The sequence below is a fragment of the Turicibacter bilis genome (assembly GCF_024499055.1).
GTDB classification, from domain to species: Bacteria; Bacillota_I; Bacilli_A; order MOL361; family Turicibacteraceae; genus Turicibacter; species Turicibacter bilis.
In genome coordinates this window covers 1212672-1270342 of the sequence record NZ_CP071249.1, presented here as the reverse complement: position 1 = coordinate 1270342, position 57671 = coordinate 1212672, and the positions used below count along the sequence as shown (strand labels likewise).

At 34.5% G+C, this 57671-nt stretch carries 45 protein-coding genes, 6 pseudogenes and 1 riboswitch (1 of these 52 only partly in view); of the genes and pseudogenes, 34 read left to right on the top strand and 17 right to left on the bottom strand.

Going from position 1 to position 57671, the window contains the following annotated elements; translation table 11 throughout:
* Positions 1 to 938: 938 nt before the first annotated feature.
* From J0J69_RS06190 to J0J69_RS06160, 7 genes are all read left to right on the top strand, one after another.
* Positions 939 to 2546, top strand: a complete 1608-nt coding sequence (locus J0J69_RS06190; protein WP_212724984.1) for an EAL domain-containing protein — start codon at positions 939 to 941, stop codon at positions 2544 to 2546.
* A gap of 172 nt (positions 2547 to 2718) precedes the next feature.
* Complete coding sequence (locus tag J0J69_RS06185) at positions 2719 to 4296, top strand: EAL domain-containing protein (RefSeq protein ID WP_336511274.1); 1578 nt, start codon at positions 2719 to 2721, stop codon at positions 4294 to 4296.
* A 421-nt stretch (positions 4297 to 4717) separates the two neighbouring features.
* Positions 4718 to 6640 carry a GGDEF domain-containing protein gene (locus tag J0J69_RS06180; protein ID WP_212724986.1) on the top strand — a complete coding sequence of 641 codons (1923 nt, stop codon included), beginning with the start codon at positions 4718 to 4720 and terminating at the stop codon, positions 6638 to 6640.
* A gap of 316 nt (positions 6641 to 6956) precedes the next feature.
* Complete coding sequence (locus J0J69_RS06175; protein WP_212725811.1) at positions 6957 to 7445, top strand: hypothetical protein; 489 nt, start codon at positions 6957 to 6959, stop codon at positions 7443 to 7445.
* A 1-nt stretch (position 7446) separates the two neighbouring features.
* Positions 7447 to 8019: a hypothetical protein gene (locus J0J69_RS06170; RefSeq protein ID WP_055244989.1), complete on the top strand. Its 573-nt coding sequence runs from the start codon at positions 7447 to 7449 to the stop codon at positions 8017 to 8019.
* A 223-nt stretch (positions 8020 to 8242) separates the two neighbouring features.
* Positions 8243 to 8806: an alkyl hydroperoxide reductase subunit C gene (ahpC, locus tag J0J69_RS06165; protein WP_055277069.1), complete on the top strand. Its 564-nt coding sequence runs from the start codon at positions 8243 to 8245 to the stop codon at positions 8804 to 8806.
* Positions 8807 to 9534: 728 nt separating this feature from the next.
* Positions 9535 to 11202, top strand: a complete 1668-nt coding sequence (locus J0J69_RS06160; RefSeq protein WP_212725810.1) for an FAD-dependent oxidoreductase — start codon at positions 9535 to 9537, stop codon at positions 11200 to 11202.
* Positions 11203 to 11658: 456 nt separating this feature from the next.
* On the opposite strand, the gene J0J69_RS13505 is transcribed toward J0J69_RS06160, so the two are convergent.
* Positions 11659 to 12015, bottom strand: a complete 357-nt coding sequence (locus tag J0J69_RS13505; RefSeq protein ID WP_370456893.1) for an IS66 family transposase — start codon at positions 12013 to 12015, stop codon at positions 11659 to 11661.
* Between the two features lie 382 nt (positions 12016 to 12397).
* Here J0J69_RS13505 and J0J69_RS06155 point away from each other — a divergent pair, with 382 nt between their 5' ends.
* From J0J69_RS06155 to J0J69_RS06140, 4 genes are all read left to right on the top strand, one after another.
* Positions 12398 to 12886, top strand: coding sequence for a hypothetical protein (locus J0J69_RS06155; protein WP_212725808.1), 489 nt, complete (start codon positions 12398 to 12400; stop codon positions 12884 to 12886).
* A 14-nt stretch (positions 12887 to 12900) separates the two neighbouring features.
* Positions 12901 to 14250, top strand: coding sequence for a DUF6056 family protein (locus J0J69_RS06150; protein WP_212725807.1), 1350 nt, complete (start codon positions 12901 to 12903; stop codon positions 14248 to 14250).
* A gap of 46 nt (positions 14251 to 14296) precedes the next feature.
* Positions 14297 to 15241, top strand: coding sequence for a glycosyltransferase family 2 protein (locus J0J69_RS06145; RefSeq protein WP_212725806.1), 945 nt, complete (start codon positions 14297 to 14299; stop codon positions 15239 to 15241).
* Between the two features lie 189 nt (positions 15242 to 15430).
* Positions 15431 to 17992: a YfhO family protein gene (locus tag J0J69_RS06140; protein WP_212725805.1), complete on the top strand. Its 2562-nt coding sequence runs from the start codon at positions 15431 to 15433 to the stop codon at positions 17990 to 17992.
* A gap of 76 nt (positions 17993 to 18068) precedes the next feature.
* Here the strand turns inward: J0J69_RS06140 and J0J69_RS06135 are convergent, their stop codons facing one another.
* From J0J69_RS06135 to J0J69_RS06115, 5 genes and pseudogenes are all read right to left on the bottom strand, one after another.
* Positions 18069 to 18539, bottom strand: a complete 471-nt coding sequence (locus J0J69_RS06135; RefSeq protein ID WP_305888115.1) for an IS66 family transposase — start codon at positions 18537 to 18539, stop codon at positions 18069 to 18071.
* 112 nt (positions 18540 to 18651) lie between these two features.
* Positions 18652 to 19269: pseudogene (locus tag J0J69_RS06130) on the bottom strand (IS66 family transposase).
* 139 nt (positions 19270 to 19408) lie between these two features.
* Complete coding sequence (locus J0J69_RS06125; RefSeq protein ID WP_212725802.1) at positions 19409 to 19642, bottom strand: hypothetical protein; 234 nt, start codon at positions 19640 to 19642, stop codon at positions 19409 to 19411.
* A 107-nt stretch (positions 19643 to 19749) separates the two neighbouring features.
* Positions 19750 to 20106: an IS66 family insertion sequence element accessory protein TnpB gene (gene tnpB, locus J0J69_RS06120; RefSeq protein ID WP_212725801.1), complete on the bottom strand. Its 357-nt coding sequence runs from the start codon at positions 20104 to 20106 to the stop codon at positions 19750 to 19752.
* 251 nt (positions 20107 to 20357) lie between these two features.
* A pseudogene (locus J0J69_RS06115) lies at positions 20358 to 20867 on the bottom strand (IS66 family transposase).
* A gap of 488 nt (positions 20868 to 21355) precedes the next feature.
* On the opposite strand from J0J69_RS06115, the pseudogene J0J69_RS06110 reads away from it, so the two are divergent.
* Positions 21356 to 21868, top strand: a pseudogene (locus tag J0J69_RS06110) (IS30 family transposase); the annotation flags it as partial.
* A gap of 27 nt (positions 21869 to 21895) precedes the next feature.
* Positions 21896 to 22069, top strand: coding sequence for a hypothetical protein (locus tag J0J69_RS06105; RefSeq protein ID WP_212725799.1), 174 nt, complete (start codon positions 21896 to 21898; stop codon positions 22067 to 22069).
* 74 nt (positions 22070 to 22143) lie between these two features.
* Here the strand turns inward: J0J69_RS06105 and J0J69_RS06100 are convergent, their stop codons facing one another.
* On the bottom strand, positions 22144 to 22533 hold the full coding sequence (locus J0J69_RS06100) for a GtrA family protein (protein ID WP_212725798.1): 390 nt from the start codon (positions 22531 to 22533) through the stop codon (positions 22144 to 22146).
* 197 nt (positions 22534 to 22730) lie between these two features.
* A pseudogene (locus tag J0J69_RS06095) lies at positions 22731 to 22947 on the bottom strand (transposase); the annotation flags it as partial.
* An 87-nt stretch (positions 22948 to 23034) separates the two neighbouring features.
* On the opposite strand from J0J69_RS06095, the pseudogene J0J69_RS06090 reads away from it, so the two are divergent.
* The 3 genes and pseudogenes from J0J69_RS06090 to J0J69_RS06080 form a co-directional block, all read left to right on the top strand.
* Positions 23035 to 23226, top strand: a pseudogene (locus J0J69_RS06090) (transposase); the annotation flags it as partial.
* A 568-nt stretch (positions 23227 to 23794) separates the two neighbouring features.
* Positions 23795 to 23986, top strand: coding sequence for a hypothetical protein (locus J0J69_RS06085; RefSeq protein ID WP_256637939.1), 192 nt, complete (start codon positions 23795 to 23797; stop codon positions 23984 to 23986).
* Between the two features lie 153 nt (positions 23987 to 24139).
* Positions 24140 to 24637: pseudogene (locus J0J69_RS06080) on the top strand (reverse transcriptase domain-containing protein); the annotation flags it as partial.
* Here J0J69_RS06080 and J0J69_RS06075 read toward each other — a convergent pair.
* Positions 24634 to 26187: a ClC family H(+)/Cl(-) exchange transporter gene (locus tag J0J69_RS06075; RefSeq protein WP_212725794.1), complete on the bottom strand. Its 1554-nt coding sequence runs from the start codon at positions 26185 to 26187 to the stop codon at positions 24634 to 24636. The pseudogene J0J69_RS06080 and the gene J0J69_RS06075 overlap by 4 nt on opposite strands.
* Before the next feature lie 148 nt (positions 26188 to 26335).
* On the opposite strand from J0J69_RS06075, the gene J0J69_RS06070 reads away from it, so the two are divergent.
* Genes J0J69_RS06070 through J0J69_RS06060 form a run of 3 tightly spaced genes read left to right on the top strand, consistent with a single transcriptional unit; the run spans position 26336 to position 30210 of the window.
* The gene (locus J0J69_RS06070; RefSeq protein ID WP_212724991.1) at positions 26336 to 27904 is read left to right on the top strand and encodes a spore germination protein; all 1569 of its coding nucleotides are present in this window, start codon (positions 26336 to 26338) and stop codon (positions 27902 to 27904) included.
* Between the two features lie 2 nt (positions 27905 to 27906).
* The gene (locus tag J0J69_RS06065; RefSeq protein ID WP_212724992.1) at positions 27907 to 29070 is read left to right on the top strand and encodes a Ger(x)C family spore germination protein; all 1164 of its coding nucleotides are present in this window, start codon (positions 27907 to 27909) and stop codon (positions 29068 to 29070) included.
* Positions 29071 to 29085: 15 nt separating this feature from the next.
* Positions 29086 to 30210 (top strand): GerAB/ArcD/ProY family transporter, encoded by a 1125-nt coding sequence (locus tag J0J69_RS06060; RefSeq protein ID WP_212724993.1) that lies wholly within the window; start codon positions 29086 to 29088, stop codon positions 30208 to 30210.
* A 12-nt stretch (positions 30211 to 30222) separates the two neighbouring features.
* Here the strand turns inward: J0J69_RS06060 and J0J69_RS06055 are convergent, their stop codons facing one another.
* Positions 30223 to 30879, bottom strand: a complete 657-nt coding sequence (locus tag J0J69_RS06055; protein ID WP_212724994.1) for a hypothetical protein — start codon at positions 30877 to 30879, stop codon at positions 30223 to 30225.
* Positions 30880 to 30952: 73 nt separating this feature from the next.
* A complete protein-coding gene (locus J0J69_RS06050) occupies positions 30953 to 31882 on the bottom strand; it encodes a YihY/virulence factor BrkB family protein (RefSeq protein WP_212725793.1) in 930 nt (309 codons plus the stop codon).
* A 157-nt stretch (positions 31883 to 32039) separates the two neighbouring features.
* Here J0J69_RS06050 and pdaA point away from each other — a divergent pair, with 157 nt between their 5' ends.
* Positions 32040 to 32828 carry a delta-lactam-biosynthetic de-N-acetylase gene (gene pdaA, locus J0J69_RS06045; RefSeq protein ID WP_055277085.1) on the top strand — a complete coding sequence of 263 codons (789 nt, stop codon included), beginning with the start codon at positions 32040 to 32042 and terminating at the stop codon, positions 32826 to 32828.
* Positions 32829 to 34167: 1339 nt separating this feature from the next.
* Here the strand turns inward: pdaA and J0J69_RS06040 are convergent.
* Positions 34168 to 35754, bottom strand: coding sequence for a Na+/H+ antiporter NhaC family protein (locus J0J69_RS06040; protein ID WP_212725792.1), 1587 nt, complete (start codon positions 35752 to 35754; stop codon positions 34168 to 34170).
* Between the two features lie 146 nt (positions 35755 to 35900).
* Positions 35901 to 36073, bottom strand: a riboswitch (Lysine riboswitch).
* Positions 36074 to 36260: 187 nt separating this feature from the next.
* On the opposite strand from J0J69_RS06040, the gene rlmD reads away from it, so the two are divergent.
* Positions 36261 to 37655: a 23S rRNA (uracil(1939)-C(5))-methyltransferase RlmD gene (rlmD, locus tag J0J69_RS06035; protein WP_212724997.1), complete on the top strand. Its 1395-nt coding sequence runs from the start codon at positions 36261 to 36263 to the stop codon at positions 37653 to 37655.
* A gap of 690 nt (positions 37656 to 38345) precedes the next feature.
* Here rlmD and J0J69_RS06030 read toward each other — a convergent pair.
* Positions 38346 to 38756, bottom strand: a complete 411-nt coding sequence (locus J0J69_RS06030; protein ID WP_212724998.1) for a hypothetical protein — start codon at positions 38754 to 38756, stop codon at positions 38346 to 38348.
* Positions 38757 to 39001: 245 nt separating this feature from the next.
* On the opposite strand from J0J69_RS06030, the gene J0J69_RS06025 reads away from it, so the two are divergent.
* The 7 genes from J0J69_RS06025 to J0J69_RS05995 all read left to right on the top strand — a co-directional run bounded on the left by J0J69_RS06025 (position 39002) and on the right by J0J69_RS05995 (position 46317).
* Complete coding sequence (locus tag J0J69_RS06025; protein WP_055277090.1) at positions 39002 to 39460, top strand: DUF805 domain-containing protein; 459 nt, start codon at positions 39002 to 39004, stop codon at positions 39458 to 39460.
* Between the two features lie 184 nt (positions 39461 to 39644).
* Positions 39645 to 40589 carry a glycoside hydrolase family 43 protein gene (locus tag J0J69_RS06020; protein WP_212725000.1) on the top strand — a complete coding sequence of 315 codons (945 nt, stop codon included), beginning with the start codon at positions 39645 to 39647 and terminating at the stop codon, positions 40587 to 40589.
* Positions 40590 to 41302: 713 nt separating this feature from the next.
* A complete protein-coding gene (locus J0J69_RS06015; protein ID WP_212725791.1) occupies positions 41303 to 42247 on the top strand; it encodes an ABC transporter substrate-binding protein in 945 nt (314 codons plus the stop codon).
* Positions 42240 to 43220, top strand: a complete 981-nt coding sequence (locus J0J69_RS06010) for a FecCD family ABC transporter permease (protein WP_055242375.1) — start codon at positions 42240 to 42242, stop codon at positions 43218 to 43220. Before J0J69_RS06015 ends, J0J69_RS06010 begins: the two co-directional genes overlap by 8 nt.
* Positions 43221 to 43222: 2 nt before the next feature.
* Entirely contained in the window at positions 43223 to 44224 is a 1002-nt protein-coding gene (locus tag J0J69_RS06005; protein WP_212725790.1) for a FecCD family ABC transporter permease, read from the top strand.
* Between the two features lie 19 nt (positions 44225 to 44243).
* On the top strand, positions 44244 to 45029 hold the full coding sequence (locus J0J69_RS06000) for an ABC transporter ATP-binding protein (protein ID WP_055242371.1): 786 nt from the start codon (positions 44244 to 44246) through the stop codon (positions 45027 to 45029).
* A gap of 19 nt (positions 45030 to 45048) precedes the next feature.
* A complete protein-coding gene (locus J0J69_RS05995) occupies positions 45049 to 46317 on the top strand; it encodes an MFS transporter (RefSeq protein ID WP_212725789.1) in 1269 nt (422 codons plus the stop codon).
* Positions 46318 to 46329: 12 nt separating this feature from the next.
* Here the strand turns inward: J0J69_RS05995 and J0J69_RS05990 are convergent, their stop codons facing one another.
* On the bottom strand, positions 46330 to 47343 hold the full coding sequence (locus tag J0J69_RS05990) for a helix-turn-helix transcriptional regulator (RefSeq protein WP_212725788.1): 1014 nt from the start codon (positions 47341 to 47343) through the stop codon (positions 46330 to 46332).
* Between the two features lie 392 nt (positions 47344 to 47735).
* Between J0J69_RS05990 and J0J69_RS05985 the strand changes: the two genes are divergently transcribed.
* Positions 47736 to 48056 carry a hypothetical protein gene (locus tag J0J69_RS05985; protein ID WP_055306058.1) on the top strand — a complete coding sequence of 107 codons (321 nt, stop codon included), beginning with the start codon at positions 47736 to 47738 and terminating at the stop codon, positions 48054 to 48056.
* Positions 48057 to 48988: 932 nt separating this feature from the next.
* On the opposite strand, the gene J0J69_RS05980 is transcribed toward J0J69_RS05985, so the two are convergent.
* Entirely contained in the window at positions 48989 to 49150 is a 162-nt protein-coding gene (locus tag J0J69_RS05980; protein WP_082704863.1) for a DUF1540 domain-containing protein, read from the bottom strand.
* A 172-nt stretch (positions 49151 to 49322) separates the two neighbouring features.
* Between J0J69_RS05980 and J0J69_RS05975 the strand changes: the two genes are divergently transcribed.
* On the top strand, positions 49323 to 50288 hold the full coding sequence (locus tag J0J69_RS05975) for an alpha/beta hydrolase (protein ID WP_212725787.1): 966 nt from the start codon (positions 49323 to 49325) through the stop codon (positions 50286 to 50288).
* Between the two features lie 887 nt (positions 50289 to 51175).
* A complete protein-coding gene (locus tag J0J69_RS05970) occupies positions 51176 to 51826 on the top strand; it encodes a hypothetical protein (RefSeq protein ID WP_212724673.1) in 651 nt (216 codons plus the stop codon).
* Here the strand turns inward: J0J69_RS05970 and J0J69_RS05965 are convergent.
* Positions 51773 to 53077 carry an MATE family efflux transporter gene (locus J0J69_RS05965; protein ID WP_237252543.1) on the bottom strand — a complete coding sequence of 435 codons (1305 nt, stop codon included), beginning with the start codon at positions 53075 to 53077 and terminating at the stop codon, positions 51773 to 51775. The genes J0J69_RS05970 and J0J69_RS05965 overlap by 54 nt on opposite strands.
* Positions 53078 to 53204: 127 nt before the next feature.
* A complete protein-coding gene (locus J0J69_RS05960; protein WP_212725785.1) occupies positions 53205 to 53993 on the bottom strand; it encodes a hypothetical protein in 789 nt (262 codons plus the stop codon).
* Between the two features lie 390 nt (positions 53994 to 54383).
* Here J0J69_RS05960 and J0J69_RS05955 point away from each other — a divergent pair, with 390 nt between their 5' ends.
* The 3 genes from J0J69_RS05955 to tpiA form a co-directional block, all read left to right on the top strand.
* A complete protein-coding gene (locus J0J69_RS05955) occupies positions 54384 to 56309 on the top strand; it encodes an ATP-binding protein (protein WP_237252542.1) in 1926 nt (641 codons plus the stop codon).
* Between the two features lie 126 nt (positions 56310 to 56435).
* Entirely contained in the window at positions 56436 to 57542 is a 1107-nt protein-coding gene (locus J0J69_RS05950) for a glycosyltransferase family 4 protein (RefSeq protein WP_055242354.1), read from the top strand.
* Positions 57543 to 57565: 23 nt separating this feature from the next.
* On the top strand, positions 57566 to 57671 hold the 5' end (the start) of the coding sequence (tpiA, locus tag J0J69_RS05945; protein ID WP_212725784.1) for a triose-phosphate isomerase. It continues 647 nt past the right edge of the window; 106 of the gene's 753 nt are visible here — the first part of the coding sequence; the start codon lies at positions 57566 to 57568; its stop codon lies beyond the right edge, outside the window.

Genomic DNA, 57671 nt, shown 5'->3' with positions numbered 1-57671 from the left:
AAAAAAATTGACCTCCTTTTCTTTGATAGCTTCATTTTAGCTCAAAGTTGGAGGTCAAAATAGACAGGTTTATATTACCCGCTTACTCTATTTCTCTCTTGATATATAAGTGGTGATAAATTTTTAACGCCATTAGTGTCAGTCTTTCTATCATCTGAATCCAATCACTCAGTCTGGTTCATTAGATTTAAAATTTTTTTGCTTTGTAAATAGTAAATCAGATGATAAGAAAAAAATATTTTTTTACTATTGATTTTGGTATATGTTGGTGGTATTTTTAGAAGAAGTGGTGTGTTAATTTATGTAAAATTATGTATTGATGAGTTTTTTGATTCATGGTTTTAAATCCATAGCTTCATAATAGTATGGAAGAATCCAGATGAGAAGGAGTGATGAATTTAAAAAAAGGATGACTATCTTTACCTTAATGAATGGTATCCGAATCAAAACCAGTCAAGTTAAAGAGCAAGTAAAAACTTAAGGCTCATGAAGACTTTTTCAGTATAAGGAGAAGTTATCCATAATCTGTGTCAGATGCTAAATACGAGATCTTGCCATCCTACTTCGGGAGGTATTATATATATAAGTCCAGATAAGTTTTTCATATCGGAAAACTTTTAAGCCCTACTAACGGTAGATAAATTTCCCTAGAAAATGGTAGCTGACCTGTTCCCTACCAAAGGAGGAGACATGCTGTGCATGGCAGGTGACCCGTTCCCTACCAAAGGAGGAGACATGCTGCGCATGGTAGGTGACCCCTGGACGATAGTCTGTCTTACTATCAAAAAGACTAACGTACTGAGATGAATTAGAAAATGTGAAATACATTTCTATTTATATAATAGATAGGTATAAGAAATTTTTATTTTTAATAAGATTTTTATTAGGAGTCAACGATGAAGCTTAAATGAGAGATGGGGCAATATAGGAGGGAGACGATGCGATTAATAGGTAAATTAATGATTGGATTTATTATCAGTATTGGACTAATCCAACCGATATCGTTTAAAGTACAAGCGCAAGATGATAAAGTGAAAATCGGTCTTTACGAGACGAGTCCATATTATGATATCGATGAGTCAGGAAATATAAAGGGGTATTATCACGATTTACTACTATTGATTCAAGAGGTCCTACCTTTTAGTTATGAGTATGTTATCACAGATTTTTCAGATGGATTACAGCAGCTAAAAGAGGGACAAATCGATTTGATGTTTGGTATTTCTTTAGTTTCTGATCGATTGAACCAAATGAATTATAGTCAACGATCGATTGGAGAGGAAGTATTTGGTTTTTACACGAATCCTTTATCCGGCATGACGTCTATCGAGCATTTAAATGGGAAAACGATTGGGTTAATTGAAGGTAGCCATAGTACAGAGACCATTTTAGATCTTTTTTCAGTCATGGGAATCAGTGTTGAACCTTATTTAGTTAAAAGTTGGAAAGAACTTGAACAATCATTTGAATCAGGTAAAGTGGATGTTATTCCACATTATAGCCAATTAGATAGACCCGGATATGATAAAATTTATGAAATGACAGGTGATCAAGTCTTTATCGTGACAAGTAATGAACAAAAATCATTAATCTATCAACTAGATGATGCCCTCGCGACACTTTATACGAGGGAAGATCATCCAATCGAACACCTGTATGCTAGTTATTTTAGTGAAACCGAAGAGGTTAACGCTCAGGTGTTGCGATGTTTAGCAGCATGGTTGTTAGTTTTATTACTTTTAGTTAGTCCGTTTTTAATTGTTATATGGAAAAGATTTAAGATTAAACAAAAAATTCGATTGAATATGAAAAAAGAACGTTATCTTTTACAATACCAACCGATTGTTCATCTAAACAGTGAGAAAATTCGGGGATTTGAGGGCTTATTAAGGTTGTATAATGATCAAAAGCAACTGATTCCTCCTTTTCAGTTTATTCCAGAAATCGAAGAAAACGGGATGCTTTTAGAGATATCTCTTTGGATTTTAAAAAAAGCTATTCAAGATTATGATGAAATTAAAGCGTATGATTGTGTAAAAAATCGTGAGTTTTATATTTCCATTAATGTTTCCTTAAGTGAAATTGAAAATCGTCGTTTTATTCGTCAAGCTCAAAAAATATTACAGCAATCGAATTTAGGACCAAATAAAATTTGTTTAGAGATCATTGAGCGGGTCAAAGTGAATCAAATGCCTAGAGTCGCTAAGAATTTGGCACTATTAAAGCAGGCAGGATTTAAAATTGCGATGGATGATTTCGGTGCTGAATATTCAAATCTTGATTTATTATTAAGCCTAGATACCAATATTATCAAAGTAGATAAATTTTTAATCGAGGGAATTGAAGAAGACCCTGTTAAGAATGAGATGATTGAATTTATCTTTAGGGTTTCACAAATAAAAAATAAAATGGTTGTGCTAGAAGGGGTAGAGACTAAAACACAGATTCAAGCGATTCAACAACATCATTATGACTTTATTCATGTTCAGGGCTATTATTATTACAAGCCCTTATTTAAACAGGAAATTAAATTAATTGATATCTAAGTAGGGGATAGTTTTTCATCGTTGAAAATCTTTTAGCGGGATTTTGGTTAGTCTTTTTAATAACAAGACTCATCAACTCAGCTTGCTTCTTAGGATGTGAAAACTATTTCGCTCTCCCTATGTCATTGTTGTTTATGATTGAAGGTGCTATCGCTAGTAGGAGGGATTAGTTATTAAAAAGAAAATCATAGGATGTTTAATTGGTAGTTTTTTCATTTTTTTACATTCTGTTAAAGCACAAGAGGTTGATCTTGTTAAAATAGGCGTTTATGAGTATGAGCCATACTGTATGGTGAACGAAGAAGGAGAGATGGAAGGATATTATTATGATTTAATGAAGTTATTCGAAGATGAGTTATCATTCGATTATGAATTCATTGTCTTACCGTTATCGGAAGGCATGAATCAATTAGTTTCTGGCGATCTTGATTTAATGTTAGGGATTTCAATGAATAACCAATTCAAAGACCAATTTATTTTTAATCATAATTGGACGAATAAGGAGATTTTTGGATTATTTAGTCTTGAGGAAGTAAGTCTTAACCAACTAAAAGAACGAAAAGATTTGAAACTAGGATTAGTGAGAGGAGATTCTAATGCAAACAAGGTGTTAGAGATTTTAAAAGCTAATCAAATTGAAGTCACTGTCTATTATGAAAAAGATTACCACACATTAGTTAAGAAATTAGAAGAAAAAGAAATCGATTTATATGTCGATAACCTGATAAAAGCTTCTGATTATTATTTGGTTTATGAATTTAATGGACAAGATGTATATATTGCAGGAAATGAAAATAGTGAGTTGATTATCGAGGAGATTGATCGGGTTATTGAGGAATTCATGAAACAAGGAGAATATCCGATTACATTATTATTAGAAGAATATTTTGGTAATTCAATAGAAGGGGATGATTATTGGAATGAAATCATCGTAGGTTTCGCTTTATTTACACCTTTATTAGTGATTTCCCCGTCGTTAAAACGAAAGTTTATGAGAAATCAAATAAAAAAAGATTTAATGGCACGTCGATATTTTCTTGAGTATCAACCCATTTATCATCCAAAAACTAATCAAATCATAGGATTTGAAAGTTTATTGAGGTTACGCGGTAAAAATCAACAGATGATTTCACCTATGAAAATGATGTCTAACATAGAGAAATACGGAATGTCATCTTATGTTTCTTTTTGGATTATTGATCAGGTAATTAAAGATTATCATATGTTAAAAACCTGCCGTTGTGTAAGAGAGCAACCATTTTATATTTCAGTTAATTGCTTATTTGATGATATTGAAAATCAACAATTTGTAAAAGGCGTTATTAAAAAGTTAAATCAATCTAACTTAGGAATGAATAAAATATGTTTAGAATTAGTCGAACGATTGAAATTGGATGATTTAGAAACGATTATGAATCATATTCAGCTATTAAAGCATGCTGGTTTTATCATATCAATGGATGAATTTGGAAAAGAATATGCTAACTTAGATCTTTTACATCAATTAGACGTGGATATCATTAAGATAGATAAACTTTTTATTGAAGGAATTGGGATTGATTCACTTAAAGAGGAAGTGGTCTTATTGATTTATAAACTCGCATTGATTAAAAATCAATCGGTCATCCTAGACGGTGTAGAACACTCGGTTCAGCATCAAATCATTTCTCAGATTAAAAATGAAAAGCTTTATGTTCAGGGGAATTATTATAATAAACCATTATCAATTGAGCAAATCTTTGATTTATAAGTCATCTCTAAATAACGTTTTCCTAATCACTAGAAGGTAATCTTTAAAATAACATGAGTGATGAAAGGAAATTTTTATTTCTAATTTAGCAATGGTAAACTATAATTGTAGAAGGTGATTTAAGTAGACGACAGCTTTTACATGATTGAATTTACATTTAAAGATAGTTTAATATAGCTTATTTTATTAATCTAACAAGTAAAAAAAGAATATGATCTATAGAAACGGAAATGTTTTTCATTTATTCGAACTTATCCCAATACGTTTGTCTTCTCGATAAGAAGAACAACGCTAGTGGGTTCCCTACGCTAAGTCGCGAAGCTCTTAGCCTTCTATCCCTGGTAGGGGAAGAGTTAGAAGTTTTTCGACCATGAAAAATTTATCCGGACTGATATCTTTAAATCTAGCGGAGGCTTGAAAAATGAAAAAAATAAAGGATATTTTTCGAAGATATATGTTAATTGTGTTATCCGTTAGTGGAGGATTTCTAATTTTAATTTATAGTATGTTTGAATTTTATGTGATGATGAACCAACAACGAGGCCTGTTAGACCATTTGATTTTACAAACGACATCCGTATTAGATGAAAGACACAACGAATTAGAAGAATTTGAAGAACTAATAAAACAAGATTATTTAATTAGAGCGCGGGCCTTTGAAGAAATGGTATTTGAAAATCCGGATATTATTGAAAATCAAGAAAAATTAGTTTCTATTGCTAATACGCTTTCGGTAGATGCGCTTGAAGTCGTTAGTGAAGAGGGGATTATTATAGGCTCTTCCGTCGAGAATCGGTTAGGATTTGATTTCCATACCTCTTCACAGGCGCGTGAATTTCTCTTTTTAATTGATTCAACTGATGAAACTGCAAGTTACGTTCAAGAGATGCAAAAAAATACAGTTGATCAAGAAGAGAGCAGTTATATTGGGGTTAAATGTCGAGCTCATTGTGGTTTTATTCAAATTTCAATTGGTCCAGAGGGGTTAAAAGGCTATTGGAATCAGGCATCCATTAGGACTGTTTTAAGTAGATTACCTATGATAGAAGGTCATTTATTGTTTGCATTAAATAGTCATACGGGTGATTTAATTGGTCATTCAGCTGCTTATGAGGGCAATTCAGTTAGTTTTAAAGATCAACTAGAGTCATTGAAATCTTCCACTGATGGAAAATGGTTAAAAATTGGAAATGATACTTATTATTTAGTCACTCAAGCCTATGATGATTTACTTCTTATTGCCGCTAGTAGTAGTCAAATCATTTATAGTAAAATCGCTTGGTTAATAGGATTTATGACTTTGATTACTTTGTTATTGGTCATTTTAGTTATCAAACTGATCAATTATCTAATTAATAAAAAATTGATTCAAGATATTGAACAAATTTTACAAACGTTAAATGAATTCAAAAAGGGTGAGTTTGATATTGAAATAGGAGAGGTGAGTAGTTATGAATTATCACAGATAGCAAATTCTATTAATCAAAGTGTTAAGATGATTAAGACATTTAACTATAAATTAATTCATATTATTGATGTCACTAAATTACCAATCGTTTTATTTGAATACATTGGAAACTTAAACCAAATTTTTATTACAGAAAACACGTGTGATATCTTAAACTTGGATCAGGAATCCTTTAATGAAATCAAAGGTGATTGTCAGAAATTTAGAGCATTTTTATCGACTTTAAAACAAAATCCTTTAGAATCGCACCAAGATATTTATGAATTACCCAATTCTAAATACGTTAAAATAACAATGTTTGATGATGCAAATGAATGGTATGGTGTCATTCAGGATGTAACACCAACGATTTTAGAACGCCAGAATATGATGTGTGAATTAGATGAATCTAGACGGTTGGCACGAACCGATTATTTAACGGGATTGCTTAATAAACTAGCAGTTTATGAAATGGTCAGCACTTATTTAGCAACTAATCAAGTAGGGATTTTATTATTATTTGATTTAGATAATTTTAAAGTGATTAACGACACCAAAGGTCATATGGAAGGTGATTATGTCCTGCAATTATTTGCTAAAGCGATTAAATCGGAATTTAGGGAAAAAGATATCGTTGGGCGATTAGGAGGGGATGAATTTGTTGTATTTTTACCAAGTAATATGACAAAACAACACCTTGAAACGAAATTAACACAATTAATTGAACGTATTCGAAAGACATTTAAACTGTATTATGAAAGCTGTGGTCTTTCAATTAGTATAGGAAGTGCCAAAGTGACTAGTGAAATTAATACTTTTAATCAATTATATGTAGCTGCCGATCAACGACTTTATATTGCTAAAAAGAACGGAAAAGATAAGTTTTATATTGATTAAGATAGTTCAACAAAAATTTTCATTTTTGTCATCTTAGATGCTAAGCACTTATTGATTTGAGTCCATTTTATTTTTAGATGATTAAAATAAAAAACTGATAATTTTTTCAAGATCATAACAAATGGTGTCATCAAAAGATGTAATCTACAAGAGGTTACATCTTTTTTTGTCTTTCTAAAAGGAGGTTTGTAAAGCGTTGGCGATTGCAGCGAACTTGGCTAAAAGAAGACAGAAGTAGTCCATTTTTTTGGTGCTGATATGGCAAATTTCTGATTTGGTCTTGTGATATTCTCGTATTATCGAGGGTGGTGGTTTAATGAGACGATATCTATTACTTTTTTGTTGTTTGCTATTAGCTGGATGTGGAAATAAAATAGCGAATCAGATGATTAAAGAAGCAAAAGATGCATTTGAAGACAAGTCTTATGAACGGGCAGTTGGTTTATTAAAGCTTGCAAGTGATGAAAGTTCAAATAAAAGTTATGAGATTTGGTATGAGCAGGGAGAGGCCTTTTTAAACATGTTAGAATATGATGACTTAACGTTATTTGATGACTTATTACTAGCATGGACCGATTTAAACTTAATTGACAGTGAGCCAAGCTTTGTAAAAGAAGAGGCCGTTGCATACATTAAAGGTAAACTTAGCGAGGTAAAAGAATTAGCGAGTGGTACCTTAGAAAGTCGGGAGATGAAAGAGATCATAGAGTTGATTCGCTTGATTGAAAAACGAATGGGGACACTAAAAATGTTTGAAAGTGAAATAGAGGAGTTAATTAGCTTAAAACAAGAAATGGAGGAGTAACATGAAACGGAGTCTATCGAAAGTATTCCTGATGTTATTGTCATCGATGAGTTTAATGGCATGTACCAATGATTTAGAGATTCAAGAAGAGGCAGGAATCCAACCGACAAGTTTAGATGAGATAACACAAGCCGTTGGAAAATCTTTAAGTCATTCAACAATTGAAGAAGAAATTACTTATATCGAAATGTTAGTTGGGGTAGAAGAATTACATGCGGCGAAAGTCGCCTTAAATGGATTTTTATCTGAATTAAATGGACCTGTTGGAACTGAGGAACAACTCATCCGAATTAATGAATTAAAAGAAGTTTTGAGTGAAGTTGAAGTCAGTGAAGATGGGACACATCATCATACATTTACAGCTGTCGATGCGGTCGCACTTGCGATGGAGCGTTATGGGACAGATGATGAGGATATTATTTATATGTACGACGATAATCACGAGCATTATGGAGATGATCAAATTGGTTATTATGTGGCTTTAAAATCAAAAGTCTTACAAGAAAAAGAAGGTGGAGACGGAATTGTCCTGCTTCTTTTTGTCGGAGATGATGGTAGTATCACTGAATTATAAGTGAGAGATTCCCACTTTTTTTATGAAATGAAGAGTTCAATAAAAGTAACATTTATCAGCTCATCGTCTGCTTTATTTCGTATAAGTTTATTTTAAGAAGTAAATAATATATTTGCTGATGAAGCTAAAAAAATTTATAAATACCATTGACATTATTAAGATTCAAATCTATAATAATATCAGTAATGATTACTACTTATAAAATTAATAAGGAGGAATTAACATGTCATTAATTGGTACTCATGTTGTTGATTATAAAGTTCAAGGTTATCAAGCTGGAGATTTTAAAGAATTTACAGCAGAAGCTGCAAAAGGAAAATGGGCAGTCTATGTATTCTATCCAGCGGACTTCACATTCGTTTGTCCAACTGAATTAGGAGATTTAGCAGATAAATACGAACAATTCAAAGAAATTGGATGTGAAGTTTATTCAGTCTCAACAGATACACACTTCGTACATAAAGCATGGGCAGATGCATCAGAAACAATCGGAAAAATCAAGTATCCAATGTTAGCCGATCCAACTGGAAAATTAACTCGTGGATTTGATGTGATGATTGAAGAAGAAGGAATGGCGTTACGAGGAAGCTTTGTTGTCAATCCAGAAGGTGTCATCAAAGCATACGAAATCCATGACAATGGAATCGGACGTGACGCAGATGAATTATTACGTAAAGTACAAGCCGCACAATTCGTTGCAGCACACGGTGACCAAGTCTGTCCAGCAAAATGGAAACCAGGACAAGAAACATTAACACCAAGCTTAGACTTAGTAGGGAAATTATAATATAAAAGGTTGAGAGTTGCGATTAGTTTGCTCGTAAAAGTCGTCGAAACTGATAGTGACTCCTTAAGGAGTCGCTAGACAGTTTTAGACTTTATAGAGAGACTGCAACTCGAAACTAGATTGTATAAAGAGTTGAGTTGAGCGCTTAGATGATCGTAGGGGTTGAAACGCTCGCACATCTTGATTATCAAGATTTGTGAGCGTGAAACTTCATAGAGCATCTGCTCAACGAAACTGGATTGGAGTATGCCACCTGGTTCAAGTTGACTTTATGGGTTCCCTGCGATGCGTTAGCATCTTTCCTCAATAGGTAGGGGAATTAGAAACTGCTGCTTGAAGCTGGATTAAGTATAAGGCGGCCCTAAAGGATAAGGCTATCTAAATTCTTAACGAATAGATGTTTAAAAAGCAGTGGGTAGTTTGTTCGTGGGGCCCTATCATTTACGAAGTAAATGTATCTCCCACTAAAGGGGCTCTAGATTTTTAGTGGTTATAAAGTCAATATATTTATCCTAGATAATTTTTAAAGCATTTAATATAAGAATAAGGATTAGACTGTTAATTTTAGATAGTTTATCCTTATTCTTATATAGTATAATAAGGAAAGTTATGGATGTGTCATGAAAGGATATCATTAGAGGTCCTTTGATTGCTATGCATAACTAAGTCAGCAGGGAATAAAGGTTGTTGTGAACTTTTTATTTCATTGATATAAGGAGGAAGTTAAGATGAAAACTATTTATGATGTCATTGTGATTGGTGGAGGAGCAGCAGGGATGTCTGCTGGGATTTATTCAGGACGCGCTAAAATGAAAACATTAGTGTTAGAGCAAGGTTCTGTGGGGGGACAAGCTAAAACAACAAATGAGATTGTGAACTATCCAGGTGTTCGTCACACGACAGGTCCTAAATTAATGGAAGAGATGCATCTTCAAGCGGAAGACTTCGGAGTAAAATTTGCTCAAGCTGAAGTATTAGAAGCTAAATTAGAAGGTGAGATCAAAGTTTTAAAAACAACAAACGGTGATTATGAAACTCGTTCAGTAATTATCGCAACAGGGGCAACACCTCGTACTTTAGGATTCCCAGGTGAAGCTGAATACCGTGGACGTGGAGTCGCTTACTGTGCAACATGTGACGGAGAATTCTACACAGGATTAGAAGTATTTGTCATCGGTGCAGGATTCGCGGCAGCTGAAGAAGCAATCTTCTTAACTCGTTTCGCTCGTAAAGTAACAGTTATCGCTCGTGAGCCAGAATTCACATGTGCAAAAACAATCGCTGATAAAGTGTTAGCTCATCAAAAAATCGAAGTTAAATTCAACACTGAAATCGTTGAGGCAACAGGAGATGAATTATTACGTCGTGTGAAGTTCATTAACAACCAAACACAAGAAACATTTGAACACGTGGCAGCTGAAGACGAAACATTCGGTATCTTCATCTTCGCAGGATACGTGCCACAAACGAAAGTATTTAACGGTTTAGTTGATATGGATAAATGGGGATACATCATCACTGATGAAAACATGCACACAAGTGTTGAAGGGGTCTATGCAGCAGGAGATTTACGTCCGAAAGTATTGCGCCAAGTTGTTACAGCAGTCGCTGATGGAGCCATCGCTTCATTAGAAGCTGAAAAATATGTGGCTCATGAAAAAGAACGTTTAGGAATTGTTGAAGAAGAAATCGAAGAAACACCACAACCAAAATCAGCTGCTGAGTCTGCACCACAAGCACAACAAGTGGCACAAGGTGGACGCTCTGCGTTATTAAATGATGCCTTACGTGGACAAATCGCAACAGTACTTGGACGTATGGAAAACAACGTGACATTAGTGACAATTGTTGATCCAACAAACGAGAAATCAATTGAATTACGTGACTTAGTCATCGATATCGCTAACTTAGGTGATAAATTAGAGGCCGTTGTTAAAACAAAAGGTGAAGATGCAGCATTAGAAGCAAAAGTAAATGCTGACAAATTCCCAGTTGTTGCTTTAATTGATAAAGATGGAAACTACGCTGGAGTTAAATTCCACGGGGTACCTGGTGGACATGAGTTAAACTCATTCTTATTAGCCATCTATAACTTAGCTGGACCAGGACAAGCCTTAGATGCGTCAGTTTTAGAAGCGATTCAAGCGATTGATAAAAAAGTTAACATCAAAGTAGCTGTTTCATTATCATGCCACTTATGTCCAGACGTCGTTGTTGGTGCACAACGTATCGCCATCGAAAACCCTAACGTAGAAGCTGAGATGTTAGACATCGCCAACTTCCCAGAATTAAAAACAAAACATAAAGTCATGTCAGTACCATGTATGATCGTTAACGATGAAAAAGTAACATTCGGATCAAAATCAATCCAAGACATGTTAAACTTCATCGCCTAATATAAAGAAAGACTGTTTCACAATTTTTGTGAGTTTATGAAGTAGTCTTTTAGTACTATAAGACTCGTAGGAAATACACCAGTATTTGTGTGTAGCTTCTACGAGTTTTATTTTTTATGATTAGGTTCTGTTTTAGAAGATAGTTGATATTCACTTAAAATAAGTGTATCTAGCTGAATATCAATAAAAACTTCATTAATAAAGATTGATAGTTTCAATTTTAAAACAGACCCTATGATTAAGAAGTGAGGGAGGAACTTAGGTCTTTTGTAAGAGAATAATATAAACATGTTTATTTCAATCCCTCATTTTGAGCTATACTGGAGCTATCAAAATTAAGGAGATCCATCTTTTTATGAAAGAAAATCCGATTATTATTCCGTAAGTACGTAATAATAATACGGGTACAAAAAAACTACTAATCCTTTGAACTAAAGGTACAGCCGTTGGTAGCTATTACTTTATATCGTTACTGACAAATCTCTTGGACGTTTTTCTCCATGGTAAAAAATCTACTAGCATATCTGGATTTCTGATAAAGTCCATATTTGGTTTTTTTAGGATAAGTAGTTTAGATATTCCGATGGAATAATTGCCATTTATTAGTAGCGATAGATGGTTCACTATGTTCAGTGCTAGGACGCCATTAGATTTTGCGGTTTGGATGATAGTATAGGCTATCGCATTCGCAGTAGCTCCTTTTATACTGATTGAAAAGAGACAGTTTTTACGACCAATCGCTAATGGACGCATCGCTTGTTCAGGCAGATTATTAGAGGCTTCAAGATTGTCATGTTTAGGACTTTTAAATATTGTGCAAGAAACTATTAGTCAAGGTGAAAGAGAAATTACAATTAACACAGCTTGTGTTAAAGGTCAACTAGATAATTGGATGATAACTTTATCTAATTACATCAAGAGGTGATTAGGCTTTTCGTTGTGCAAAAGTTGAGCTATTAATAGACAATGATAAATTTGAAAAAGATAGTAGTGTATGATAAAATATTATATTGTAAAATACTTTTTTAAATGAACACTGTGTTTTAAAAGAATATTGATAGTTAACTCAAATCCTGCTGATAACAACGATTTAGACAATTTAATTATCGACCAATTGCTTAAAATTAGCGGGTGCAATCATCAAAACTTATTTAAAACAGAGTCTAAATGAAAAAAGATAGGGTGGATAAACGAAGTGAAGAAGTTTAAAGATAGTTATTTTTTAATTATAGGATTAGTTTTATGTCTTCTTGTAACGTGGGGCATCTATTACAGAGATCATCATGTTACAAGATTTATAGCCAGTTCTATAGAGAAGCTTAGTATTGATTATGATAGTATTATATTTAGTTTAGAAGAAGAAAAGATTATTAATTCTGAAAGCTTATTTTTAAGTGGATTTGTTTTTAAAGAAGGAGAGAACATTGATTTCTTTCATTCGTATATATTGTTAAAGGAAGAACTGGTTGAGGATTATTTAGTACTCCCAACTAGCATGGTTAAGAGGGAAGATATTGCTCAACAATTTGGAGCGTCAGATGGGTGTAATTATGTAAATAGTGGATTTGAGGCTTCAATTAACTTAAATGAGTTAACTAAAGGTAAACGATATGAAGTAGTTGTTTTATATATGAATAATGATAATTTATTATTACATCCAACGAATATATGGATTGAAATCTAATTAGGGAGAATTTTATGGTTAAAAAAATAAGTAAGAACATTATTTTCTTTATCAAATCAGAATATTTACCATTTGTAATTTTACTAGGGTTAATGTTCCTTTTACATTTATATATCGGTGGAAATACCGGAGATGATACTTTCTTCTCGGCTATTTTAGATAATCAAGGACTATTTGAATTTTTAAATGGAAGATATCATCAATGGGCCTCACGACTCATTATTGAAGCAGCATTAGTTTCAATCTCTCCACATGAGAATTTGTGGCGGGTTATAGATATTTTTATGATTATGTTATTAGTAATTTCGATTTCAAAAATCTTTATTAGAACCAATAAAAAATATCTAAATTCTATTTTGTGTGCTTTATTTTTATGTTATCCATTCATTCATATGTATTCAGCAGGATGGATTGCCACGACATTAAATTATTTATGGCCATTAGCATTTGGGATGTATTCACTAATCCCTTTGAGTAAAATTATCTACGGGGAAAAGATACGAACCTATGAATATATTACTTCTTGCTTAGCTTTATTAATTGCAGCAAATGTCGAGCAAATGGCAGCAATTTTAACGGGTGTATATTTATTATTTGTGATTTATCTCCTGATGAATAAGAAAACGTCTAAATTTATCATCATTCAATTTGTAATTTCTGTGGCATCACTACTATTTATTTTAACATGTCCTGGTAATGCAAATCGCTTAACGAGTGAAATTAAGACATGGTTCCCTGATTTTGAAATGTTAAGTACAACAATGAAAATACAATTAGGCGTTTTAGATACGTTATCACATTTCTTTTTACGAAGTAATATTTTAATGAGCGTTTTCACAGGTATCTTATTGATTAATGTATGGAATAAATGTAAAGTTATGTATAAGCGATTGATTTCTGGTGTTCCATTTATCACTTGTCTGATTTTTGGATGGGGAAGTATGTTATTACAACAACAGTTTCCTTGGTACTCTGAATTATTAGATAGTATTTTAGTGTATAAATATGATATTAATATTTTAAAGATATATTTGGTGATTTTATTTTTATTAATTGTAGTTGTCTGTATTTTATTCTCAATTTACATTATTTTTGGGTTTTCATGGATGACATTATTAAGTTATATTATTTTAGGTGCAGGTTTTGTAGCGAGAGTTATTATGGGATTTTCGCCAACTTTATACGCATCTTCAACAAGAACATATATATTCTTTTATTTTTCGTTAATTATTACAAGTTTATTATTAATAGAAAATTTGAGTCTCACGAATAAAAAAAGATATTTATGTAGTATTTTTTTAGTTGTTGTAGGTGTAGGAGTATATTCATATAATGTCTTAATGCAGATGGTCATGGGAATGTAACTTGTATTAAATAAGTGACAATATTAGATTTAAGGTGGGAAACTTAATGGCTAAAAAGATATCGATTATAGTTCCTTGTTATAATGAAGAAGAAACAGTAAGAACTTTTTATAACGAAGTAAGGAAAGTAGTAGCATCATTAGATTATTATTTTGAAATTGTATATGTTAATGATGGATCTAGAGATCAAACCGTTAATGAAGTATTAAAGCTACGTGAAGAAGATAAGTCTGTGACTTTAATAGATTTTTCTAGAAATTTTGGAAAAGAATCTGCAATTTTAGCAGGATTAGAATATTCAAAAGAAGCTGATGCGGCTGTTGTTATGGATGTTGATTTACAAGATCCGCCAGAATTATTACCTAAGATGATTAAGTACTGGGAACAAGGATTTGATAATATTTCGACTCGTCGAAAAAATAGAGATGGAGAACCACCTATTCGAAGCTTCTTTGCAAATGCTTTTTATAAAATTATTAATGCTATTAGTCATGTAGAGTTTGTTGATGGTGCTCGTGATTATCGTTTGTTAAGTAAACGTGCAGTAAATGATTTAATCTCATTAAAAGAAACAAATCGTTTTTCAAAAGGTTTATTCCAATGGATTGGATACGATGGGGTTTGTATAGAATTTGAACATGTTGATAGAAGTGCAGGAGAAACTAAATGGAACTTCATGAAGTTAGTTAACTATGCTATTGAAGGAATTACTGCTTTTTCAAATACTCCGTTAAGATTAGCGACGTATACAGGTATTATTATTGCATTCATTGCATTTCTCTTTTTACTTTATACGTTTATAAGTACTTTATTATTTGGAAATAATACAGCGGGATGGTCGTCTTTAATCTGTATTTTATTATTCCTAGGAGGCGTTCAATTAATATTCTTAGGAATTATAGGTGAATATATCGGTCGTATTTATAATGAAGTAAAACAACGTCCAGCTTATATTGTGAAAAGTATAATCAATGAACAAGTAGAGGAATAAAATCATGAGGCGTTTAATATTATTTTTTATTTTATTATATTTAAGGGATATGTAGTGTTTCTAGAAATTCTAGTATGTAAGTATTAGGATTTCTATTTTTTTTAATTATTTAGTCTCATGGTTTCAATTTTTAAAAATTATCGTTTGATTTAACCAATATCATTTAGAAATATGAGGAGAGATGAAGCAATGTTATATGCTATGTTCATTACATTAATCATTCAAATGTTAACACTATTCAATTTTTTATTAGGAAATAAATTTTTATTATCATTTGACGGAATTAATCAATATTTACATTTTTATAATGAATTATCGAATATTGTTCAAAATAACGAATCGCTTTTTTGGACTTGGAGACAAGGTGTAGGGGCTAATTTTTTTGGTTCGATGACGTATTATTTATTGAGTCCAGTTATGATTATATTAGCACTAATTTCTAATAAAGAATTAATGCCTTATTTATTCGTAGTAAGCTTTATTATTAAGCAACAAATAGCAGTTGTAGCAATGTATAGTTTACTCAAAAATTTTAAGATAGAGCGCTGGATTTGTATTTTGATTTCACTTTGTTGGGCGTTTAATGCCTATTTCATTCATTACACTAGTAATCCGATGTGGCTAGATATTTTATATTTACTTCCATTAATCTTTTTAGGAATTAATCGAATTAGACAACATAAGAAGTGTTTACTGTTTATTGTGGCAGTTGCTTTAACGGCAATTAGTAATTATTATATCTTTTTCTCAGCTTCGATATTTGTATACTTGTACTTATTTATTAGTTATTTTGTATATGAAAATAAGTTTAGATTTAAAGGGGTGGTGATATACTTTATTAAGATGACGGGATATTACTTAATTGGTGTTGGAATAGCGGCAGTTATCTTGATTCCATCCGTAATGGCAATTAAAGAAAGTCCACGAGGACAAAGTACAATGCTATTAGATACTATCTTTAAGTTAGATTTCTCTATGCTAATAAATTCTTTGAAATCAAGCTTTTTTAATACAAGTACTGATTTTAATGTTGTTTTTGCTCAACAAGCTTTATTATATAGTGGAAGTTTAATGACTATCAGTCTTCCCTTACTATTTACTTCAAAGATTAATATACCAAATAAAATTAGGGTGTTGATAGGAGGAACTTTATTTGTTGAAGTTTTATCGATTATTAGTCCATTTCTCTATCTTGTCTTTCATGGGTTAGCTCAACCTATTTGCTTTCCTTTTAGGTTTATGTATGGATTTATCGCTTTAAACTTAATTATATTAGCGTATATACTCAATTTGCTTTTTAAATCGAATTATAAAATATCGAAGTATTATGTTGTATTTTTAATTTTATATCCGCTTATTCTATTACAAGAAAAAGGAATAGTTATTGTTGCTTTTAATATTTTAATTTTTACTATTTATTATGTATCGGTTAATTATCGAAAAAAATATTTAATATTAGGAATGACAATTGTAGAATTGCTAATTAGTACAACATTAATTTTCAATTATTATTCGGCAAATTATTTATCAAAAGAACAGTATGAACAATGGTTTGAAAATAATGAGGTTGCAAGTTTGATTTCTGATGTGAATAAAATAAAGGAGAATAATTTAGAACGAATTTTTGAAAACTTTGATTTAAATGACTCAGAACGTTTAAGAAATATGGCATTAACCTATAGTTATTCTGGATTGAATACATTTACTTCGACAGATAATGAGTTATATTTAAAATTTCTGAATACATTAACTTTAAATGATAATTCATCGGGAATCGTTAATCTAACAGGGAATTTAATGTCAAATCAAGTGTTAAATGTTAAATATTTAATTTTGAGTAATGAGAGTCCTATTCCATATGGATATGAACTAATAGCAGAACAGTTAAATTATTCATTATATGAGAATAAAAACTATTTAGGTGGAGGTTATCTAGTTTCTAACTTTATTAAAGAATCTACTTTTACTTCATTAAATCAAATGGAAAAAGAGTTAGTGTTAATTAATAATGTAGTTGTTTCTGATAATAGTAATATTGTTGAAAATTATAGTCAAAATATTGCTTATCAGATAATTCAAATAGAAGATATTAAAACAAACTTACAAGAAGTAAGTAATAATCAGATTACGACACAAGAAATTGAAGACCCGTATATTGAATTTACATTAACCCCATTATCTTATTCATCTTCTGAAATTTTTATGTATCTGTCATCTAATAACAAGGTAAAAAAAATAGAGATTATAGATCAAGATCGCACGTATACGGTTAGCTCTGGTGATTTTACACATTCAGTTAGATTAAAAGATATCGGGTGTTATACAAGTACACCGCGTATTAAAGTATATCTTAATGAGGATACTGAATATACGATTAATGAGCTTATATTCTATGAAGTGGACATGCTATCTTATCAAACTGAATTGGATAAGATGAATGCTAGAAGTCTAGATAATATTTCAATGAATAAAAATAAAGTATTAACAGATGTCTTAGTAGATGAAGAGAATTATCTTTATCTTTCAATTCCGTATAGTCAGGGGTGGGAAGCTAACAGTAATGGAAGTAGTTCACAACTTCAATCTGCAAATTTATCTTTTCTTTTATTAGACCTGGAGGAAGGTTTGAATAGAGTAGAATTAACATACTACTCTCCCGGATTCAAAATTGGTACACTCATCTCAATTGTTTCATTGATTATTCTAAATATAACAATGTTTGTTACTAAAAGGAAGAAAGTAAGCACGTAATAATAACACGGATACAAAAAAAGCTACCAATCCTGTAAACTATAAATACAGAGTTGGTAGCTTTTATTTTATATCATTACTGACAAATCACTTGTACGTTTTTTGCCCATGGCAAAAAGTCTACCAGTATGTCTGGATTTCTAATGAAGTCCATATTGGGTAGTTTTTCAAATAAATAGTTAAGATATTTTGATGGATTCAATCCATTGTCTTTAGCAGTTTCGATGATCGGATAAGCCATCGCATTCGCTGCCGCTCCTTTCATACTGGTTGAAAAGAGATAGTTTTTGCGACCAATAGCTAATGGACGAATCGCTTGTTCAGCTAGATTATTCGAGGCTTCAAGATTTCCATCTTCTAAAAAACGTAAAAGCTCTACCTTTTGATTTAAGGCATACGTCACTGCTGTTTGAAGTTTCCCTTTCATCGCATAGAGGGATTCTAGCCACTCAAAAAATTTCTCGATCACTGGTTTAATGATCAGTTGTCGTTGCTTTTGTCGTTCTTCAGGAGAAAGCATCTTAATGGTCTTCTCAAAATGAAAGATTTAATCGCAGTACTTGACTGATTTTTCTGCTTTACCGTTTTTTCCTGGAATCTCGTAAAACTTTCTTCTGACGTGAGCCCAACATCCTATTCCCTACCAGTGGAGGAGACATTTACTTCGTAAATGGCAGGTGACCCACTAAATCAATACTCGGAAGATTTTTATAGCCAGAATAACCATCACAATGAAGGTATCCTTGGAACCCTTCTAAGATCGTTGTTGCGACTGCGCGTTCACGTGTGAGATCCACATGATAGTAAGCAATCGGATAACCTGCATTTTTAATCGTTCGGAATAACCAAACCCTTGCTTGAGAAGTCGCTGGTTTCCCATCCGTTCGATTTAAGATCTGATAGGGCGTTTCATCCGCATGTAAGACTTTATTTTGAATCAACTCATCTTTAAGTCGCTCGTAAATCGGTGATAACCAATTATGTGAAGCAATTATAATTCAATTCAAGAGAGTTTTATCGCTCAAACTCAATCCATATCGCTTCCATTCTGATACTTGTCGATAACAAGAGATACTTAAAACATATTTTTGATGAAAAACTTCAGCTAACACACTGGCCCCGGCAAAGCTTCTTTGAATCGGAGCTTTTGGTGTCTCGGCATAACGAATCGGTTTGTCTTCAATGGATTCATCATGACAACTACAAGCATATGTATAGCTAATGTATCGCTTTTTATATAATCGAGCTGGAATAAAGCAAACTTCTTCACGACTCATCTTTTTCCTATCTGTTTCATTTCATTCCCATAGTGATCACATCGGCAATTATCACCGTGTAATTGAAAATGAATTTCTTTAACGGGTAAGTCTTTGATTAATTCAGATTTTCTTCCTTTTTGTTTTTTACGTCGGTAGGTTATTTCTTCGACGGTTTATTCCTCAGTTGTCTCTGTCTCTTCAAAAAATTTTCTGAATCAAATAGTGAAATTTGTCCCTCAGTTACTTTAGTTTTCTTACTTGAAGAACCAAATAGCTTTTTATTCATGTACTGAATCTTTTTTGTTAATTGGCGAAATTGTTCTAGAAGCTCTTTGTTTTGTTCTGTTAAGTCTTTAACTTGTGAGAATAAGTTTTGTTCAAGTTCTGTCATCAAATTCGCCTACTTTCAAAAGGGTTTATCGTTAGAGCTAGTATACCTAATCTTAGAAAAGATGAAAATAGAAATAAGAGATTTTTCGATAAAATATCTTATTTCTATTAATATAGGCAACCTATTTTAGCTGATTTGATAGCTTTAGGTTGTTGAATGGCTAACCCTTCCAAAAGCCAAATAAGTTGTTGTGAGGTTAACCTCTTGACTTCATCTTGATCTTTTGGCCATTGTAGGTTGCCATTTTCGATACGCTTGTACAATAACATAAATCCATCGCGATTCCAATATAAAGCTTTATAACGATCCTTTTTTCTGCCACAAAACAAGAAGGTGGCATCATGAAATAAGTCTAGATTATATTTATCTGAGACAACACTAGCTAACCCGTCAATCCCACAACGCATATCAGTATGACCACAGACGATGAAGATGTTTTGAACAGTTGTGAAATTAACGAGCATACTTTGACATCTCCGCTAAAACCGCATGTAGGATATGTTTATCGACACCATTGTAGAATGTCAATTCAGCATCCTTGATTTTAAAGTGACACACAGGTGTTTTCCTCTCAATTGCAGAGACTGAATTAGCTTTTAATCGAGAATCATTCAATGAGACTGGGCGATAATAGGATTTTCTTTCATAAAAAATTGACCTCCTAATCTTTGATAGCTCAAGTATATCTCAAAGACCGAGATCAAAATAGACATGTTTATATTACTTGCTTACGATTAATTGCGTTTACCTTTGCGGTTTCAATGATCGTGTAAGCCATCGCATTAGCTGTTGCACCTTTCATACTCGTTGAAAAGAGGTAGTTCTGTCGGCCAATAGCGATTGGACGAATGGCTTGTTCAGCGATATTATTCGAGGTTCCGAGGTTTTCATCTTCTAAAAAACGTAAAAGCTCTACCTTTTGATTTAAGGCATAGATCACGGCTGTTTGAAGTTTTCCTTTCATCGCATAGAAGGATTCTAGCCACTCAAAAAATTCCTCGACCATTTGTTTGAGAAGCGGTTGTTGCTATTTTTGACGTTCTTTCCTGGAATCTCGAAAATGAACCCAACATCCCACTACATCTATGTTCGGAATATTTATATATCCAGAATAACCATTACAATGAAGTTTTCCTTGAAATCCTTCTAAGATAGTCGTTGCGACTGCACGTTCACGTGTCAGATCGGTGTGATAGTAAGTAATCGAATGTTTGGTTTTTTTAATCGTTCGGAATAATCAAAACCTTGCTTGAGAAGCTATTGGTTTACCATCCGCTCGATTTAATGTTTGATAAGGAGTCTCATCTGCATGTAAGACCTTATTTTGGAATAATTCTTTTCTAAGCCGCTCATATCTGAAAGTTTCATGATTTTTTCGAGTAACCTATCACTAAAGGGAAAGTCACTCTTTTAAGAATTTCTTAGGGACTTATCTATAGAATCTAAGCTCATATAACCATATTAACATTATTCAATTAACAAATATAGAGTCAAATTATTATTTAGGAGTTAACGCCCGTGAATGTGCACGTCGTATGAAGATTGGAAAGGATAAAGTCTATCACTATTATCACTTTTTGAAACAAGGATGAACCGTTAAACAAATCTACTCTACTTACAAGTTACAAGCAAAATAAACACCGCTGTGAAAGAAAAGAACGTGTGTTGTCAGAACAGAAGTTAAAGAATATTCATAAGTGATTAGATCAAGGGTGGTCATTAGACGCCATTGCAGGTCGTGATAAACTCATGAATCAAACGGAAAGGGTATCAACTAAAACGTTATATAAGCTTGTTAAGCAAGGAATGATTGATGCCAATAAGTTACATCGAAAGGGAAAGAATAACCCTAAAAGTCATCAAGAAACACGTGGAGAAATTAATAGCTGTAAAACCATCCATGAGCGAGATGAGCAGTATCCTCAGGCATCAACGAACCAAGAATACGGACATTTTGAAGGAGATACCATTGTCGGGAAGAATCGTCAGTCAGCCATTGTGACTTTAGTGGAAAAGAAGAGTAAACACATCGTTCTCTTAAAAGCCAGTCGTAAAAGCCAAGAGGTCAAAGAAGCCATGTTAAATTGGCTGAATGAGCAAATGGAAACTGCCATTAAAACATTCACCTTTGACTGTGAAAAAGAGTTTTCTAAATGGAAAGAAATCAAACAGGAAAGTCAAACACCGATTGAGATTTTCTTTAGTGATCCCGGAGCACCTGGATAACGAGGATTAAATGAGAATTCAAACAGCATGGTTCGACAAGACCTACCTAAATCAACCGGTTTATCGGTTCATTCACAAGAGAGATTAAGCGAAATTGCGATGAAATATAATCGTGTCCCAAGAAAATCTTTAAATAATTACACTCCAGAAGAAATCATGAAAAAAGCAACTGGATTAGACTCGCTCATTCCAATTGCTTAGCTTGTGATAACTAATTGTCTGATTTAAATTGACAATTCAGGTCATGAATAATTCGGGATTAAATAACTTTTTTCTTATTTCTTTAAAGCAAAGCGGACCATAAAGAAGTTGAGAATAATTGCGATTGGAAAAACAAAGATAGGCGCGATTCCGTCTGGAATCCCAATGAAAATAAAGATATTTAGTAAAAACATATGAACAAAATAGTTAATCAAATGTGCACTTGCGAATTTGAATCCATTTTGTGCATTGGCTTCTGTTTTGAATGTGAAGAATGTTGAAGCAAAGAAGTTAAAAATAAAACTAAGAATATAACCAAGTGTATAGGCAAGGTTATAGTTAAAATGAAGGCCATGTTCTAGTGTTAAATAAATTCCATAATGAAGAATAGTCGCTCCAACACCGACAATGACGAATCTAATAAATTCTAATAGTTTTGGATTGTTTTTAATTTTTTCAAGCATATAAGTCTCCCTTTATATAAAGTCATTCTTAACTTATTATAAAATAAAAGATCCTAGATAGCTATAACTAGTGTTACTATCTCAACTTTTTCAGTAAAAAAATCAATTTATGAGGTTGTAAGATAAAGTGTGTAAACTCTTAGAACAGTTACCATTCCCTAGCAGTGGAGGATTTATGCTTCGCATGCTAGGTAACCCATTTCCAATTGTTTCACCTTTTTACGAAGTTGAATCAACTCATTTTCTTCTTCTGAACAGTTATCTTTCTCCTTAAAAGAACCTGTAGAAAGTCCATTTATCGAGTAAAGATGATGAAATATCATATTCACGACTCATATCACATTTACGTTTACCATTTAGATAAAGTTGGACTAATTGATTTTTAAATTCATCTGTATAAGTACGGCGTGGTCTATGGGTTTTAGTTTAGGTCACGTTAAAGCTCCTTTAGCATTTTACATGACTTTAAAAAAACTGTCTAATTAATTGTAACCTATCTAAACCATTCAGACACGACTTGGAGAAACAACTGTGATTGGAATTGAATATAAGATTTTAGCACTTTACGCTAAAGAGTTATCGATACGTGACATTTCTAAAACGTTAGAAGATATTTATGGATTCGAAACTTCTCATGAAATTATTTCTGCTGTCACTGATAAGGTCATCCCACTTATTCAGAAGTGGCAACGGGTCACCTCCCATTTATAAAGTAAATATCTCCTGTGTGCTAGGCATGCACAACAACTAGGTGGTGAAAGTCCACTGTAGGCGTAAACCGAGCGAACTATTAGCCGAAACCAAGGGTATCTATCGAGAGGTAGAATACTTACAGTAGGCTTCGCACTCTGAAGGAAGGTCGAGGCAAACTCTTGGTCCGAGGAATACGGAGCATATTAGGCAGATGATTCTGAGTGAGTTTACAGGACAAAACAAAGCTCAAAATCGGTTCGAAAGAGTAGGGTGTAGATATGACGGATAGATGAGAGGAAAGTGGTTGAGCTTACCCCGAGAGGTCTTACTATAGACCCTATCTGAAGCATGATATGACGAGGGCATATGCAGGGTAGGGGTATCTTGAGGAATCGAAAATGTATAGAGGAAGTCAGCAGAAGTCATAGTACCTATCAACAGGAGGGAAGGACTGAACATTTAGTGACAAGTCACTAAATTATTCGCGATAACACAAGCATTGCAGAAAATGAAGCTAAGTATTAGAGAGATAAAATGGAAGTTTATCAATCTATTAAGAAAGCGCGTAATGTTAAATCCGGCAGAATTAGAAGGAGGCGTCAACATGACAACAGAATATTTACTTGAACAGATGTTAAATCGTCATAACCTAAATCAGGCTTACCTACGAGTTAAAAATAATAAAGGAAGTTATGGTATAGATGGAGATGAGATGACAATAGAAGATGTATTTGAATACCTAAAAGTTAATCGAGATTAACTTAGCTAATCGATAGGACGAGGAACCTATCGCGCTCAACCTGTAAGAAGGGTTGAAATAGATAAACCGGATGGTGGGAAAAGACGATTAGGGATACTAACTGTAGTAGACCGAATCATCCAACAAGCATTAACTTAAGTCCTAACACCACATTTTGAAAAGATATTGTCAGACCACAGCTATGGATTCAGACCCAGAAGAAATCAACATCAAGCTCTCATAAAATTAAAAGAATATGTGGAAGACGGGTATATTTATGTGGTAGATATAGACCTTGAAAAATTCTTTGGCCGTGTAAATCATGACATTTTAATGAGTCGAGTAGCGAGAACTATCAAGGATAAAGGAGTACTGAAGTTAATCCGAGCGTACCTTAATAGTGGCAGTCTGGAGAATGGAGTCGTTGTTAAAGATAAAGAGGGAACGCCGCAAGGAGGACCAATCAGTCCACTACTCAGTAACATGATGTTACATGATTTAGATATGGAACTTGAAAGAAGAGGATTAAGATTTGTGAGATTTGCAGATGATTGTAATAGATATGTCAAATTACCACGAGCAGCAGAACGAGTGATGAAAGGCATCACAGAATTCATCGAAAAGACACTTAAATTAAAAGTGAATCAAGAGGAAAGTCTAGTTGGGCGCTAGACCTTTAATTGATTACAATGAAGGATTAACTCTTCTTGAACGGATGAAGCGATGCTTTCTTTGAGGAGAATGACGAGGTAATCACCTGCTAAAAGTTCGGTATTCCCCCTTGGGATGAGTTCATGACTCCCACGTTTGACGGCAATGAGTAGACATCCATCCGGTAGTGATAAGTCGCGGACGAAACGCCCATCGATATAGGAATTAGTAAAGACTGGGATTTCAATCATGAGTTTGTCCTCTGACGTTTCAAAGGTTTTAGTTCCTTGAAGTTGTCGCGCGAGTAGGTAATCATAAACGGGCTCACTTTTTAAACATTCAGCCACGGTATAGGCGATGAGTGAAATAAGGGATAATGAAAGAAGATGCGTCAATGATCCGGTCATTTCAGTGATTAAGATACTTCCTGTAATAGGTGCACGGACGATGGCGGTAAAATAGCCAGCCATCGCTAAAATGATAAAGTTTTGAATCAAGGTATCGTTGATTAGTCCAAGGTTTGCTGCAACAGTTCCGAAAATCGAACCTGTTAGCGCACCTAAGACCAGGAGTGGAAAGAAGATACCACCGGGTACGCCTGAACCAAAACTAATCATGGAAAAGATAAATTTAACAATTAGTAGAAGTAGTAACATTTTAATCGTAAAAGAACTATGAATGAGGCTTTCAACGAGAGAATGTCCACCTCCTAAAACTTGAGGCAGAATGAATAATAGAAGGCCCGCTAAGATAAAAGGAATGATGGGACGATACTGTTTTTTTATCCAGGCGATTTTATCGTATCCCTCTAATGTGGTTTTAATTGTTTTATTATAAAAGACACCACAAAGCCCCGTTATAATTCCAAGAATAATAATCAGCCAGTAATGATCAAGTGGAATGGCTTCAAGTGTATCAAAGTTAAAAACAGGTTTTAATCCGAAGAAGTTTTTAGAAACGAAGTCGGCGGTTAATGACGCTGACATGGCTGAGATAAAAACGAGTGGTGAAAAGTGCTTATGGATTTCTTCTAATGAGAACAGAACACCAGCTAAGGGAGCATTAAAGGCGGCAGCAAGACCAGCACTAGCCCCACTTGAAATTAAATATTTTTCTTCTGTTTTTGAAAGCTTAGTAAGTTGGCTTAAATATTGAGCTGTGGCTGCTCCAAGTTGAATCGAAGGCCCCTCTCTTCCGACAGAAAGACCTGCTCCAATACATAGTGTTCCCCCGATGAATTTTCTGATTAGAACAGATAATGGGTTCATCTTTAGTTTGTTAGCGAGAACCCCCTCTACTTGTGGAATTCCACTTCCACAAATCATGGGATCTTTCATCATCAGTTTCCCAACGAATAGAGCAACGAGAATGAGAAGGATGAACCAGCTAATGGTATACCAGATGGAATTTTGTGATGAAAAGAGGAGTTGTCTAACCTGTTCGGCTTTCTCTAAAATCAGTCGATATAAGACGACAACAAGACCTGAAACTAACCCGACGATCATCCCCTCAAGAGCGAGTTTAAGTTTGAGTTGTCGAAGTTGTGTTAATAAGGTTGAAATTGAATTCATATACTTTCCCCCAATCTGAGTGCATTATAGTCTGTTTACTACAATAATTCAAGGTATTGGGTAAAAATTAGAAAATTATGAATGGGTATAACTTATCTTTTTTCACAAATAATAGGATAAATGCCGAAAAAAAGTGGGTGAAAATGAGATGGATATTTTTAAAATCTTTAAAGGAAAAAAGAATACGAAAGAACCGGTTCCTGAAAAAGAACCCCAACGAATTTATCCAAGTTTGGAACAAAATTTAACATTAATTAAAGAAAAGTTAGGGAATGCCAATGATTTATTGATTCGAAAGCTTCATTTACAAGGTGCTGATGATGTTGCTGTTGCCGTTTTAGGGATCGATGGATTAATTGATACGAATCAAGCGGAGCAATTTATTGTTCATGTTTTAGCTATTGATTTGTCGTTAGTTGAAGATTCAAAGACGCGTTCATGTGGTGTTTTTCAATCGATTTTTGAGTCTCGTATTAGTATGATAGATGCACAGTGTGCGCAAAGTTTTGACGATTTATATACAAATTTATTAAATGGACATATCATCGTCTTAGTTGACGGGGTCGACCAGTTAATGATGTTTGATTGTAAAGGATGGCAAATGCGCTCCATTAGTGAACCCCAAACGGAACAGTCGTTATATGGTCCGAAAGATTGTTTTGTGGAGACGATTCGCACGAATACGGCGACGCTTCGTCGTCGGATTAAAGATCCTAATCTTCGTTTTGACGCTCATGTGGTCGGAACGGTGACACAGACCGATGTTTTTGTGGCTTATATTGAAGGAATTGCAAATCCTGAACTTGTTCAGACCGTGAATAAGCGAATTAAAAGCTTAGATATTGATGGATTGGTTGATTCGGGTCAATTAATGCAACTCATTGAAGATCACCACTTAACTATCTTTCCTCGTTTGACTCAAACAGAGCGTCCAGATAAAGTAACAGCTGCCCTTATGCAAGGAAGTGTGGCCATCTTATTCGATGGATCTCCTTTTGTGACGGTTGGACCTGCTTATTTTATTACGATGTTTCAGATTACAGATGATTATTATTCACGGCCTTTGATTGCAACATTAACTCGAATCCTTCGTTATGCTTCTTTTTTATTGGTTATTTTAGTCCCCGGTTTATATGTTGCGATTTCTACTTATCATCAAGAGATGATTCCAACGGTCTTACTCATCACCATTATTAATCAGCGGAGTTCAAATCCGTTTCCAACCTATATTGAAACCTTGGTTATCTTAGTCCTCTTTGAGATTATTCGAGAGGCCGCGTTACGTAAACCAAATGTGGTAGGGGATTCAATGACCATCGTTGGATCCTTAATTATTGGACAGACGATTGTTGAGGCAGGGCTTGTTTCTTATATGGTTATCATTATTGTTTCGATTACTTCGATTGCAGGCTTTATTTTATCAAGTAGTCGTCTGAATAATGCGACTCGAATTTTAACATTTATCTTTTTATTTTTAGGAGCAACGTTTGGTCTTTATGGAATTACGATTGGATTTATTATGCTTATTCTTCATTTAGCCTCATTGACGACACTTGATCAACCTTATCTAGCACCGATTGCACCGTTTAATTTACATGATCAGGAGGATCAATTTTTAAGATTACCTTTTTCATGGATGAAATATCGCCCTAAAATTTTTAAAACGGGTAATCGAACGCGTCATAATATGAAAAATCCAGTAAGGAAGGAGGAGTAGGGATGAAGCGATGGCTATTTTTAATGAGTGTTTTAGTTTGTTTAAGTGGTTGCGCCCATAAAGTTGAAATGAGTCAATTAGGAATTGTGTCAGGATTTGGAATCGATAAAATTGAGGATCGATATCGTCTAACGGCTCAAGTCGTTAATCCGAGTTCAATTGCTGGAAATCAACATGATACCCTTTCTATTTTTTCTGTTTCAGCTGAAGGTGAAACATTATATGATGCGTATCGTGAATTAAATACGTTGACTTCTAAAGTCCTCTATCTTCCTCATTTAAGCGTGATTGTACTAGACGAAGAAATTGCGAAAGATGGGATTAATACCGTGTTAGATTTCGTTTTACGTAATGTCGCGATTCGCCCCAATATTACAGTGGCGATTGCCAATAATGCTCCGGCGGCAGATATTTTACATGTTTTAATACCGAGTGATCAAATTCCCATTACTCAATTAGATTCATTATCAAATATGTGCGTAAAATGTACAGGAAGACAGGTAAATTATAACCTTTATCAAGTGAGTGAGCGAGTTAATACTGAAGGAGATAATATTGTCCTAAATAGTGTTGCGATTATAGGAGATGGAATCTCACAAGGTGAAAAAATAGAAAATATTTTACAAGTAGAGCCGTCTACTCAATTACAAATCGATTCATTGGCTGCTTTTAAAAGTGATAAATTGGTCGGTTATTTAGATAGTGAGGAAGCTCAGTACTATAATCTTTTAGTGGGGAATAGTAAGCGTTATGTGTTAAATACAGTCATAGATGAGACATATAAAGTCGCTTATGAAGCACGGGACACAAAAGTTGAGATTAAACCGAATCTTGATGAAAAGAAAGTGAAAGTCGAATGTAAGGTTGAAGGAATTTTAATGGAAAATGAATATCCCATTAATTTAATGAAACCTGATAATATCAACACGTTACAAACTTATTTAGAAGAGGCTCTAAAACAAGATTTAATGAATCTTATTTCGAAGACACAGCATGAACTTCAATCTGATATTTTAGGTGTTGGAAGTAAGATTCATCAAAAAGATCCTAAAAAATGGGCAGCGGTTAATGGCTATTGGGAAGAAATTTATCCAACGCTTGAATTTGAGGTTGATGTGAAAATCGAGATTAATTCGGTTGGAGATATTGCTAATTTAAAAGATTAGAAAGGAGAGTCTGTTATGAAAACATCACGGATTAGTTTAAATCAATTTTTAACTTTACTTGTTTTGTTTTTATCTAGTAGTGCATCACTTGTTAATGTGGGACGTTTTTCAGGACGCGATGTTTGGATTGTCATTTTAATTAGTACTGTTTTTGGTGGTCTCTTATTTACTATTTATTATCGAATTAGTAAATTACATGGGTTTCAATCGTTGACAGAAATTATTAGGGATCTTTTTGGAAAATGGATAGGTGGGTTAATTATTCTTGCTTATATGGGGTATTTCTTGTTTTTAGCGACGGGGTTATTGAAAAGTACGTCTGATATGATTAAGGCAACCACCATGATTGATGCTAATCTAACGCTTGTGATTACACTTTTAATGATTCCAATTGTCTATGGACTGATCCTTGGGGTGAATGTCATTGGTCGCTCTTCAGAGTTGTTGTTTTATGTCGTTTGTATTTGTTTTATCCCATTATTAATTGCCGTTTTTACATCAGATATCTTTAAATTTGAAAATTTATTACCGGTTCTTGAAAAAGGATTGTTTGCCTTAAAAACAGATATTTATACGATGAGTTTATTTCCATATGGTGAAGCCATTACCTTTTTATTTATTTTTCCATTAATTCCAAATGATAAAAAAGGAAAAATCTTGAAATATGGCTATGTAGCAATTGTTATGGCGATGGTTATTTTACTTGGAATTGATGTCATGAATATTGGAATTTTAGGAGCTGATTTAACAAAAAACTTCGTTTATCCTTTCTTTAATGCAATGAAAATGGTTGGAGTTAGTGTTCTTTTTGAACGAGTTGATCCATTATCTATTATTATTTTAATGACAACCTGTTTTTTTAAGATCAGTATTTATTGTTATGCAGGACTTTCTTGTTTAGAAAAAATCGTTGTTCGTTTTAACTATCGTCAATTAGCTATTCCTATTGGAATTTTGTTAATTTTTGGAGCAACAAAGATTAGTTCTAATCGGATTGAAAATATTTACCGTGTAATTATTCAGAATCCTAAAGGGCTTCTCCCTATTTTCCAATTAGCTATTCCAGGATTAATCTGGATTATGAGTGAGTTTAAGTATCGTAAACATCCGAAAGACGTAAAAACTGAGGCTAGTAATTAGCCTCAGTTTTTACTATTTACGGTCGTAGGCCGTTTCTGAAAGACGATCAATTTCTGACCAAGCCAATGAGATGTATTGTTGAGCGAGTTTTTCATTTTCCGCATTTGCATCTAATAACACTTGGCGATCTTGTAAAGTTTCTGCTTTAAAGACTTCATATTCTGCTGTTTTGTATTCAACATTGTAGTGATAAGCCTTTACAACATAGTCTTGAAGCGTTGCGACTTCTTCAGTTGGTCGTTTTAGTGATTCAATAGCATTCATTTCATTCGTTGTTTGTTTTAATAGATTATGTCGGATTGAAAGTTGAGCTGTTTCAGCTTCTGTTCCCGCTACAGAATATACTTGCGTTAAGTTAGAGTCGAGTAGTGACACTGTGTCTTCAAGGGCTTTTACTTTTTCATACATATAATCTACAAAGTCTTGCTGCGTGGCGAATGTTTTTTCTGTTGAATTGGTGGTTTCTGTTTGTTGATTTGAATCATTTGGTTGTGAATTGTTTTCTTCCGTACTTGGATTAGAGACCGTGTTAGTGTTCGTTCCGGTATTGGTTGTGATGGATAGACTTTGTAGCGATTGAGGTGTTGAGATAGTTTTTGGACTTGTATTATTGGAGCAACCGGATAAACTCATGATCACTAATCCTAAAATTAGGCATACATTTTTCATAATTTTCACCTCAGTTATCAGTATGTTCCATTGTATTCATGAAGGTAGAGGTTCATACGAAAAGGAGGTGCATTTAGTTTATCTTTTGTTCGTCATTAACCGTAAATTTTGTCCATTTTGAAAGATATTTAGATTTTTGAATCAGAGTTAGGCGAGGTAAGTAGTCAACGCCTCCGTAATAATCGCGTTTTAAGATATAGTTCACTTGTAATCCAATCATGATGGCATAGCCTAAAATATAGAGCCAAAAGAGAAGGATAATAATGACTGAGAGGCTCCCATAGAACTTATTATAATTGGCGATGTAATTGACATAGAAACTAAACCCAATTGAGGCGACACTCCACCCAACGGCTGTTACTAAAGCACCGGGTATAATTTCATGAATTTTAATTTTAATGGTTGGTGCGAGGTAGAACAGGAGGACAAAGAAGGAGAAATAGGAAATGAAACTGATCGTTGATCGAAGGGTATTAAGGAGAATAATCATGTATGAATCGACTTGAATATTTAGAAGGTGAAGGATGAGTGAGATGATAGCTTGACCAAATAAAGCGAGGATGATAGTAACCACGAGAAGTAAAATCATAAAACAAAGCATCATAAATGAAAAGATACGTTCAAGATAGGCGAATTTCATGAGGGGAACTTGATAGGTCGTGTTAGCAGCTATCGAAATCCCGTAAAAACCTTTTGAAATGAGCCAAAAGAAAGAGATGGCGGTCAGTAGAACAAATAAAGTTCCCGATTGAGGAGCAGAGGTTGTATCAAAAAGATAGAGTAAAAGTTGTTGAACTTCTTGTGGCGCATAGGCTGTAATCAAATACTTCACGAGATCGGTATTTAAAGAGAGATAAGTTCCGAGCTGAACAATGACGACGAGTAGCGGGACGATGGCCATAATTAAGTTGAATGCAATTTGTTCAGGTAAGGCTTTAATCTCTCGATGATTCATTTGTTCTTTTACTTTTTTGATAAAGGTTAAGCTAAAAACATGTTGCATAATTGGTCCCTCCCAACTAAGGTTTTTAATTTATGATATGTCGTCAGTTTAAGGGACATACCATGATTAATAAATGGTTTTATGTTGTTTATGTATATTTTACACAAAACTCGACAAATTATTAGTGATAATTCTTTTATAATGAGAGGTGAACAACATGAATCGACATTTTAGTTGGAAGTTGACTGTTCTAACGTTCCTCTTATGCTTTATCTCAGTTTGTCACGCAGAGGCGAAAGATATAGGCTGGGGTATCCCAAAAGGTGAGAATCATGAGCAACCATGGCCGGGTCAAGAGTTTGATGATATTATTCGTCAAAATGATGCTTATTATATTGGTCCCGCCGATCAAAAAATGATTTATTTAACATTTGATTGTGGTTATGAAAATGGAAATACACCCTTAATTTTAGATGTTTTAAAAGAACATCAAGTGCCAGCTTTATTCTTTGTGACGGGACATTTCATGGAACAAAATCCGGAACTTGTGAAACGAATGGCAGATGAGGGACATATCGTCGGCAATCATACGTGGCATCACCCAGATTTAGCGAAAGTCAACAAAGAAAAATTTAATGAAGAATTACAATTAGTTGAAGATAAATATAAAGAGATTACGGGCCAAGAGATGGTTCGTTACTTAAGACCACCTGAAGGACATTTTAATCAACAAATGTTAGATTGGGCGAAAGAGCGTGGCTATTATACAATTTTATGGTCTTTAGCCTATATGGACTGGGATGTGAATAAACAAAAAGGTGCGGATTATGCGTATAATCAAATTTTAGCACGTATGCATCCGGGTGCCATTGTGTTAATGCACAGTATCTCAAGTGATAATGCAGAATGTTTAAATAAGTTAATTCCTGAACTTCGAAATGAAGGGTATGAGTTTAAGTCACTGCAATATTTAATGACACAAGATAGTCCGGTGATTATTGAATAATTGGTTATAATTTGTAGAAAAAAGTGATGTAAACGTTACAAGGACACTGAAAGAACACGTTTAATTCATTTTTTGTACATAACTTTGTGCCATAATAACTATGGATGAAAATGATAATAAATTTTCTCCCCCTTTGATTTTCTTATTCATTATGTTTTCTCACTCCCAAACGGATCGTGTTCCCCCACGACCGTTTAACCAAACCTCGAGAGTTCCCCCTCTCGAGGTTTATTTTTTGTTTGTTCAGCTATTTTTGTAGAGCAAAAATTTAGCTGAACTATACTCCGCGCTTGGCGGAGTTGTCTGCTTAAGTGAAGAGATAATTTCGGATTTTCGAAATTATCTCTTTTTTTCTAGGTTGTGGTTAAAAGTTTGATTATTTCTTTAGACATTCATCAGGTAGCTATATAGATAAAAGATGACTAAATTATAATAATATAAATGAGGCATTTATTTTCGATGATGTGCTTTTAATGGGCATTGCATATGATAAGTGGTTTCACCACTTATCATCCCATGATAGACTCCCTCGTTAAATTGCCTCATTTTATTTATTATTATCATAATTTCTAGGAAAAATGAATTTTGAATCAACCTTTTACTTTGTGGCTAGTGCTTATTAAGACTTCTACTAGTAATAATATAAAAAAATATGAGAGGAAAATCTCTTTTCTAAGTTAAATGGTTTTGGGAGAAGTAAGTATTCATTTAGTGGGAAGAAATTAGGTATAACCATTAAAGGTGAACTGTATAAAATGACTTTAATAGGATGATAATCATCCCACAGTTATTATCGAAGTCCCCATAAAAATGGCCTGGATTTTAGAAGATAATTTATTAATATTTAAAATAGAGTCTTCACCAAAAATGGTGCTTGACTTGGTTCAACTAAGAAATTAACTCTAATGGTTCATCATTAGTAATGATAAAATACTGAAATTCTAAATCTGTGATTCAGCTATTTGTATCAACTTTTTTGTCAAGAACCAATTCTGGTGTTGAGCCTTAAAATAATGAAAAAATTTTCGCATTTTTGTTTAGGATTTTGAATGGGTGCCTATAATGAGGGTGTGTAGAGATAACCTCCCAAGTTAATAGTCTTTCATGGTGGGACTATACTTTGAGTTTGTACTTGAAGTTCTCTATTTACCAATACAGAAGTCTTATGTATTTATCATCTTGATGCTAAATACATATAATGTAGACTTTCTTCTCCAATTCTCTCAACCTCTCTTTAATATAGAAAAAAGGAACTAAGATGCAGTTTCCCCTCTGCACTTAGTTCCTTTTGTTATCTATAATTATTTTTTCCACCTTTGATTTTGTTTTGGAAGCGACCTTATTCTTGGATAGCTTCCGATTTGTTTTGTGATTTTGCATAAAAGATTGTAGCGATGAAGCCAATGATGATGATGAGATAGGCAATCATTAAACTTTCAGTCATTCCAAATGCGATGTATGCGAGTGAAGCGATACAAGCTGATAAAAGGGCGTATGGTAACTGAGAGTTAAAGTGAGCACCTAAATCACAACCTGATCCTGTTGCTGATAAAAGGGTTGTATCTGAAATAGGTGAGGCATGATCTCCAAAGATAGCACCTGATAAAACAGCAGCCATCACTGGAATCATTAAATTCATATCAATCGCCGCTGCGACTGAACCAGCAATTGGAAGTAAGATTCCAAATGATCCCCATGACGTTCCTGTTGCGAAAGCCATGAAGCTTGCGACAATGAACATTACAACTGGGATGAAGTTTGGATTAATGTTCGCTGATGTAATGACAGAGGCTAAGTAGCCACCCGCATCTAACGCACTAACTAACTCACAAATTGCCCATGCTAATAATAAAACGATAATGGCTCCAACCATTGACTTCATTCCTGAGAAGAAGGCTTTGACATATTGGTTCTGCGTGACTTCACCACTTATAACATGACGATATGCCATTGCCATTGAGACGATTAATCCCGCTGCTCCACCAAAGCGAAGCGCTGTTGATAGGTTGATGTTATCTAAGATTGCAAAGAATAAGTTGAAGTCTGATGCGCTATTCATTGCGCCTACATAGCCAGTATATACCATCGTTAACATAGTCACGACGATTAAGGTCAAGATCGGGACGATTAAATCCCATACTGTTCCTTTTGATGACTCTACGTCGCCTCCGTGAGCGTTTGCCACTTCAGCACTCGTAAGAGAACTATCATTCCCATTGACCGTATCCGTCTCGTATTTTTTCATGAGTCCAAGATTTAAATTGTATTTAATGACAATGAAGACCATGATAACTGAGACAATCACATAGAAATGATAAGGAATCGTCATTAAGAAAGCAGAGAACGTATTGTACGTCGCACCTGTACTTGCAAAAATAACTGCCATCGATCCCATCACTCCAGTCGCCCAACTTGAAATCGGTGAGATCACACAGATTGGTGCTGACGTTGAATCGACAATGTAAGCTAGTCGTGCTCGTGAAATTTTTTGTTGCTGAGCTAACGGTTTTGAGACATTTCCGACAACTAGGGCATTAAAGTAGTCATCGACAAAAATTAAAATTCCTAAAATGGCAGACGTATATTGAACGCCTTCGCGCGTTTTGACGCGTTTGATAATCGCTTTTGTAAACGCAGACGCTCCGCCTGATAAGACGATGTAAGCTGTAATGGCGCCAAGTGCAAGTAAGAAGAAAACAATCGACAGGTTCCAATCATTTAAAAAGCCGATTAATCCATCTTTTTCAAAAATAAGTCCACTAAACGTTGATCCAAGCGTTTCAACCGTTTGAATGAGATTGAAATTGGCTAAAATAAAGGCAGCCGAGATGGCACCAATCCCGAGTGATAATACGACACGGCGCGTAAAAATAACAAGGGCAATCGTAAGTAGTGCCGGAATTAACGCATAAATGGTTCCAATCATATAAATCCTCTCCTCAATTGTTAGTGCAATTGAATAAGAAGCTGTTCTTTTGATAAAGAAAAAAGAGCCATGCAGAGTTAAACTCATACATGGCTCTAAAAAGTCTAAGGTTGTTAGACGATAGATGACAAGTATTATTTAACTCTCCGATCATTAGTCCTCCACTACAATTGTAGTGACAGTGTTAAATTTATTCAACATAACACCAGCACAAGTTTGGTTGACACAAACAAGACTTCGGCGTGGACACCTTTTAGAATTTGTCATCGACGTCACTCTCGAAATTCCTACTCATTGGACACGCACCTCTAACTCATCAAAGAGAACAAGAGACATATTCAATTAAGCCTATTTTAGCATCTTTTATAAAAAAGTCAAGCATTGGGTTCTAAAATAATCAAATCAATGTGTGAAAGTTATCATGAAATATAGGGATTTCGATGTAAAATGACAGGGAATGTGGTAAGATAAAGGATAGCTTAACAAAGCATTGGAGGTTTTAATAGATGAATATGTCACCTTTAAAGGTTGGTCAAGAATTTTTAGTGACGATTAAACGCATCGGAATTAACGGTGAGGGAATCGGATATTATAAAAAACAAGCGGTCTTTATTCCAGGAACGTTAGTGGGTGAAGAAGTGGTTGCGACTTGTACGCGTGTGGCAGGTGGTTACGCGGAAGCGGAACTGGTACGTGTGAAACGTAAATCAAAGCACCGTGTGCAACCCGCATGTGAAGTTTATGGACAATGTGGTGGATGTCAATTACAGCATATGTCTTATCAAGAGCAACTTCGTATTAAACGTGACGCGGTTTCACAAGCGATTGAACGTTATACGAATTTAGATCCTGAAGAATGTGATATCCGTCCAACGATTGGAATGAAAGATCCATATAACTACCGCAATCGCGCTCAAATGCCAGTTGGATATGACGAGGATGGGGTTATGGTTGGATTCTATAGCATGAATTCACGTGAATTAGTCAATGTAACAGATTGTGATGTTCAATATGAAGAAATTAACACAGTTATCAATCATGCGGTTGATTTATTAGATGATTACAAAGTGTTCGCTTACGCACCTAAAACGAAAAAAGGAACGGCACGTTATATCGTTGTTCGTCGTGGGTTTAAAACAGGTGAGGTTCAGGTGACATTCGTATTCGCTAACAATGAGTTCAGAAAAATGAATGCTTTAGCGAAAGACTTAATGAAATATTGCCCAGATGTTAAATCAGTTTATTTAAATATTAACAATGAAGATACGCATGAAATCTTCGGAAAAGAAATGAAGCACATTGCTGGAGAAAAATTCATTTCAGATGAATTAGGACGCTTCAAGTTCAATTTATCTCCACGCGCGTTCTATCAGTTAAACCCAGAACAAACGATTAAATTATACAACCAAGTCAAATATGCAGCTGCTTTAAAAGGAAACGAAAAAGTGGTTGATGCTTATTGTGGTGTTGGAACAATTGGTCAATGGGTCGCAGATAAAGCAAGTGAAGTACGCGGAGTAGATATTACACGTCAAGCCATTGCGGATGCGAAAGAAAATGCAAAATTAAATGGCTTAACAAATACATACTATGCTGTTGGTAAAGCAGAACAAATCGTACCGAAGTGGGCGAATGAAGGATTCAAACCAGATGTGGTGATTGTGGATCCTCCTCGTACAGGATTAGGAACTGAGCTAATCGAGATGTTAAAACGTGTGCAACCAAAAACGATTGTGTATGTGTCATGTAATCCATCGACGTTAGCGAAGAATTTAAAAGAATTAACGAAGAAATATCGTGTGGACTATATTCAACCAGTGGATATGTTCCCACAAACATCGCATGTTGAGGCTGTTGTGCGCTTAGTTCGCCAAGACCGCCCATCTAAAAAACAACGCTAATCATTTAGACAGTATCTTTAAGATGCTGTCTTTTTTTATACTAAGATGCACAGGGAGGGTATCAGGTCAAGTGGCTAGCATTGTACATTGGTCGGCAAGAATAGTAGATGGTTTTAAAATAAGAAAATCTATGAGGCGATATTATAAGGGGAGAGCTTCTACCGATGGGCTATTCTTATTAGTAGGTGAGCAAGCTCACCCCTAATCCCATTGATTCGCTCTCCCTGTCATCGCCTCAATTTTATTTTAAAACTTCTTTAGTGAGATGAACAGATACTAGCAATTGAACTGAGGTTATCGTGGTTAGAAAGATACATGCTAAGATTTTGTAGCACTTGTTTTTTTTGAGATAACGTGGCAAAACAGGTGACAATGGGTCAACTGGATATAAGAGAATCTATCAATAAGGTTTAAATATAATTCGAATGTTTTGGTAGAGATAGAGGGGCTTTGATAGATCGGGTGTCGGTCTTAGTATAAGGGGAGGTAAAAAGAGAAAGAAAATGATAGGCACTAGTACTTGAAGTGAGGGGATCATAGTTAGAAAGATGCATACTAAGATTTTGTGGTGCTTGTTTTTGGGATAATATAGAAAACGGATAACGGTAAATCAACTAGGAAGGGATTTGTATTGATATTAAGTAGGAAGTAAATTGAATTTATAAAAAAGTGTTGTATTATTTTTTAATACTAATCGGTTTGTTGAGGGAATATCTTTGATTTTAGTTGGTTTAATTCTTCCGTTAGTCTATCGACTTCACTATAAAGGTTGTCAAAGTTTTCTTGTCGATATTCACTTCGTTGTTGACTCACGGCTTCTCCTTGGCGAGCTAATTGGAATCCTCTTTGTTGAACCATATTCTGACTAGTGACAGCGATATCAAGGAGGGCTCCAGAAACGACATATTGCTCAAAGATATTTAAATTGATATTAATTAAAATAGTTACGACAGTGATGACTAGAATGTACTCAGTAGGATCTAAATCGGCAATAAAGGCTAAAAATTCACTGTCTGTGAATCCATACTTATGACTGCTTATTCCAGCAAATGCATCGAAGTTTAAAAGTGTATCGTAATTACCGGATAGAATAATATTCACCCCCTTTATGATAATAGTCTTGCTAACATATTATATGAACATTAGTGAGGGCAAAAGGCTGATAAAAAACATCCATAATTTTAAAAACGTTTATGATAAAGGATTATTTTATTCATGGGATGGTATCGCATTTGAGGTAAATTTGTTTTTTTATTGAAAGGGAGGAGTTGAGAGAACGTTTTGATGATGAAAACATAGAATATATATTGTAGTTAGATTTTAATGTGGTTTTAGGAGGGATTAGGATGACATTTGTAGGGGCTTTTAAGTCATTTTGGAAAAATTATTTTAATTTTAGTGGTCGTGCATCAAGACGTGAGTTTTGGTTTGTTGTTCTTTGGAATGTGATTATTGGTGCCGTTTTAGGATTTGGATTAGGTCTTTCTTTTGTTGGCATGATGGCATCTGCCGTTAGTTATGGGGATGGTTTTTCTGCGAGTACTGTTTTTGTCTCATTGTTTGGAGGTTTGTTAGCTATTTATAGTTTAGCAGCTCTTATCCCGTCATTGAGTTTATCCGTTCGTCGCTATCATGATACGGGATTATCAGGTTGGTGGTTTGTTGGTTTGTATGTGGTTAATCTCGTTATTGAGTGGACAACAAGTGGACTAGTTTGGTCAGTTATTGGCTTATTAGTTAGTATTGTTATGCTGATTATTACGCTTCTTCCAACGAATCACTTTTTAAAACAAGCTGAGGAATAAAAGCATTTAGGAGTTGAAAATTTTTAGAATTCAACTCCTTTTTTTATTTGAAAGTGCTTTTAAAAATAAGGTTATAATGATAATATATGGTTGTATTTGATTAACATGCAAGTGTTGTAAGAGAGGGGACTAAACTTGTAGGCTGATGTGTGATTCATTCGTTAATGAGAGGGGAAAGTGGAAGATGCAAGCGTATTTATTTGTCCATTTTAGAGAAAAGGCGACACCAGATGGTGAGCAAGTTTATTTTGGTTTGAGTAAAGATGGATTCCATTGGGAGGAAGTGAACAATGGGCGCCCTGTTTTGTGGGCTTATTATGGTGATAAGGGTGTTCGTGATTTTACAATTACGCGCCGTAAAGATACTGGAAAGTTTTATATTTTTGCGACAGATTTAAGTTTAGCTTATGGGATGCGCAATCAGTATCATAATTCTTGGTATGAGATTTCGGTTAACGGCAGTAAAAATTTCTCGGTATGGGAATCTGATGACTTAGTGAATTGGTCGGAACAACGTTTAGTGAAACTTGGAGATGAAAATTTCGGATGTCTATGGGCACCAGATATTATTTTTGATTCAGAAAATGAGGATTATGTCATTCATTGGTCTTCGCCACATAAAGATTATCCAAATGGATTCAAAGGGATTTATTATAGTCGTACGAAAGATTTTGAGACTTTCTCAAAACCTGAGGTGTTATATCGTAAAGAGGATAGTGGTGTGATTGATTCTGCTATTTATGAAGAGAATGGAACGTACTATATGTTTGTAAAGAGTGAGGACAAACCTGCTAAGAATCTATTGTTAAAGTCAGATCATGCTACAGGACCGTATACGCGCATTGAAGCATTTGATGAGTGTATGGCTGATTTAGCGCCACATGTTTATGAGGCGCCGACGGCTGTACGTTTAGAAAATGGAAAGTGGTGCTTATTCTTAGACTATTACGGTGTTCGTGGAGCGGGACAAGGCTATGTCCCATTTATTTCAGAGAATATTGATGAAGGAAAATTTGTCCGTTCAGATGTGTCATTTAGTTTTCCATATGGATTTAAGCATGGAACAATTTTAACGATTACGATGGAAGAGTATGAGCGAATTAAAAATCATCAGTGGAATCAAGAATAAAAAATATATAAGTTGCGACAAATTTTCTATAGGGAAAATTAAAGCCCTAGTAGTTGAAGATTAGATTGTCTTTGACAATCTTCTAGGCGACCCATTCCCTACTAGCGGTGGATACCTAACTTTCAGTTAGAGTAGGTGACCCAAACCCTATCAGCGGAGGAAAGCTACGAACTTCGTTACGTAGCATAGGTGACCCATTCCCTACTAGCGGCGGATACCTAACTTTCAGTTAGAGTAGGTGACCCAAACCCTATCAGCGGAGGAAAGCTACGAACTTCGTTACGTAGCATAGGTGACCCATTCCCTACTAGTGGAGGATACATTTCCGTTGGAAATGGTAGGTGACCCAAACCCTATCAGCGGAGGAAAGCTACGAGTTCGTAAACTCACTCCGTAGCATAGGTGACCCACTATCAAAGTATTTTAAGAACTAAGTATGAATTGAAATATCTAGATTATTTTTTACTTTATATATAGAAAGGTGTAGGATAATTTCTTACACCTTTTTTTATTGCAGATGAAAGATAACTGGAAGTTAGGACATACTAATAGTAAATTTATTCGTGTAATAAAAGAATAATAATTATATAAGATGATAAAATAATTAAAAAAGGTGAAAAACTTGTCTGCAAGAAGCTTATTTTGTATAATCCTCTTATCAGTTAGCAGGTGCTAACTATAAAGTTTATAAGAAATAAAAAAGGAGCGTTAATATGAAAAAGACAGTTTTATTATTAACTAGTGTTTTTGTTTTAATGTTAGGGCTTGTAGGATGTTCTAGCAGTGATAAAGGTTCAGATGTAAATGTTGAAATGCGTACGGTAACGGATGTAAAAGGTGAAGTTGAAATCCCGGTCAATCCAAAACGTATTGTTGATATTAGTGGAGCAAGTGATATTTTATCTATTTTAGGATATGACGTCATCGGAACAGCAAATAGTGATGGTTATGATTATACGAAATTCCCTACTTATTTAGAAGATGTGTTAGGTGATGCACAAATTTTAGGTTATAGCATGTTAGCTGAAATGGATGTTGAAGCGATTATTGCTTTAGAACCTGATTTAATTGTAATCTCAACGGTTCAAGAGAAAATGTATGATCAATTATCAAAAATTGCACCAGTTGTCATGGTTGAAATGAAGCAAGTAGATTGGAAAGAAGATTTCATGCACGTTGCAAAAGTATTCGGTAAAGAAGAAGCAGCGACAGCATGGATTAATGACTATTTAGCCAAAGCTGAAGAAGTTGGAAACCAAATTAAGGCAACTTATGGAGAAGATAGTTCATATTTATCATTTTTAGCAAGTGCAGGAAGTTTATTTATCTTCGACCAAGCTGGTATTGGATCAATTTTATATAATGATATGGGATTAGCAAAACCAGCTGGGATGCCTCAACAAGAAAATATTAGCTTACCAGTTGTTTCACTTGAAGGGTTAGCAGAAATCGATGCTGATTATATTTTTGCTATCGGAACAGATGAAGATCTAGCAACATTAAAAGCAAGCAGTATTTGGAATGGTACGAAAGCTGTGAAAGAAGGAAATGTAGTTACATTACCTGCAAGTCCATACTTTAACCAAGGTTATAGCCCAATTGGACGTTTAGTGTTCGTTGAAGAAGTACAAAATTTATTAGCGAGCATGCATGAATAAGAAATTAGTTTTTCTTGTTACGTCGTGTAGTTTATTCGCAATAATCGGGCTAATTGTTGCGATTTGTGCAGGTGCAAAGAGTATTCCTTTGCAAACTGTATGGGACAGTATCTTTCATTACGAAGATGTTTTAGATATGCAATTAGTTAGAGATGTTCGAATACCAAGAGTTATTTGTACCGCCTTTGTAGGCGGTCTTCTTGGTATTACAGGGGCCATGATGCAAGGTGTTACAAGAAACCCTGTAGCGGAACCATCTTTAATGGGGATTACACAAGGAGCAACGTTTGCGATTGCTTTAGTAGGTGCTAGCTCTAGTTTATATGGGCTACTAGGTAATACGTTAGCAGCCTTTATTGGAGCGTTAGTAAGTGGATTGCTAGTTCTTGGATTTAGTATGAAAAGTGCACGAAATATGAATATGTCGCGCTTACTACTAGCCGGAACGGCATTAAGTACGTTCTTTATTTCAATGGCAACCGTTATCGCATTACTAACGAATAAGTCACAAAATTTAGCGTTTTGGATTTCGGGTGGTTTTCGTGCCACGACATGGGAGAGTGTTCAATTAGTCATCATAGTGGGCGGAATTGCGACAATTATTTCCCTTTTTTTAGCGCCTAAAATTAATATTGTCAACTTAGGTGAAGATGTCTGTATTGGGCTAGGACAAAATCCCGTTCGAATCCGAATGCAGACATTGTTGCTAATTATTCCGATGTGTGCGGTGTGTGTGGCTGTGGCTGGAAATATTGCGTTTGTCGGTTTAATTGTCCCCCATATTGTTCGTAAAATTTTAGGGCAAGATTATCGTGTGATTATGCCGGTGTCTTTTTTATGTGGGGCTACGCTTGTTATTTGGGCAGATGTGCTCGCACGATTAGTGAATCAACCGTATGAAACACCGATTGGATTATTTACGTCATTAGTTGGTGTGCCCTTATTTATTTGGATGGTTAGAAAGGAGAGTTAGGATTGAAAAAACGTTTAATGATCGTCAGTATCATCATGAGTCTTCTTTTGGTTGCTGTCTTTTTACTAGCGATTAGTTGGGGAAGTTATACGATGTCCATCGGTGAAGTGGTGAGTACTTTATTTGGTGGGGGATCTAAGCTTCAGTCAACGACAATTTTTGATATTCGATTACCTCGAATCTGCGTTGCGATGGTGGTAGCGGTTTGTTTATCGACATCAGGGTGTGTTTTACAAAGTGTGACACGAAATGAGTTAGCTGAACCTGGAATGATTGGAATTAATGCGGGGGCTGCTTTAGCAGTTGTTCTGTTAATTTCTTCAGGACAAACGACGTATTATAGTACGATTGGAGACGCCTCATTATTCGTGATGCCGATTGTCGCGATTGTGGGTAGTTTGATAAGTGGGCTACTTATTTATCGTTTAAGTTATAAAAAAGGGGTCTCACCCACTCGTTTAATTCTGACAGGAATTGGAGTGAATGTGGGGATTAATGCATTCATTTCGTTATATCAATTAAATATGGCACAAGGAGATTATAACCAAGTATTAACGTGGATTAGCGGAAGTTTGTGGGGAAGTAGTTGGAAGTTCTTCTATTTGATTACTCCATTAGCTTTAATTTTCTTGGGATTAACGATTTGGAAATCAAAGATTTTAGACGTATTAGATTTAGGTGATGAAATTGCCATTGGCCTTGGGGTGAAAGTTGAAAAAGAGCGCAAGATTTTATTTATCTATGCGATTACATTGGCCGCTTTAGCAACATCTGTTGCAGGAAATATTGCTTTTCTTGGATTATTAGGGCCACAAGTGGCGAAACGTTTAGTGGGACCGGTTCATCGAAGACAAATACCAATGGCAGCTATTGTTAGCTGTATCATTGTATTATTTGCAGATTCAATTTCAAGAAATGTCTTCTCACCGATTGAAATTCCAGTTGGAATTACGATTGCGATTGTAGGGGTACCGTATTTTATCTATTTAATGCTAAAAGAATAAGAAGTGTCGGAGGAACAAGATGGAAGCTATTAAAGTGACAGACTTAGATGTGGCATATGAACAAAAATATATTATTAAAAATATGAATTTAGAGATTCCTAAAGGGAAAATTACGATGATTATTGGATCAAATGGATGCGGAAAATCAACATTATTAAAGACGATTGCTCGGATCATTACACCTAAAAAAGGTGAAATCCAATTAAATGGTATCAGTATTCAACAACAAGCACCAAAAGAGATTGCTAAGAAAATGGCTGTCTTGCCACAAAGTCCAATTGTTCCCTCAGGTCTTTTAGTGAAAGAATTAGTGTCTTATGGCCGATTCCCTTATCAAAGTGCAATGGGTGGTTTAAAACAAGAAGATGTTGAGATGGTGAATTGGGCGATGAAGGTAACTGGAATTGCTGAATTTGCAGAACGTCCGGTGGATAGCTTATCAGGTGGACAACGTCAGCGTGCTTGGATTGCGATGGCGCTGGCTCAAGATACCGAAATCTTAGTGTTAGATGAGCCGACAACTTATTTAGATATGGCGCATCAATTAGAAATTTTATTGTTATTACAAAAGTTAAATAAAGAAGAAAATCGCACGATTGTCATGGTGTTACATGAACTTAATAATGCGACGAAATTTGCCGATTATTTAGTTGGGGTGAAGGATGGACAGGTCGTGTTTTCTGGTCATCCACTTCATGTGATTACAAAGGATAATTTACGTACATTGTATGGTATTGAAGCAACCTTACAATTAGATGAGAGCAAGCAGTATCCAATCTGTGTGGATTTTAATATTGAGAAGTAAGGGTTAAAAAGGAGACGCTATGTCGAAAAAGTTGTATGATAAAAATTTTAATATCTTAGTATTGGGGCAAATCATTTCTTTATTTGGGAGTTCGATTCAGCGATTTGCTTTATCTTTGTACTTATTAGATTTAACGGGATCAGCGAGTGTTTTTGCGACGATTTTGGCGATTTCAATGATTCCAGTCGTTCTTATTTCACCGATTGCTGGGATGTTAGCGGATCGCGGAGATAAGAAAAAGTTAATGGTCCTTTTAGATGTATTAAGTGCGGTTTTATTAATGGCCTATGCAGGTGTTGTGTTTAATGGCAATGATCATGTATTCATTATTGCAACAGTGATGGTCTTGTTATCAACGATTTCAACGATTTATCAACCCGTTGTCAGCACGTGTATTCCAGTGATTGTCGCCGATGAGAATTTAGTTCGTGCGAATGCGATTATTCAACAAGTTTCGTCATTGAGTAATTTCTTAGGCCCAATTTTTGCCGGGATGTTATATGGATTCTTTGGGATTACCGGGGTTGTTGTGTTGAATATGGTGAGTTTCTTATTCTCTGCGATACTAGAGCTATTCTTAGATATTCCTCATGAGAAAAAAGAGGGAAAAGAAGCCTTTGCTTCGGCTTTTGTTTCAGATATGAAAGAAAGTTATACGTATTTAAGATATAAAAATCCGATTGTGTTCCGTATGCTTTTATTCTCAGGGTTTTATAATTTATTTTTGGTTCCGGTATTCAGTGTCGCAGCGCCTTATTTAATTAAGGTGACATTCGGATTATCGGCTGAAGTTTATGGATTAGCTGAGGGAATGATTGCACTAGGGATGATTCTAGGTGGACTCATTATTACATGGAAGCCAGCGAAGTTTCACATTAAACGCGTGCATCGCTTACTCTATTTAACGTCGATTTCAATGGCAATGATGGGCGTATCTGTATTTTTATTCCAAGTTGGTCGTAGTTCAGCGTTAGTGAGTGTGGCCTTGTTTACAGTGTTTGGAATGATCATCATGGGAGTGCTTGGAATTGCTAATGTTTTAAGTGCGACTTATTTATATCAAGCCACTGAAAGTTCAATGTTAGGAAAAATTCTAGCGTTTGGTTCCGCATTTGCGATTTTATGTATCCCACTGGGACAAATTTTATTTGGTGGATTAATTGAAGTCTTAACAGGGCATATTTATTGGTTAATTTACATTGCTGCTATTTTAGTATTCGGTGTCACATTACTTGTTCGTTGGAATGTATTATTAATTAAAGAAGATAATAAAAACCAGTCAGCGTGAGTTGACTGGTTTTTATTTTTTACTGTTATTTCGGTATTGAAGTGGGGTACATTCAAAGGTTTGTCGAAACATTTTAATGAAGTTACTCGGATATAGGTAGCCTACTTTTTGGGCAATATCAGAAATTCTTAAATCAGTTGTACAGAGAAGGTTTGCTGCAACTGACATCCGTAAAGAGGTTATAAATTCACCAATGGACATATGATAGTAATGGGAAAATCCCGCTTTGAGTTTTTGTGGATGAAGCAGAACCATTTCACTGAGCGTTTCGATTGTCGGTGGATGTTCGATTTGTCGGCTCAAGATGTCATGAGCTTTTTGGATGCTTTGAATATCTTGAGCATTTAAGTGTAGGTAACGGTCCGTTCCAATTTGAACTTTTCCATAATCTAATTGATTCGTAAATGTATTATTCGGCGATTCTTCAATTGTTTGAATAATAATGGAAATACATTGTAGAATATAGCTTTCTAATTGTAGTGGATCGAGTATATTTTTATTAGAAAGAGTCTGCATCGTTTGGATAATAGAAATAACTTCTAGTGGAAGATAATGATACGTATAGTTTTTAACGAATAAATCAAAATCAAGTTCTGTTTTTAGTAATGGTTGGATAATATCAGTAAAATAATCCTCATAAATGGTGATTTCGGCTCCGTGAAAATGTTGACCTGTACTCCATATTTGCTTCCCCTTTAATCCTTGTTCAACGACAAAGAATGAGGAAGGTTTGAATGAAGAAACCGGCTCATTATCTAATTGAAATTCTGTCGTTCCTTTATACACGGTACCAAAACGGACGAGACGTTGTGGATTATTAAATTGAATCGAGAAAGGATGATCAATGGTATAATCGGCAATACCAAAATCGTAGTACCCAGGACGTTCATATAATAGAAAATATCCATTTTTAGGCGTATTAGGATCAGTATAAAGTGTACAGTATTTTTCCGAGTTTGGAAGGAATTTCAATTCAGTTAACACTGTTTCTCGGAATTGTTGTGCAGTTTGAACATAGTTATGCATATAGATGACCTCTTGTTGTTGATATAATATATAAATCTAGATAAGTTTTTTTACATCGTAAAAAATAGGCCTAAGCTATGAGCTTAATCTTCAATTAAGCCACGTAGCGTAGGGAACCCAAGCCCTACCAGCGGTAGATACATTTTCTTCGAAAATGGTAGGTGACCCCCACACTATAGGATGCCTTGGTATAAGTGGTTCATCAAATAAGTCTGATGTAGAGGGGTAAGATATATCTCTGTTCCTATAATAGATTAGTTAATAATTAACTTTAAAATGAGATGACGTATATGTAGAAGTATATCACAGATATTAAGAGAAATTTTAAAAATGTAATTCATAGAATATAAATGTTTTGTGTGCTATAATACAGGTGTTAAGGAGGAATGTGGATGGCACTAGGGATCTTATTGATTTTTATGATCAGTTTGTTTGTGGTGACGTTGATATGTGTGGCATTATTATGGATAGCAAAGCGTGAACGCTTTAATCAAGTGATGGTATGGCTTTGTTTTTTAATTAGTTGGTATATTGTATATTTATCCGTTAGTTCATTACCAACTAATTATATTATTTCAAAAATGATTGCATGGCTGATTGGTGGAGTAAGTCTTATTGGAATGGGGTGCTTCTTTAAGAAAAAATTATTACTGGCAAAGATTTTTATCACGTTATCGATTAGTTTAGGGATTATCCAATTATTTTTCTTTTAAATATCTAAGAAGTCATTTTTATAAATCAGTTAATCATTTATACAGCGGTAGGAAAACTTCACACGAGTGGAGTTTTTTTATCTATATATAAACCGAAAAGTATTTTACATCTAAGGTAGCAAATAAAAAATACTAATCTATTTTACCTATCAAGACATCCTATAGTTCAGCTAAAAATTTTCTCTCAAGAAAATTTATCTGGACTTATATATTCATTGATACAAAATATGCTTAATGGAATAGGATAGAAAAGAAGGTCATTAATGAACAGGTAATAACCCAATAGATTAAACTATAGAAGTGTAGCAATATTTTGAAAAAAACAGTAAAGTAACAAAGAAAGAAGTATAGAAGTTATATAGAAATAAGGATTAGTATTTTTTAAGTCATGTGTGGAAGAATAAAAAGTAAGAGGCATTTTATAATATCTCTTATGATTTGTATTTATTCGTTTTTTATCGAAATATGTATAGAGGGAGATAGTTAAAATTATTGTTTAAGAATATATAATGTAAGAAGTTTGAATCATTTAATAAGAATAGGAAATATTTTTGTGAATTTATTTAACAGTGTATTAAGTAATAACTTTGAACTTGTGCCCTACTAGAGGAGGAAACATTCATCTGTACGTATTTAACAGTGCATCAGGTGATAACTTTGAATTAGCCCCACCAGTGGAAGATTTGCTTCACATTGTTTAGAAGTGGGGGGGCTCGTCTCATACCCCAGCAATGGAGGATTGTTCGCTTTGCTCACTGCCGGGGGCCCCATACCCCAGCAATGGAGGATTGTTCGCTTTGCTCACTGCCGGGGGCCCCATACCCTAGCAATTGAGGAGACATTTCCGTGGGAAATGCCAGGGAACCTATTCCCCGGGAAATTGAAAAGCTAGACCGATGGGTCTAGCTAAAAGATATTAGGAGAGGATGAAGTTATTCAAGTTCAAATGATTGACAATCTGTACATTCGACTTGAGTTGGATTTTTTTCGTGTGTTCCAACTTTAATTGTGTCTAGTTTGCAGTAGTGTTTATTTTTATTGTTAAATTTACAACTGCTGACGTTACATTTGATACTAGGATTTTTATCTAACATACCAAATCCTCCAGACTTAGAAGTTTGTTGTGTACCACAACAATTATAGTATATGAAGGATAATGTCGAATATAAGTGTAAAAAGTTAACAATCTACAAAGTTTGAAGAACAAAATAATGTCTGTTATAATGAGAATAAATAATTTGAAGTTAAAAGTAATGAGGTGATGTCATGAAAAAGAAGAAGGTTGTGATTGGGTCTGGGATTGCCGCAACGGCAACAGTAGCTGCTTTAGGTGCTGCAACTTGGATTATTGGTGGAATGGTCTATGATGGGACCGTTGGAAAGAAACCATCTGTGAAAGCAGAAGATATGAAAGAGTTTTATTCGACGCGAGAGGATAAAGTGTTAGATACTCTTGCAAATTATGAACATGAGACGGTATTTGTTAAAAGTGAAGTTAATGATTACGAAGTTGAGACACTGAGTATTAAAGCTAACGAGGAAACATCAGATGCGATGATCGTTGTACACGGAATCGGAAGTAATTATCATGAAGTCTTAAATGTTGCTTTTAATTACTTAGAAAATGGTTATAATGTCGTCGTTTATCATCAACGTAATACGGGATTAACAGGTGGGGATAATTATACGTTTGGATTATATGAACGTTTTGACTTAGAAGCTGTTGCACAGTATACTCGTTCACTTTATCGAGATGGAATTATCGGTGTACACGGATTTTCAATGGGAGCTGCAACATCAACCATGCATACCGAGTTAAATGAAGAAGCACGAAATGTTGATTTTTATGTGCTAGATGCGCCATATCATACGATGGAGAGTGCTGTTGAATTAGGAATTATTGCCGAAGATATTCCATTTTTACCAGTCAGTTTTGCTAAATGGGCGGGGAATGTTGTCTTGAAGGTAAAAGAACATTTAACTTATGATGATATTCAGCCTGTTGATGCGGTAAAAAATATTAGTGTTCCTGTTCTTTTAATTCATGGAACAGATGATAAAGTGACGCCTCCTGAAAGTAGTCAGTATATTTATGATGCAATTCCACATGAAAATAAAAAATTATGGTATATTGAAGGACTCGGTCACTGTGAGGCTGATAGTCTCATGGAGAAAGAATATTTTGACGGAATTTATCAGTTTATTAATGCCTATGTGAAGCCAGGAAAATAATCCTGGTTTTTTTATGGCCAAATCCAAATTTATATTGTAAAAAAATCATCTATATTACTTTTTGTAAATTTTATGAATATATATCCAATTTATAGGAATAATATCGAAGGTGACAAATTTACAAGATTATTTTCACGTATTGAGATAGGAGATTATCAACTGGAGTAGTATTATGAAGACATCAAGAGCAAGGAGATGATACAATGAAACGATTAATAGAAGTTCTTCGAGTGATTGTGTTAGTAGTGATGGCTGGTTATGATGAATATACCTTTGAACTATATAAGAAGTAGTTATTTTTTATATTAACAAGAGTTTTATTACTTTTATAATTAGGCAGTGTTCATGATGGCTTAAGACTTTAGTTGGAATGTAGAGATGTAAAAAAATTAATCTGTTTTTAGATAGAAACTGAATAAAGGAGGTTGATGATGAAGGCAATCTTAGAAGTTGTAAAAGTAATTATCTGTGTGGTGTTATTAGGATATCAAGAGGAAAAGTCGGAGTGTCAAAGATGCAAGTAGAGATGAAGGGTCCGAATATCGTAAAAATTTGATGATTTAGGCTTTTTTTCAAGATAAATCTTTTGAGGTATAAGGGATATAATAAGACGCATAGAAACCGAAATATATTTCATATTTTTGGAATCAATCTTAGTTCATCAATCGCTTTGAGACGGGGAAACCTGGTATTTTCGAAGAAAATGTATCTTCCACTGCTAGGAGGTTCCCTACGCTAGTAGGGGTTATTTTCTACGATATGAAAAACTTATCAGGACGTATATATTTAACATCCCCAAAAGGAAAGTTTGTCTTTTTAGAGGATTAACTAGTTATTTTGAATTGAATTAACCGATATTAAGGTATATGGAAATGGAGGTATATACAATGAGACGTTTTAGATGGATGGGGATGTTACTAGGCGTTGCAATATTACTAGGTGCATGTTCATCAAAGAAGTTAAGTGAATCTGATCAGTTATTAGTTGATTACTTAGTTCAAGATTATCAAACATACTTTGATTTTCCGTTAGTCTTGAATGATTTTTCAGCAACAGTTCAAAAGGAAGGGGAACTTATTGATCAAGAAACAAATGAACCGATTTATGAGGGGGATCGTGTGACTTTAATAAGAGGGAGTGAGCCTAAGGATAATGAAGTGGTTCGTGTGACTGGTGAGTATAAAGAGGGTGATTTAAATGGGATTTTTGTTGAAATTCATTCGGAACCAACGGAATACAGTGAAGAAAGCTTAGAACAATTGGCAGTTGCTTTTTTATCTGACCATGACATGGCTAAACAAGTTTCACTCATTGACCAAAAAGTAAAAGAAAATGAGCGCGAAATGATTTTTCGCTTTAAAACGGAACAGGATACTGTCATCAAAGTTTATGTTAATCAAGATTTAAAACAAGTTGTTGGTTTTTTTAAACAGACGGTGAAGATTTATAACAAAAAAACGATTCATCATGAATCGTTTTTTACGTTAAGCCCATTGAATAGCTCTTTCAGTGATGGTCTTCATTTTTGTAAAGATTAAGAAGGATACCATCGTTAATAATTCAGAGATAAAGAGTGCAGCCCAAATTCCATGTAACCCAACTACCGTTGTTAGAATGAATAAAACGATAGGTAAGAAAATGATTGATCGGCAAGCGCATAATAAATTTGAGTATTTTGTCATCTCAATGGCTTGATAATAAATAGTTGTATTCAGGTTAACTCCAACAATAATAAAGGCTGCATTAACGATATTTAGACCGATATAGGCCATATCAATAATGGCTGGATCTTGTGTGAAGACACTAATGATTGGACGCCCGAAGAACAAACAAATAGAGATAAATACTACGTTGATGAGATAGTTTGTGATATTGGTCAGACGATAATATTTCATCATCGGTTCTTGTTCTTTTGCACCGAAATGATAGCTGATTAATGGTTGTGCCCCAAAGGCTAATCCAAGTAGGAGTAGATAAATTGGTGTTGTTAAATAGTTGATAATACTGTAAGTCGTAATTCCTGCTTCTCCAACGGTTGTGATTAAGGCAAGATTGGTTAAGTAAATAATGACTGAGAAAGCAGCTTCAGCAAAGAAGGATGGAAATCCAATATTTGAAAATTCTTTGATGATTTTAAAGTCTAATTTAACATTTCCGAATCGAAGTTGTCCTTGGCGACGAATAAAGTGAATTAAAAGAATTGAGACTGTCGCTAATTGTCCAAGACCAGTTGCTAGTGCTGCTCCAAATAAGCCAAGCTGTAGCGGGAAGATGAAGAGATAGTCGAGTACGATATTTGTGATTGCTCCTGAAATTGTCGCAATCATGGCTAACTTAGGGTTACCATCGTTTCGGATAAAGCTATTAAGGGCAATTCCAATAATATTAGGAATGCAAAAGATTGAATAGAATCTTAAATAAATTTTAGCACTTTCATATAAATCAGGGGTTGCTCCTAATCCTTTAACAATAGGTCCTGTAAAGAGGAAGCAGATGATGCTAATGAAAAGGCTAAGAATTAATAAAAATTTAAAAACTTGGCGGAACATTACGTTGGCATTTTGGATATTACCACTTCCAAAGTTTTTAGAAATAAGTGCTCCTCCTCCGACGGCGAACATGGTTGCCATACCAAATAACATAATGGTTAGGGGGATTACAACATTGACGGCTGCTAATGCAAGATCTCCGACTCCTTGTCCTACAAAAATACCGTCAATGACTGTATATAAAGATGAAATAAACATGGCTAAAGCCGAGGGAATTGCATAACTTAAAAATTTCTTCATCATTTCTCTCATACCTTTCTATATAAGTTTCTTTTTAGTATACTAAACTATCTGGTAACCGTATAGTCAATATTTTTGTTTAGAATAACTAAAAAAGGACGTCACTTTTTTAATGATGAACGTCCTTTTAAGTTTGATTCATTCCTAATTGTTGTTTAATGGCATCAATTTCAGCTTGTAATACATCAATATCGTTATAGAGATTGTCAAAGTCCGTTTGTTCGGCTTCATTTCGTTGTCGACTTGCAGCCTCATTTTGTCTTGCAGTTTGGAAGAGTTCTTGTTCTATCATATTTCCAAGGGTGACTCCAATATCAACTAAAGCACCACCGACAATTTGTCGTTCAAATACATTAAGTTCAACACCGATAATAATGGCAATGACAGTAATAACTAAAATATATTCAACTGGATCTAAACTTCCGATAAAGGCGAAGAATTCAGAGTTAGTGAATCCATAACAATAAGTTGTGGTTTGTTGAGGAGCATAGTCAAAAGCAGTTCGATGAGCTATAGCAGCCGCACTTTGGCCACTATTTGCAGCGCTACTATTTTGGATGGGGAGCGTATTTAGAAGACGTCCGGAGGTGTCGGATGTTCCATCCATGGTTGTTGCTGATCCTGGGACTTCTTGAAATCTAAGCTCATCGGGATCGAAGTCATCGGGAAGAGGATTGTACTCATTTAGAGGTGGTTCTGTTTTTTTTTCAGTCGAGTTGGAAGGGTTTAAGGTGTCATTGCCAGGATGAATAGAAGGGGATAGAGGAATATCACCAATCATCGATTGCATTTGATCGACTTTTTCTGTTAAGAGTCCAATGAAGTTATGCATTAGTTCTTCAGAGGATTCCGTTTGACGTGATTTTCGTTTAGGTGACTGGGACTGTCTATGAGTGGAGAGTTGTTTTTTTTTCATAGTGTCCTCCTTATATAAACTACTAATGTCTATAATAGAAAAAATTAATAGCATACATTTACTGTATCAGGCTTAAAATCATAAAATGTCTTTAACGCAGACTGACGCTAGAAGCAGTAAAATTTTTTGCGGTGTGCAAAGGTTACTGTTTCTTATATATTCTAGTATATGCATTTAGGTGAAAGTCGGACATTAGCAATATGAACAAAATGGTTAATTTATCTAGCGTTTACACAGAAGGGATTGAATGTTAGGACTAAAAAACATATAATAGGATTGAATATAGTAAAATAAGGTAATTGTAAATGTGGTATAAAATTTCCTAATTTAGGGGATATTTATATTGATGAACAGATTTAAGAGAAAGTGGGGTATCTGTTGTAGAACAGAATGGAACATATGAGAGTGGTGGAGATTGATAGGTTAGAATTTAATTCTCAATTAGAAGTAGAAATTGGATCGAGCAATTGGTATTTACAATTACTTCATTTAGCTTACGGATTCTTTGAATATCGGGTCAGTGAATGTATTTGGTACGTGAGTGATATGATTGAGCAGTTATTAGAATTTGATTCAGAAACTCAAAATTCACAGAGTTTATTTAATAATGAATCCATAAATGAAATCATTGATACTTTTTTATTGAGTCCGGATACTGAGTTAACTCAAGATTTATTAATTCGTCATAAACATAAACCTTGGGAAACACTCGTGCTAAAATGTGAGAAAGTAATTGATAATAAAGGTGAGGTACGTGTTCGAGGACTATTACTCGATTTATCATTTAAGAAAAAACATGATTTGATTGATGGACAACTTCAAAAGTTACAAGCATTAGGGCAGTTGACAAGTGGAGTTAGTCATGATTTTAATAATCAATTAAATGGAATTTTAGGTTATGTGGCATTAATGAAAACAATGACAGAGGATGAAACACTGTTGCGTTATATGGATGGGATAGAACGTTCAGTCCGTCATTCGACAGAGTTAACCCGCCAATTATTAGCCTTTTCACATAAACCGGAAAATAAACGTATGAATCTTGATTTAGTACAGATTGTTAAAGATACGGTCAATATGTTAAAACATACAATCGATCGTCGAATTAAGATTGAACTAAATATTGAGCCAGATGAATATTATGTATTAGGTGATGAATCTCAATTAAATAATGCAATTTTAAATTTATGTATTAATGCACGGGATGCTATTAAAGGCCAAGGTTGCATTGAATTAACGTTGACTCACGATCAACTAGAAGAGATTCCTGGTAATTTATTAAATACGAATATTACGCCCAATGACTACGCTATTTTAAAAATTAGAGATACAGGCTGTGGGATTGATGCTAGCTTAATGTCTAAGATTTTTAAGCCATTCTTTACAACAAAAGATGTAGGCAAAGGAACGGGAATGGGTCTAGCAAGTGTCGTTGAAACACTACGTAATCATAACGGAGCTATTGAGCTTGACTCTGTTGTTGGAAAGGGAACGACGTTTACGCTATATTTGCCAATTAATCATGGAATTGAAGAGTTTGTTAATGAAGAATCCGTGCCACGTGGTGTTGGAAAAATCATGGTTATCGATGATGAGTTATCAAACTTAGAGATTACGGAGGCTTTACTTGAAAGCTTTGGGTATAGTGTCACAGCTTTCTCAGATCCGAAGCGTGCGATTAAGCACTATGCTAAGACATTTAGTCAATATGATTGTATTTTACTAGATGTCATTATGCCAGGTATGAGCGGTGTGGATGTCTTTAAGGCGATTAAGTTAATTAATACTGATGCTAAAGTTATTTTACTAACGGGCGTTAGTCAATGTTTAGAGCTAGATTTTATTTTACGTCATGGCGTTGATGCGTATGTTCCAAAGCCAGTGGATCATTACACGTTATCCAATGGTGTGTATCGCATCTTGAATTGTAAACCATTAGAAGTGAAGCCAATCAAGGCTGAACAATTAATTGAACTAAGTTCGATGTTAAACATTGCTTATGCACTTGAACGTATTGCTGGAAATACACGTTTATATCTACGTATTGCGCATAATTTTAGAAAGCATTTCTATATGGTAGTTGAGCAATTACCACAATTAATTGAGTCGAATATGGATGAAGCTATTCGTACGGTCCATACCATTAAAGGACTAGCAGGTCAATTAGGGGCTGATGAGTTGTATGAATATAGTCGTGAATTAGAAACAGCTTTAAAAGAAGATGAAGCACATGAGGACATTTTAAGTATTTTTATGGAAGAGTTTATGGAAGTAATGGATGAATTGGCTCATATTGAAGGATGGAAGGTGGGATAATCCTATATTTAAAAAATTAGAAATATGGTGGAAAATCGTGAGAAACTGATGGGATTTTGACTATAGACTTCTGTTAACTACTGAGATGTGATATAATAACATAAAATTTAACCCTGAGGTGCTATCATGATTTACTTATTAATTATAAGTTTATGCTTCATAATAGCGTGTTTAATTACGCCTTATGTGATGAAATTGGCTTATTTCACCAATGCAGTTGATCAACCCAATAAACGTAAAGTTCATAGTCGTATCATCCCTAGAATGGGTGGACTGGCGATTTATGTTGCTTTTCTATTAGGTTACATGATTTTTAAAGTGAAAGGATATGCGATTGATCAAGATGAAATAGCGTTTATTGATGCTTATTTTATTGCTTCTTTTCTCATTGTTGCTACTGGGATGCTTGATGATATGTTTGAATTACCTGCTAAACCAAAGGCTCTCGTTCAGTTAGTTGCAGCTTTGATTATGGTTTTGTATGGAAATTTCATGATAGATAAGATTTATTTACCGTTTTTACCTGTAATTGATTTAGGGTGGATAGGTGGAATTGTAACGGTCATCTGGATTGTTGGGATTACAAATTCTATTAATTTAATTGACGGTTTAGATGGTTTATCTTCAGGAATATCAGCTATTTCATTTGGAACAATGGCTATTTTAGCTGCTTATCAAGGAGAAGCCTTTGTGGCAATGATGTCTTGTTTATTACTCGGTTCAACATTAGGATTTTTAATTCATAACTTTCATCCAGCAAAAATTTTTATGGGAGATACAGGATCGCTATTTTTAGGCTTCTCTGTATCTGTTTTATCCCTTTTAGGGTATAAGAATGCGGCTTTTGTTTCATTTATTATCCCAATTGTTATGCTATCTGTTCCAATCTTCGATACAATTTGGGCTATCATTCGTCGTATACTAAATGGGCAATCCCCTTTTAAACCTGATCGTGGCCATGTTCATCATCAATTATTAGATCGTAATTTAGGGCATGTGAAAAGCGTACTTGTTTTATATGGAATCGCAGCATTGTTCTCATTCACTGCTATCCTATATACCATGTCATCGAAGTTCTATGGATTAGTGATGTTAGTGATTGCGATACTAGTAGTCGAGCTTGTATTTAATACAACAGGATTATTCCGAACAAAACCCAAAAAAGGTAAGAAAGAACAAGTTCAAGAACAAAAAGAAGATGATATTTCAATGGGGGAAATATCAGAAAAATAAGAACAGATTATGAGGTGTGAGAAATGAGAAAACCAATTATTGCAGGAAACTGGAAAATGAATAAAACGCGTGATGAGGCTTTACAATTTATTTATGCTGTTAAAGATCATGTTGCTTCAACAGATGTGG

Coding starts and splice junctions, on each gene's coding strand:
- J0J69_RS06070 (WP_212724991.1), top strand. CDS start 26,336: ATGGATATTTTTAAAATCTTTAAAGGAAAAAAGAATACGAAAGAACCG.
- J0J69_RS06175 (WP_212725811.1), top strand. CDS start 6,957: ATGAGACGATATCTATTACTTTTTTGTTGTTTGCTATTAGCTGGATGT.
- J0J69_RS06160 (WP_212725810.1), top strand. CDS start 9,535: ATGAAAACTATTTATGATGTCATTGTGATTGGTGGAGGAGCAGCAGGG.
- J0J69_RS05950 (WP_055242354.1), top strand. CDS start 56,436: ATGATTTACTTATTAATTATAAGTTTATGCTTCATAATAGCGTGTTTA.
- J0J69_RS06010 (WP_055242375.1), top strand. CDS start 42,240: ATGAATAAGAAATTAGTTTTTCTTGTTACGTCGTGTAGTTTATTCGCA.
- J0J69_RS06150 (WP_212725807.1), top strand. CDS start 12,901: ATGGTTAAAAAAATAAGTAAGAACATTATTTTCTTTATCAAATCAGAA.
- rlmD (WP_212724997.1), top strand. CDS start 36,261: ATGAATATGTCACCTTTAAAGGTTGGTCAAGAATTTTTAGTGACGATT.
- J0J69_RS05985 (WP_055306058.1), top strand. CDS start 47,736: ATGGCACTAGGGATCTTATTGATTTTTATGATCAGTTTGTTTGTGGTG.
- J0J69_RS06125 (WP_212725802.1), bottom strand. CDS start 19,642: ATGACAGAACTTGAACAAAACTTATTCTCACAAGTTAAAGACTTAACA.
- J0J69_RS05965 (WP_237252543.1), bottom strand. CDS start 53,077: ATGAAGAAATTTTTAAGTTATGCAATTCCCTCGGCTTTAGCCATGTTT.
- J0J69_RS06190 (WP_212724984.1), top strand. CDS start 939: ATGCGATTAATAGGTAAATTAATGATTGGATTTATTATCAGTATTGGA.
- J0J69_RS05980 (WP_082704863.1), bottom strand. CDS start 49,150: ATGTTAGATAAAAATCCTAGTATCAAATGTAACGTCAGCAGTTGTAAA.
- J0J69_RS06170 (WP_055244989.1), top strand. CDS start 7,447: ATGAAACGGAGTCTATCGAAAGTATTCCTGATGTTATTGTCATCGATG.
- J0J69_RS05960 (WP_212725785.1), bottom strand. CDS start 53,993: ATGAAAAAAAAACAACTCTCCACTCATAGACAGTCCCAGTCACCTAAA.
- J0J69_RS05995 (WP_212725789.1), top strand. CDS start 45,049: ATGTCGAAAAAGTTGTATGATAAAAATTTTAATATCTTAGTATTGGGG.
- J0J69_RS06075 (WP_212725794.1), bottom strand. CDS start 26,187: ATGAATTCAATTTCAACCTTATTAACACAACTTCGACAACTCAAACTT.
- ahpC (WP_055277069.1), top strand. CDS start 8,243: ATGTCATTAATTGGTACTCATGTTGTTGATTATAAAGTTCAAGGTTAT.
- J0J69_RS06100 (WP_212725798.1), bottom strand. CDS start 22,533: ATGCTTGAAAAAATTAAAAACAATCCAAAACTATTAGAATTTATTAGA.
- J0J69_RS05970 (WP_212724673.1), top strand. CDS start 51,176: ATGAGACGTTTTAGATGGATGGGGATGTTACTAGGCGTTGCAATATTA.
- J0J69_RS06025 (WP_055277090.1), top strand. CDS start 39,002: ATGACATTTGTAGGGGCTTTTAAGTCATTTTGGAAAAATTATTTTAAT.
- J0J69_RS06040 (WP_212725792.1), bottom strand. CDS start 35,754: ATGATTGGAACCATTTATGCGTTAATTCCGGCACTACTTACGATTGCC.
- J0J69_RS06050 (WP_212725793.1), bottom strand. CDS start 31,882: ATGCAACATGTTTTTAGCTTAACCTTTATCAAAAAAGTAAAAGAACAA.
- J0J69_RS05955 (WP_237252542.1), top strand. CDS start 54,384: ATGGAACATATGAGAGTGGTGGAGATTGATAGGTTAGAATTTAATTCT.
- J0J69_RS06020 (WP_212725000.1), top strand. CDS start 39,645: ATGCAAGCGTATTTATTTGTCCATTTTAGAGAAAAGGCGACACCAGAT.
- J0J69_RS06060 (WP_212724993.1), top strand. CDS start 29,086: ATGAAAACATCACGGATTAGTTTAAATCAATTTTTAACTTTACTTGTT.
- tnpB (WP_212725801.1), bottom strand. CDS start 20,106: ATGCTCGTTAATTTCACAACTGTTCAAAACATCTTCATCGTCTGTGGT.
- J0J69_RS06065 (WP_212724992.1), top strand. CDS start 27,907: ATGAAGCGATGGCTATTTTTAATGAGTGTTTTAGTTTGTTTAAGTGGT.
- J0J69_RS06145 (WP_212725806.1), top strand. CDS start 14,297: ATGGCTAAAAAGATATCGATTATAGTTCCTTGTTATAATGAAGAAGAA.
- J0J69_RS06055 (WP_212724994.1), bottom strand. CDS start 30,879: ATGAAAAATGTATGCCTAATTTTAGGATTAGTGATCATGAGTTTATCC.
- J0J69_RS06105 (WP_212725799.1), top strand. CDS start 21,896: ATGGTTCGACAAGACCTACCTAAATCAACCGGTTTATCGGTTCATTCA.
- J0J69_RS06000 (WP_055242371.1), top strand. CDS start 44,244: ATGGAAGCTATTAAAGTGACAGACTTAGATGTGGCATATGAACAAAAA.
- pdaA (WP_055277085.1), top strand. CDS start 32,040: ATGAATCGACATTTTAGTTGGAAGTTGACTGTTCTAACGTTCCTCTTA.
- J0J69_RS05975 (WP_212725787.1), top strand. CDS start 49,323: ATGAAAAAGAAGAAGGTTGTGATTGGGTCTGGGATTGCCGCAACGGCA.
- J0J69_RS06180 (WP_212724986.1), top strand. CDS start 4,718: ATGAAAAAAATAAAGGATATTTTTCGAAGATATATGTTAATTGTGTTA.
- J0J69_RS06140 (WP_212725805.1), top strand. CDS start 15,431: ATGTTATATGCTATGTTCATTACATTAATCATTCAAATGTTAACACTA.
- J0J69_RS06085 (WP_256637939.1), top strand. CDS start 23,795: ATGTTAAATCCGGCAGAATTAGAAGGAGGCGTCAACATGACAACAGAA.
- J0J69_RS05990 (WP_212725788.1), bottom strand. CDS start 47,343: ATGCATAACTATGTTCAAACTGCACAACAATTCCGAGAAACAGTGTTA.
- J0J69_RS06015 (WP_212725791.1), top strand. CDS start 41,303: ATGAAAAAGACAGTTTTATTATTAACTAGTGTTTTTGTTTTAATGTTA.